Source organism: Rhodanobacter terrae (genome assembly GCF_042657005.1).
Lineage (GTDB): Bacteria > Pseudomonadota > Gammaproteobacteria > Xanthomonadales > Rhodanobacteraceae > Rhodanobacter > Rhodanobacter terrae.
Genome location: NZ_JBHSNG010000023.1, coordinates 1 through 57671, shown reverse-complemented (window position 1 = coordinate 57671; position 57671 = coordinate 1). Strand labels below are relative to the sequence as shown.

The window sequence follows — 57671 nt, the reverse complement described above, 5'->3', positions numbered from 1 at the left end:
TTGATCGGCGATAGCCTTCTCCAGGCGTTCGACCTTGCCAGTAATCTCGTGGTCGTGTCCGGGGCGGATGTCCGCCTTGATCACCAGGTCGACGCGAGATCCGTACGCCGCTACGGCGTCGGTCGCGCGATGGATCACGTCGAACACCTCGTCCCACGTGCCTTCGATGGTCGTGAACATCGAATCGGTACGATTCGGCAACCCAGAGGCACGAACGATCCTTACCGCCGCAGCGACCGCATTATGTACGGCATCATCGCCGGAACCACCACTCGGCCAGACAGAAAACGCTACCAGCATGTTCGCTCTCCTTTCCACGTGCAGTTCAGGTGTACCTATTGTATCGAGCAGAGACAAACAGCGCGCAAGCTGATTGCAGCTGCCAGCAGCACGGACTCGCCGCACGCGTAACCAAGCAACATGCCTCCGTCGGGAGCGCCGAGAACTCGACGCCCTGGGAGCCTGGGCGGCAGAACGGGTGACCGGCTAAAATCGGGTATGACGACAACCTGTCGCCCGTATCAGCCCAATCAGATCCTGACGCTGCCACCCTCGGTCAGCAGACAGATGGCCAAGAACCACGTGCGCTGCACTAGTTTGGTTTCAGCGAACAACGTACCGCTGGTCAGCGATACCTGCCGCTTGCAGCGATTGCACTGATAGACGTCGCGCTGTTTGAGGTGGCTGTGCCGGGTATGACCGCAGCCTTGGCGGCGGAACCCGTTCGGCCAGCGCGCCTTCGCCAGTGCCTCACGGCACGCCGTCTCGCTGGCATAGCGCTCAAGAAAGCCCATCAGGCTCATGCCCGGCTGAAACTGCACCTGATTCTTCTTCATGACGCTTCCTCCGTCTCTTCAGAGGGTTGCAGCGTCTAACCCTACGTATCAGGGGATGCGACAGGGGGAAATCAGGTGATATCTTGCACGGTGACACCACGACGGACAGACCTCATTCGAGGTCTTGCTTTGTATCGACGTTGGTTGCCGGCCACCCTGCCCCACGAGCTGCACTTAGCCGTCACAGAGCACTTGTGTAATCTCACCGGGTTGCAACATCGCCGAACAAGTCACGCTGACACGCCACAATACTTCCAACTCGTCAGGGGGAACGATCATGGCCGAAGCCGCACAACCGAAGAACGAACCCGAAGAATCGCCGCTGTCGCCCTGGTGGCTGCGTTCGGTCTTGATCGTGATGACGCTCGGGTTTGCCGGGTTGCTGGCGATTACCACACTGGCGTATCGCAACGCGCCACCGATTCCAGGCCTGGTCACCGACGCAGGCGGCGCCACCGTCTTCACCGCCGACGACATCAGCAACGGCCAGGCGCTATTCCTGCGTTACGGCCTGATGGACAACGGCACCATCTGGGGACACGGTGCCTATCTCGGACCGGACTATTCCGCCAATGCACTGCATGATATCGGCGATGACACCGCCGCCGCGCTGACGCAGCAGCAATACGGCAAGCCGATTGACGAACTGTCCCCGGGTCAATTGGCCGCAGTCCGCGCACAGGTGGCGGTGACGCTGAAGACCAATCGCTTCGATGCCGCCAGCAACACGCTTCATCTGACCGCACCCGAGGCCGCGGCGTATCGCCAGCAGGTGGGCCGCTGGGCCGCCTATTTCCACAACCCGTCCAAAAACGGAGGACTCAAGCCCGACCTGATCACCGATCCGACCGAGCTGCATCAACTCACCGCCTTCATCACCTGGGCGGCGTGGGCTTCGGTCGCCGACCGTCCGGGCAGCGATTACTCGTACACCAACAACTTTCCTTACGATCCCGAGGTCGGCAATGTAGCGCCGCCGGGCGCGCTGCTGTGGAGCGCATTGAGTCTGGTAGTGCTGCTCGGCGGCATCGGCGCGGTGCTGCTGGCGTTCGGCAAGTTCGATTACCTGGGTTGGGTCAGCCGCGGTCATCACGTGCATCCGCAAGTGATCCCGGGACAAGCCAGTCCAGGTCAGCGCGCGCTGGTGAAGTTTTTCGTGGTGGTGGCGCTGCTGTTTCTGCTGCAGACACTGGTCGGTGGCGCGGTAGCGCATTTCCGCGCCGACCCCGGCAGCTTCTACGGCTTCCAACTGGAAAAGATCTTCCCCAGCAATCTGCTGCGCATCTGGCATCTGCAGACGGCGATCTTCTGGATCGCCACGGCCTACGTCGCCGCCGCGCTGTTCCTCGGCCGCTCGTTGCGCGCCGACGAGCCGCGCTGGCTAGCGCCGGCGATCCACCTGCTGTTCGTGGCGTTCGCGCTGGTGATCGGCGCCAGCCTTCTTGGAGAATGGGCCGGCCTGTCCGGTCTGCTGGGCGACTGGTGGTTCTGGTTCGGCAACCAGGGTTGGGAATACCTTGAGATCGGCCGCTTCTGGCAATACTTGCTGGTCATCGGCCTGCTCGGCTGGTTCGCCATGCTGTGGTGGCTGGCTCGGCCGCGCACGGTGGCCAACCCGGAAGCGCGACCATTGGCGCGGATGTTCCTGTACGCGGCGCTGGCGATACCGGTGTTCTATATCCCGGCATTGTTCTTCGGGGCGAAAACCAACTTCACGGTGGTCGACACCTGGCGCTTCTGGATCATCCATCTGTGGGTGGAAGGCTTCTTCGAGTTCTTCGCCACGACGGTGGTCGCGCTGACATTTTTCCAGCTCGGCCTGACCCGACGCAACACCGCGCTGCGGGTGATCTATCTGGATGCCATCCTGTACTTTGGCGGCGGCCTGATCGGCACCGGCCATCACTGGTACTTCACCGGGCAGAGCCAGTTCAACATGGCGATGTCGGCAATGGTTTCGGTGTTGGAAGTGGTGCCGTTGACCCTGTTGACGCTGGATGCCTGGGACTTCGTGCGCACCACCCGCGGCGACTGCGATATCTGCGAAAAGTCGATCGCCGTTCCGCACAAGTGGACGTTCTATTACCTGATCGCAGTGGGCTTCTGGAATTTCCTGGGCGCCGGCGTCTTCGGTTTCCTGATCAACCTGCCCATCATCAGCTACTACGAAGTCGGCACCATCCTCACGCCCAACCATGGCCACGCCGCCATGATGGGCGTGTTCGGCATGCTGGCGATCGCACTGATGGTGTTCGTGCTGCGCCAGACCACCGACGACGCGTATTGGCCTGGCATCGAGAAATACATCAAGGTCAGTTTCTGGGGTACCAATGTCGGCCTGTTGATGATGGTGGCCTTCAGTCTGTTCCCCGGCGGCGTGCTGCAAGTGTGGGACGTGGTGCAGCACGGTTACTGGCACGCTCGCAGCCTCGCCTATACCGGCACCGACAGCGCACGCCTGATCGAGTGGCTGCGCCTGCCGGGCGATCTGGTCTTCATCATCTTCGGCGCCGCACCGCTTTCTATCGCGGCGTTCAAGGGCTATATCGGCGTGCGCGCGACGCGATAATCCTGCGATCCAATGATGTCTCTCATGGTTTCAAGAGAATTCATTCAAATGACCTCGAAATTCAGGCAGGCGATCACGTGCGCTGAAATTCGGAAGTGGACCACATAAGCGGCAACTCCATCAAGATGCATACCAAAGACACTGACCACAGGGCCACACGCATGGTGCAGGTGGGGACGGATCGCGCTACAAGAACAAGAGCGCACGACAGAACATATCGGGATGCATAGGGACGGCGCTGCACAACCTCAGCTAAGGATGGTCTGAATAAGTCCACTGCGATCTGGAGAAGAGTGCCCCTTGCGGGAGCGGCTTCACCCTTGCGGGAGCGACTTCACCCTTGTGGGAGCGACTTCACCCTTGTGGGAGCGACTTCAGTCGCGATCGCGTAGCCGCGCGCTGCGCCGCCTGACTGTGCATCGAGCCGCTGCAACGCCGGAATGCTGCAGGCCGCTGCCGCGGCCATCGCGACTGAAGTCGCTCCCACAATCTCGGCGACGAGCATAAGCTTGTTCAGACGTTCCTTAGTAGCAGACCTCGCTCTCACGCGTTGCGGGTGGGCGACTAACCGATACCGCGTCTTTGGCCACCTCATCATCATCCCGGTGTCTATATCACGATATCCGCGATGACTTGATCCCGCAAACACGTGCGAATGCTTCTGAATTTGCGGGTGATGATCTCCGCCGCCGAGGGCTGCCGCCTCCACCCGGAGTGTTTCGCTCAGGAATTCCTGAGCGAGCTGCTACAAAGCGACCCGCCGGCGACATTTCGCCCGCCTTCACCTGTGAGATAGCGGAGTCGATGGCGATCAACAACACGGACTCCGGCGCGATCATCCTGGCCGACTCGGACGTGCAACGGCTGGAAGGAAAGTGTCTTCACCTGAAATACCATCACTGGCGCAGGCGTTTGCAATGTGGTTCACCTCGCTGCCGAGGGTACGTTGGAACGACGCATCGTCAATGGCGCGGCCGGCGTGTGTGTCTTCAGCGAGGGTATTTAATCGTGCGACGATCAATGGCTCCTCGGCTCAGGCCGACTAGCCGTAGATGCTGGTCCCGTTGAGCGGGACCCCACGGTGCTGGATATTCCAGGTGCACGGCGAATATGGCTACGGCATGCATTGCAGGACGTACCTTAGGAACAAGGCAAAGTCTGCCGACTGCTTGGCTGGCACGGATCGATCAAGAGCAACAAAGCCGCGCCACATACGCCCCGGCCAGACACGCACCGCACGAGATTGCCTCAATCTGGCCAAACCAGGGGGCCGAAAGCCACCCATGCTGTGCCTGCTGCGCCCAAAACCTGCCTTCCACCTGACCTGAATCATGTGTACGCGGAAGCGACACTCCTATATTCGACCAGTCTGCCACGCGAATGCTGCTATATCGGAATTGCATGGCTTTCGACGTTTCCCGGTAGTGCTCGAACTAACTCAGGGGTAATCGCATGACGCATCCGAATCACAGATCCAACGCTTTCGGTGCTGTTCCGTTTTGCTGCGTTCCCTTTGTCCTGGTCGTTCTGGCGCAATTTCGAGCGCTTTTCCGGATCCCGTTCGTGATCGAGCCGCTGGCGCCTCATCGCGTCCGTTTCGTGGAGCTCGGGCGCCTCTACATGGAATTTTATCGTCTTGCAGGCAAAATCTTTTGAACACGAGAGAACCTATCGTCTTTGTTGGTCCAGGTATCGCGCGCGCCGTGCCGTCTACGAGTCCAGCGAAGTTAAACCAGGCAAACACAGCATCCGTCCCAGCAATCTGTTTCCGGATGCGCGCAGCGTAAGCGGAGAATCAAGTCATGACGCACGTCGTCACCGACAACTGCATCAAATGCAAATACACCGACTGCGTCGAGGTTTGTCCGGTCGACTGCTTTCACGAAGGCCCCAACTTCCTGGTAATCGACCCGATTGAATGCATTGACTGCACGCTCTGCGTTGCTGAGTGTCCGGCCTATGCCATTTTTCCCGAAGACGATGTGCCCGGAGGACAGGAGCATTTCTTGCAAATAAATGCCGAACTGGCTCCGAAGTGGCCTGTGATCGACGGCAAAATCGACGCCCTTCCCGATGCCGAGAAGTGGAACGGCGTGGCCGACAAGCTACCGTATCTAGAGCGTTAACATGGATATTGATCTGCGATTGCAGCCTCCAATCGACTCAGTCACCGGACTGCGCATTGGCGCGTCCAAGACGGTGTGCGAAGTAGGCTGGGGTGAGCTACCGCTGACTTGCCCGCCGCACGACAGCGGCCTCTGGAACAGCCATCCCCGCATCTATCTGCCGATCCACCAGACCGGCCGCGCGCGCTGTCCCTATTGCGGCACGCTTTACCTCCTGCGCGAGTCACAAGCGGACGCCGCTGCGCTGCACTTCGCCGATGTAGGGATCGAGCAGTGCTACACCCTCGCGCACGAACGCCGGGTTCGCGAGCTCATGCGGCAATGATCCAACCTCTCCATCACCCACCCGCAAGGTCATCGTCCATGGTTCCGCCTGTTCGTTCCAGCACGCCACGTGACGGCGACAAGTATGTCACTCCGGAGGGCGTCCGCGCGGTCAAGGGAGGGTTGCGCCCGCGTGCCGACAGTATGACAAAAGTCGATCGCAAGCCGCCGTGGCTGCGCGTGCGCCTGCCGGTCGGCGAGCGCTATGAAGCCGTGCACGACATCGTTCGCAGTCACGGTTTGCACACGGTCTGTGCAGAGTCCAGGTGTCCCAACATCGCCGAATGCTGGGGTCGCGGCACCGCGACCCTGATGCTGATGGGCGAGGTCTGCACCCGCGCCTGCCGGTTCTGTTCCGTGAGTACCGGCAATCCCCACGGCTGGCTGGATCCACTGGAGCCGCCTCATGTGGCCGAGGCAGTGGCGCTGATGGGGCTGAAGTACGTGGTGTTGACGTCCGTCGATCGCGATGATCTGGCTGATAGTGGTGCAGCGCATTATGCAGCCTGCATCCGCGCCATCCATGCGCGCACGCCGGCGGTCGCGGTGGAGGCGCTGACACCGGATTTCGCCGGCAACCTTGCCGCCGTGGCTAAGGTGCTGGACGCCGGGCTGGTTACCTATGCGCAGAACCTGGAAACCATCGAGCGTCTAACCCGGCGGGTGCGCGACCCGCGTGCTGGTTATGCGCAGACATTGAGCGTGCTCGAGTTCGCCAAACGGCATGCGCCCGACACGCTGACCAAGTCCAGCCTGATGCTGGGTTTGGGCGAGACCGATGCCGAAATCGGGCAGACCCTCGATGACTTGCGAGCAGCGCAGGTCGATGTTGTCACGCTCGGGCAGTACCTGCGCCCGTCGCCGAATCATTTGCCGGTGTCACGCTTCGTGACACCCGAACAATTCCACCACTATCGCGACCTGGCGCTGGCGAAAGGCTTTGTCGAAGTGGTCGCCGGGCCGCTGGTACGTTCGAGCTATCGCGCCGAGCGCGTGCTGGAGCGCAACAATGTTGGGCTTTAAATCGAGGGAGCCATCTGGTTTTCGACGTTGGCGCGTGCGGCTCGCATGCCATGCAGGAGGTCCAGCATGTTGCTGAATATTCACCTAGGCAACACCTTCCCCCACCCCGCCGTGGCCTTTCAGGCATTTCGGGCGTGTCCGCCTAGAGTAAAGCGGATGTCGCTTGTGATGCACATAAGCGCCTGCTCGGCGATGCTCTGGCGGAGAGCTTCAAGGCCAGCGACCCGTTGCCCCGGACGATTTGGCGGCTCAGTACAACGCTGCCGAAAGACTGATTTTTGCTGTTTGCCAAGGAGAACGTCATGGAACATCCGATCTATCCCCAGCTCACTCCCGAGCTCGTACGCAAGCGTCGCGAACTGGCGCCGGCCACGCTGGATGCTTTCAAGGCATTCAGTGCTCATGTCTTTGCCGACGGCGCGCTGCCGAGCAAGACCAAGCAGTTGATTGCGGTGGCTGTGGCGCATGTCACGCAATGCCCCTATTGCATCCGTGGCCACACCGAGGCCGCGCTCAAGCACGGCGCCAGCGAGCCGGAGATCATGGAGGCAATCTGGGTTGCCACGGAGATGCGTGCGGGCGGCAGCTACGCGCATGCGACGCTCGCGCTCGACACCATGCACCAGATGCACGCGGCGTCACGCTGACGTTCGGAGGAATTCGCCCGTGAACACACGCTATGCAGGCATCTCGTCCACCATCCTCGATGCCATTGGCGATACCCCACTGCTCGAGATCGAGGGTATCTACGCCAAGCTGGAATTCCTCAATCCTTCGGGCTCGATCAAGGCGCGCATCGCCCATTACATGATCGAACGCGCCGAATGCGAGGGATTGCTCAGGCCTGGCGATACCATCGTCGAGGCCACCAGCGGCAACACCGGTAATGCCCTGGCGATGGTCGCCGCAGTCAAAGGCTACCGCATGCTGGTGGTTATGCCGGAAGGCCTGTCCAGTGAACGTGTGGCGATTTCGCGCGCCTACGGCGCCGAAGTGCTGTTCTGCGGGCGATTCCACGTCAACGATGCGCTGACCAGGGCGCATGAACTCGGCCGGCAGCCGGGCTATTTCTGCCCGCGTCAGTTCGAGTCGGAATGGAATGTCGAAGAAAACCGCTTGGTGCTGGGGCCCGAGATCCTGGCGCAACTGCCGGACGGCTGCTTGCCCGACGCGCTGGTGGCCGGTGTTGGCACCGGCGGCACCTTGATCGGAGTAGGCCAGGCGTTGCGCGCCGTCAATCCCTCCGTGCGCCTGTTTGCAATGGAGCCTTCCGAATCGTGCACCCTGCTGTGCGGCGAAATTGCCCTGCACCAGATCGAAGGCATCTCGGACGGTTTCGTCCCGGGCATCTTCCAGCGCCACGCCGGCCTGGTGGATGAGGTGCTCAGCGTCTCCAGCAGCGACGCCATCGAGTCGATGCGCCATCTCGCGCGACGCCATGGCCTGTTCTGTGGCCCCAGCTCGGGTGCGCATCTGTTGGCGGCACGCCGCGTGCGCGAGCGCTATCCCGAGTTGCGTACCGTGGTTACCCTGTTCTGTGACGAGGGAGAGAAATATCTGCAGGAGCACTTCATGCGCGGCGACAGCGTCATCGTCAATGCAGGCCATTTTGCTTGAGTTCGCCGCACGGACGTGGTTCGTACACATCGATGCACGTTGCGGCGAAAACCAGAGGGGTCGTCGCATCGTGACACCAGCCACCGTTGGCGCATCATCTACTGACACGCCAGATAAAATGAGATGTTTTCGGCTGCCCCCACGACGGCAGCCAGTCGCAGGAAGGATCAGGCATGAAAATGGAGGCGCAAGTCCTCGAGGCGCAAGTCTTTCCCAAAACGCATGACCGCTCCCTGGTTTTTCTGCGACCCAACGTACGGGATGTGGGCAGTACTCGCCTGTCGACGCGTCACGGCTCCACTGCTATTGCCACCACCAGCGGCGGTCCGGCCTGGTTGCCTGGTTATGCTGATGGCGAGCAGGCCCCACTGACCGAGGTGCTGGCGGCGATCGCGCGAATCACGCGCGTGGCGGAGCTTTCGGTGACTGCGGACGTGGAGAGCGACTACGGCAACATCCTTGCGGCCGTCGATGCCAGCGTGCGTACCGTCATTGCAGTGGGTGCTGTGAGCATCTCCATCCGGAAGACGGGGTTGCCCAGTCAACGTCACAGCAGATCCCGAAGTCCCCGAAATGGCCGAACTCGCCCTGCTCGGGATCACCTGGGTGAATATCGCAACACGGCTCGCAACCATGGCACCGGCAGCGGTCGATCTTGCAGCCACCGAATTGTCTTGAAGCGAGCGATTCGATTGTCTGGTGTCCCGTTTCAGTTACTCGGATGCACAACGGCTCTTTGACCGTGAGTGAAGGGCCGGCGCAGTTCTACCCCAAGGAGACAACGATGAATACCCGTATCGATTACAAAAAGGCCGCCCCCAATGCCTTCAAGGCCATGCTCGATCTGGAAGCCGAGGTGCGCCGCTCGGGCCTGGAACATGGGCTGCTCGAACTGGTGAAGATGCGCGCTTCGCAGATCAATGGCTGTGCCTACTGTCTGGACATGCACAGCAAGGATGCCCGCGTTGCTGGCGAGACGGAGCAACGCTTGTATCTGCTATCGGCATGGCGCGAAACAACATTCTATTCGCCGCGCGAGCGGGCGGCCCTGGCGTGGACCGAAGCCGTGACGCAGGTTTCCATGAACGAATTGTCCGACACGCTGTACGCCGAACTGCAGGTGCATTTCAAGGAGAAGGAAATCGTCGATCTGACCCTGGCCATCATTGCCATCAACGATTGGAATCGCCTGGCGATTGCGTTTCGTCCGGACGTAGGAAGTAGTGCGGCGAAGCCAATCGGGTGAGAGCGAAAGGAATCATGTTCCCCATCCCTAGACGTCCAGGTTGTCGATTTCGGTGGTGAGCTGGAGATCAGACAATGCACCTGCACGGGCAGCTTCCTACTGGGCAGGTTCCACTTGGGCACGGTGATGTGGTCGACCCATGGCGTGGCTTTGCATCAGTTGCATTGGATGCGCGTCACCCTCAGTACCTCGGGATCATCGGCATGCTCCAGCAACAACGTCCGAACCCGCTCCTGCCATACCCGCGCAAACTCTGCCCGTTGCGCCGTCGAGGCCGCCGGGTCGACCGCGGTCGCCAGCAGCTCACGCAAATTGGGCGGCGCCGGGATCGACCGCAAGTCCAGTTCCACTGAGACCGCCGCCGCGTTGTCCCGGCGCCGGAAGCCGATCGCGCCCGCATGGGAAACGTCCGAAAACCGGAGCAGATGCTGACGCACAAAACGCCCACCGATTCCGTGAAAACCGTTTGCGGTGGCCGCACCGGTAATGAGCGTCAGCACCTGCGCGATGACGCCGTTGGTGCCCTCTTCCTCCGGCGCGGGCATGCGTACTTCGATCTCGCCCCGCATTGCCGGGCCATCCGGAAACAATGCCATTGTCGCCGCGCGCGCCACCAGAAAAGCGCCTGCCACCGTGGGGCAGGAATGACCAGCTAGCCGAACCGCATCGAGATAGCTGTATTCCAGCAGGCCGTCGTCGGATGCTCCCAGCAAGGCAGCCAGTGGATCGTGCATTCTGATCCGGGGTGCCTGGTCATAGAAAGTCGGGTGACTCATCCAGAAAGCCTCTTATTCTGTCGGCAATCCGACGATGCCAAAGTCGATCACGACGGCGTCGGAATCACGCTCCCGATAGGTCACGGTCAAGTTCTCGCCCAATCGGTCGCGCAGTTGGGCAATCAGAGGGATTGGGTCGTGATCATTCACGAAGCGCATGGTCTCACCCGAACGCAGCGCGCCTATTGCACCGAAGATGGCCGAATGGCGGAAGCGACGTGCCACACCGCGCGCGTCAAAAATGTGGGTGTTGGATTCGAGGGCGGGTTGCGAATGCATCGGAATAGTTCCTGTCGGCGGAGAGCCCACTCAACATACGCCGTCATATGTACTGAGCCACTGATCCAGATCAGGACGAGGGCTGGCTGTTCATGGCGGCCTCCTGCCGCCAGTCCGGGAACGGCAACCATGGTCAGAGATGCGATTCATTCGACAGCAAGGCTTCATGCGACACGCAACGGGTTCCGGTCACTGACATGCAGTATCGAAGCCAGCCTTTCCGACGGTGTCGACATGCATCAACCGGTCCGCTGATCAGGTTCCTTCTCGGCATACGGTGATGGGGCTCATCCCGCTACTGCCAGCCTGGATGCCCGATCTGGCCGGTAGCTCCAATTGATGGGGGTCAAGAACACCGTGCGCCTTTGGGCGAATGATGGCGCTCACAGTCAGGGAGATTGAACGGCCTCATGCACGGCGATATTCCCCACCAGCCGGCAGTCCAGGGGAAGGCAACGGCTATGCCACCGGCCATCTCGACGCCATCGAGCCATCGAGGCCGCTGGCTGGTGGCAGCAGTGTGCGTATCGCTCGCGGTGGCTGCTGTCCTTGTCTATCGAATGCTCTCGCCATCGACCGCCACGAATTACGTCACCGTACCCGTTACGGAAGGTTCGGTAACAAGGACGGTCACTGCCACCGGCAGCGTCAATCCGGTCCTGACCATCATCGTAGGCTCGTATGTCTCCGGCGTCATCAAGGAGCTCTATTGCGATTTCAATACGCAGGTAAAGAAAGGCAAGGTCTGCGCGAAGATCGATCCTCGCGCTTACCAGGCCGTCGTCGACCTGGCCAGTGCCGATCTGGCCAATGCCAGGGCGCAGCTGATCAAGGACCAGGCCACATCGGCTTATGCAAACGCGACCTACGCGCGCGATGCCTCGCTCGTGAAACTTGGCTATGTTTCCCGGGACGCGCTCGACGCCGCGCACAGTTCGCTTGGTGAGGCCGTCGCGCAAGTCACGCTCGATCGCGCGGCGATTGCGGCGCGCGAAGCTTCGTTGCATACCGCCGAGGTCAATCTCGGATACACCGACATCGCCTCTCCGGTCGACGGCACGGTGGTTTCCCGCAATGTCACCATCGGCCAGACCGTGGCGGCGAGTTTCCAGACGCCAACCCTGTTCCTGATCGCCACGGACCTGACGCGGATGCAGGTGGACGCCAATGTCAGCGAAAGCGATATCGGCTCGCTCAAGCAAGGCAACAAGGCCAGCTTCAGCGTGGAAAGCTTCCCGAGCCGCTCGTTCGCGGCCTCCGTGGTACAGGTGCGTCAGGCACCGCAAACCGTGCAGAACGTCGTCACCTACGATGTCGTGCTGGGCATCGATAACACCGGGTTGCTGCTCAAGCCCGGCATGACGGCAACGGCACGCATCATCACCGACGAGCGAACGCATGTGCTGCGTGTCCCCGATCAGGCGCTGCGCTTTGTGCCGAGCAACCAGCCGCCGTCCTCGGCGGCGCCCGAGGAAAGCGAAACGGGAACGCCCCAGCGCGTATGGAAGCTGGTCGAGGGGCGCCCTGCTCCCGTCCAGGTCGTGCTCGGTCTCGACGACGACACCTTCACCGAGGTCCTCAGCGGCGACCTCAAGCGCGGCGACACGGTCATTGTCGGCGAGCAGCGCGGCCCCACCACCAAGGCCGCCGGCACACCGCTGCGTTTCAGCCCGTGATGGACGCACCAGCGACCATGGCCGAGCCCGTCATCACGGTGCAGCACGTCAGCCGCATCTACCGGGCGGGCGACACCGAGGTGCGCGCACTGGACGATATCTCCCTGAACATCAACCGGGGCGAGTTCATCGCCATCGTCGGTGCTTCCGGTTCCGGCAAGTCGACACTGATGAACCTTCTCGGCTGCCTGGACCAGCCGACCCGGGGGCGGTATCTCTTCGAGGGCGTCGATGTGGCCGGACTCGACGAACCTGCGCTGGCACAAATCCGTGGCGACCGCATCGGTTTCGTGTTTCAGAGCTTCAACCTGCTGCCTCGCACCAGCGCCCTCGAGAACGTCGCCCTGCCGCTGTTCTACGCCGGCGCGGGAGCGGCGAAACATGCCGAGCGCATGGCCCGTGCCCAGCAGATGCTGCGCGATCTGGGCCTGGGCCAACGAGAGCACAACAGTCCCGGACAATTGTCGGGCGGCCAGCAACAACGCGTGGCGATCGCGCGAGCGCTGATCAACCAGCCGGGCCTGCTGTTGGCCGACGAACCGACCGGCAACCTGGACACCCGCACGTCGCACGAAATCATGCAGACGTTGCGCACGCTCAACCGAGAACGCGGCGTGACGGTCGTGGTCGTGACGCACGAAGCGGATATCGCCGGCTTTACCGACCGGGTGGTCGCGGTGCGCGACGGCCGCATCGTCTCCGACCAACCCACGCATCGCGTCGCGGAAGAGACGGAGCCACGTGGCCTGATACCGATCCGGGATACGCTTCCGCTGATCGGCTCGGTGGCGGGCACGGTGTGGAGCGCAGGCTTCGCCCGGATGATTGTCGCCGCGGCGGCACAGGCGATCTGGCGCAACAGGCTGCGCTCGGCGTTGACCATGCTTGGCGTCTTCATCGGCGTGGCTGCCCTGATTGCGATGGTGGCGGTCGGTCAGGGTGCCAACGAAGCCGTGAAGAAGCAGATCGAGAGCCTGGGCACCAACCTGCTGGTGGTGCTGCCGGGTGCGGTTACGGCCAACGGTGTGCGCGCCGGCTTCGGTAGCGCATCGACGCTCACGGTGACCGATGCCATGGCGATCCGGCGCGAGGATGCCGCAGTCGGCACGGTGGCTTACCTGATCCGGCAGGTCGGCCAGATCCAGTACGGCGGCAAGAACTGGAGCACCGGTATCCAGGGCGTTTCGGCTGACTATCTGTCAGTGGCCAACTGGAAAATCGCCGCCGGGCGCACTTTCAAGCCGGAAGAACAAGACGGCGCGGCGATGGTGACGCTGCTCGGTGCGACGGTTCGTCGCCAGCTGTTCAGCGATGTCGAGAATCCGGTAGGCGCGATGATCCTGGTCAAGGGCGCGCCGGTGCGCGTGGTCGGCCTTCTGGCCGCGAAGGGTCAGAGTTCCTACGGCCAGGACCAGGACGACGTGCTGATGATTCCGTTCACCACGGCAGAACGAAAAGTCCTTGGCGTGGCTGCGCCCAACCCTATCGCCGGTTCGGGCGACCCCTATTTCCCGCCCCCGGTGAATCCTTACGCGATCACGCCCCGCCTCACCGGCTACGTCAACCAGATCTACGTCCAGGCGGCCAACCAGACGCTGATACAGGATGCGCTGGACCAGGTCACGGCGACGCTGGTCCAGCGGCATCGCATCCACCCCGGCCAGAACAACGACTTTGCCGTGCGCAACCTGAGCCAGATCCAGCAGACCGCCGAAGGCAGTAGCCGTGTCATGGCTCTGCTGCTGGCGACCGTCGCTTCCATTTCCCTGGTGGTCGGGGGTATCGGCATCATGAACATCCTGCTGGTTTCGGTCACCGAGCGGACACGCGAAATCGGCTTGCGCATGGCGGTCGGTGCCCGGCGCCTGCACGTATTGCTGCAGTTCCTCGTCGAAGCCGTATTTCTCAGCCTCACCGGCGGCTGTGCCGGCATCGTCGCGGGAATCACCATTTCGGAATTGATATCGATCCTTGCCCACTGGCCCACCTTTTTGTCTCCTACCGCCGTGCTCGGCGGCTTCGTGTTCTCGGCCGCCGTCGGCATCTTCTTCGGGTACTACCCGGCGCGCAAAGCCGCGCGTCTCAATCCCATCGAGGCATTGCGCTATGAATAGGCGCTTCGGCAATGGCGCTGCCGTCTCTGATTCTCGGCGGTCACTCGACCCTGTCGCCCAGCGGAGGGCACCATGTCTGAAACCCGGATCCTGATCCGTGGCACCGCCATACGCGTCGGCGGGACGCAGGCGCCACTGAAGCGGGAGATGGACGCATGAAGCATGGCTTCCCATGGCGTCGGCCGGTATTCGCCAACGTGTTTGCGAATACCGCCGTACATCCGGATGCCGGCGATGCCGATCGGCAGTCACGGAAAGCCCGTCTTACGACACTGGCCATGGCGGACGCCGCAGCCGTCTATCAGGCACTGGGCAGCGCGCCGTCCGGACTGACCGAAACCGAGGCGGCCGGGCGCTTGCGGGAACTGGGCCTCAACACGGTAAGTCGCGAGGAGGTTCGCAGCGTGCCGGTGCAACTCCTGCAGAAGCTGCGCAATCCATTGAACATTCTCCTGCTGCTTATGGCCACATTGTCCGTGCTCGGGGGCAATGTGGGGTCGGCCATCATCATCGCGGTGATGGTGGTGCTCAGCACGTCGCTGTCTTTCTTGCAGGAACACCGCTCCAGCCGGGCCGTGGAAGCCCTGCGACGCATGGTGCACTCGACTGCCACGGTATCCAGGCGTGTCTCGCCAGAGACCCCGAGCCCCACGCAGACTGCCGACGCAGACATACTCGCGGCCACGCATGAAATCCCTCTGGAGCAGTTGGTTCCGGGCGACATCGTGCACCTGGCGGCAGGCGACATGGTGCCGGCGGATGTACGGCTGTTATCGGCGAGGGGGTTGTTCGTCAACGAGTCGCCGCTGACCGGCGAGGCCATGCCGGTGGAAAAGAATCCCCGGCCGCTCGCGATGCCGGCAACCGAGGCCATGCGTACTGATAACGTCTGCTTCATGGGTACCAATGTCGTCAGCGGCACAGCCGTCGCCATCGTGGTCCATACCGGCCCGCGCGCGGTGTTCGGCGATATCGCCCAGGCCATTGCCGGCAAACGCGCACTTACCAGCTTCGATCGCGGAATCTCGCGTTTTACCTGGCTCATGATCTTCCTGATCTCGGTGATGGCGCCGCTGGTGTTCCTGATCAACGGCTTGACCAAAGGCGACTGGATGGAGGCCTTGCTATTCGCCACGGCGGTGGCTGTAGGCCTGACCCCCGAGATGCTGCCCACCGAAGTCACCATCAACCTCGGCAAGGGGGCGCTGGCGATGTCGCGCAAGCGGGTGATCGTCAAGCGGCTCGATGCCATCCAGAACTTCGGCGCCATGGATGTTCTGTGCACGGACAAGACCGGTACCTTGACGCAGGACCTCGTGATCCTGGAACGCCATGTGGACCTGGAAGGCAACGAAAGCGAGAAGGTGCTCGACTATGCCTATCTCAACAGCTACTACCAGTCCGGGCTGAAGAATCTCCTCGATGTCGCCGTGCTCAAGTACACCGAAGTGCACAGCAAGTTGCACGCAAGCGGCGGCTATCACAAGGTGGACGAAATTCCGTTCGACTTCGAGCGGCGACGCATGTCTGTCGTGGTCGACGGTCCCGACGGCCGGACGCTTATCTGCAAAGGTGCCGTCGAGGAGGTGTTCAGCGTCTGCGCTCACGGCGAAACCGCGGGCCGTCCGTTTGATCTGGACGACGGCCACTGGCGAGAACTGAGGAAGCGAAGCACCGATTTGAACGAGGACGGGCTGCGCCTGATCGCCGTCGCCTACGCTCGTGCGGACGCGGGGAAGACGGCTTTCGGTCCCGACGACGAACGCGACCTGACCCTGCTTGGTTACATCGCCTTTCTCGACCCTCCCAAGGACAGCGCGCGCGAGGCGCTGGCCAGACTCGCGCAGCATGGCGTGGCCGTGAAGATCCTTACCGGCGACAACGATGTCGTCGCGAGGAAGATCTGCAAGGAAGTAGGCTTGCCGGTCAGCGACGTGCTGCTGGGCAGCGAGCTGGCCCAACTGTCGCTGGCGCAACTGGAAGCACGGGCGGAAACCTGCCAGTTGTTCGCCAGGCTCGCGCCGCTGCAGAAGGCCATGGTCATCGACGCATTGCGGCGACGCGGCCATGTGGTGGGCTATCTGGGCGATGGCATCAACGATGGCCCCGCGCTCAAGGCCGCTGACGTAGGCGTTTCCGTGGACACGGCGGTGGACATCGCCCGCGAGACGGCCGACATCATCCTGCTCGAGAAGAGCCTGCTGATACTGGACGACGGCGTGATCGAAGGCCGCAAGGTCTTCGCCAATATTCTCAAGTACATCCGCATGGGCGCCAGCTCCAATTTCGGGAACATGTTCAGCGTGCTCGGCGCCAGTGCCTGGCTCCCCTTCCTGCCGATGGCACCCCTGCAGGTACTCGCCAACAACCTGCTCTATGACCTGTCGCAAACGACCATCCCCACCGACAACGTGGACTCGGATTTTCTGGAGTCGCCACGGCGCTGGGGCATCGACAACATCGCCCGGTTCATCCTGTTCGTGGGTCCGATCAGCTCGATCTTCGACTACGTCACTTACGCCGTCATGTTCTTCGTCTTTGGCGCCAGCACGCCGGCGCAGGCATCACTGTTCCAGACCGGCTGGTTCGTGGAGTCACTGCTCTCGCAGACTCTCATCATCCACGTCATCCGCACGGCACGTAAACCTTTCGTGGAGAGCCGGCCCAGCCTGCCACTGGTCGCCACCACGATCGCCATCTGCGTCGCGGGCATCTGGCTCCCCTATTCCTCGCTGGGTGCGCTGCTTGGCTTTGAGCCCTTGCCACTGGCTTACTGGCCAATGCTGATCGCTCTCCTGCTGTGCTACATGACACTCACTTATGTCATGAAACGCTGGTTCCACCGGCGTTTTGGCGTCGGTTAGGGACTAACGCCATGACCATGCGCGTCGTCTTGCCGGCCATCGCTCCATGGGCCTTGTCGAGATGGAAAGCTCGCGCTTTGTTGATCCCGATCAAATGCGCGAGTCGGGCACGTTCCTAGAATGACTTGCGTGCATCCGCGCCGTCACTCCGGCAACACCTGTGTCCGGCGGCGCGACTGCGCCATGCAGACGGAAAGCCCATTTTACTGCCCTATCACTGTGGAACGCACCGCGATAACCAGGTCTGCGCGTCGGGCTATCCGTTGAGGCAGAACTGCAAGTGCGTGCCCAGACGCCCTCCTCCTTCATCCGGAACTCGATTGCGCCATGAACAAGAGGACCATCCCACTGCCCGATCCGCCCGTCTCCGTCGGCACGATCACTCACCCGTTGCCGACGGCTTCCGTGCATCTCGATCCGGACAGTGCGATTCACGCCGCCGAAGCCGGGTTGACCCTGGGTGTTTCGCCGACCGCGATCTGGCTGGCGTACCTGGACTGGAGCTCGCACCTGGCCAATGCTCCGTTTCGCCGCCTGGCTCTGACCCAGGCCGCGGTGGAGCAGTTCGCGCGCTGGGCTCAGGCGCTCACCGGCAAGCAAGTCATCGAAGCCGACCCCCGCGACCACCGATTCGACGACCCCGCCTGGAAACAACCGCCTTTCCGCATGCTGCAGCAGAGCTTCCTGCTGCTGGAAGACTGGTGGACCCGGGCCGCCGAACCGGCCAACGGCGTCAGCCCGCACAACGCCAGGATCGTCTCCTTCGCCACCCGTCAGGGGCTGGATACGCTGTCGCCGTCGAACTTCCTCTGGCTCAATCCGGAGGCGATTGACGCCACCTTGCAGCAATCGGGCGGCAACCTGGTCACCGGCACCCAGGCATGGCTCGATGACGTGCAGCGGGAATGGGGTGGCGCGTCGGCCGACCACGCACTGGAAGTGGGGCGCGATCTGGCGATTACTCCGGGCAAGGTGGTTTTCCGCAACGAGCTGATCGAGTTGATCCAGTACACACCGACCACCGGGATGGTACGGCCCGAACCGGTGCTGGTGGTTCCGGCCTGGATCATGAAGTACTACATCCTGGACCTGTCGCCCGACAATTCATTGATCCGCTATCTGGTAAGCGAGGGCTACACCGTGTTCGCCATTTCCTGGCGCAATCCGGACGCCTCGATGAGAGATGTCTCGTTCGACGACTACAGAGTCAAGGGCCCGATGGCCGCGCTCGACGCGGTGCAGTCGATCACCGGTGCACGCCGTATCCACGGCTGCGGCTATTGCCTGGGCGGCACCTTGCTGACCATCGCTGCGGCGGCGATGGCGCGCGATGGCGACGGTCGTCTCGCCAGCCTCAGCTTGCTCGCGGCGCAAACCGATTTCAGCGAGGCCGGCGAGTTGCAGCTGTTCATCAGCGAGGATCAATTGAGCTTTCTCGATGACTTGATGGCCGGCCAGGGTTATCTCGACAGTCGCCAGATGGCCGGCGCGTTCCAGATGCTTCGCTCCAACGACCTGGTCTGGTCGCGGATGGTCAACAACTACCTGCTGGGGCGGCCTTCGCCGACCACCGACCTGATGACCTGGAACGCCGACGGCACCCGCATGCCGGCGCGCATGCACGGCGAATACCTGCGCTGGATGTACCTGGAGAACCGTTTGGCCGAGGGTCGTCTGCTGGCGGACGGGCGACCGGTTTCGGTGGCGGACATCAAGTTGCCGATATTCCTGGTGGGCACCGAAACCGATCACGTCGCGCCCTGGCATTCGGTCTACAAGATGCATTTGCTCAACGATGGTGAGATCACTTTCGTGCTGACTTCCGGCGGCCACAATGCCGGCATCGTCAGTGAGCCGGGACATCCGCATCGCCACTTTCGGCTCGGCCAGCGCAAGGCCGAAGGCAACTATGTCGGTCCCGACGAGTGGTTCGCAGCCACGCCGGTCAACGACGGCTCGTGGTGGCCGAACTGGGTGGCGTGGCTGGATCAACGCAGTGCGAGCCCGGTCTCTCCGCCCGCCCTGGGCAATCCGGCCGCCGGCTATCCCGTGCTGTCCGCTGCGCCCGGCAGCTACGTCCTGGAGCATTGAAAAGAGCAACCGACATGAATGCACTGCCCATCGATACCTCCGGATTCATCGAGAACCGCACCTTCGACGAAATCGAAGTGGGCGACCACGCCAGCCTTGTGCGCACACTCGGCCGGCGGGATATCGAACTGTTCGCAGCGATGTCCGGCGACGTCAACCCGGCGCATATGGACCCCGTCTATGCACGCACGGACATGTTCCACCGGGTGATCGCCCACGGCATGTGGGGCGGCGCGCTGATCTCCGCGGTGCTGGGCACCGAGTTGCCCGGGCCGGGCACGATCTATCTTTCGCAGGACCTGCACTTCCAAGCCCCGGTCGGCCTGGGCGACACCATCACCGTCACGGTCACCGCGAAAGAGAAGATCGCGCAGCGGCAATGCATCGTCTTCGATTGCCGTTGCAGCAACCAGAAAGGCGAAGAGGTGATCCTCGGCACGGCGGAGGTGAAGGCGCCGCTGGAAAAGATCCGCCGCCCGCGCATCGAGCTGCCCGAAATCCGGCTCGGCAACCACGACCGTTTTCGCGAATTGATGGCGCGGGCTGCCTTCGGCGCGTCCATGGCGACGGCAGTGGTCCACCCTTGCGACGGCGTGTCGCTCAGGGCCGCGCTGGACGCCGCGAAAGCCGGTCTCATCGTACCGATCCTGGTGGGCCCCACCGCCAAGATCCAGGCTGCCGCGAAACAGGCCGGGCTGGACATCGGTGCCTTGCGCATCGTCGATGCCCCGCACAGCCATGCCGCAGCGGCTGCAGCCGTGGCACTGGTGCGCAATGGCGAGGCGCGCCTGCTGATGAAGGGTTCGCTGCACACAGACGAGCTGATGCACGCCGTGGTTGCCGCCGACAGCGGTCTGCGCACCGATCGCCGGCTCAGTCACGTCTATCTGATGGACGTGCCCGACTGCCCCCGCCCGCTGCTGGTGACCGACGCTGCGATCAACATCGCGCCGACACTGGCGGAGAAGCGCGACATCATCCAGAACGCCATCGACCTGGCCCACATCATGGGGCTGGCGAAGCCGCGCGTCGCCGTGCTGTCGGCGGTGGAGACGGTGAACCCGGCGATCCCCTCGACGGTGGATGCCGCCGCGCTGTGCAAGATGGCCGAACGCGGCCAGATCACCGGCGGCCTCGTCGACGGTCCGCTGGCGTTCGACAATGCGATCAGCGCCGAGGCTGCACGCGAGAAAGGCATCGTTTCACCCGTCGCCGGCATGGCCGACATCCTGGTGGTGCCTGACCTGGAGTCGGGCAACATGCTGGCCAAGCAGCTGACCTTCCTCGCCGGTGCCGACGCCGCCGGCATCGTGATGGGCGCGCGGGTTCCGATCATCCTGACCAGCCGCGCCGATTCGTCGCGCACCCATGTGGCCTCCTGCGCGGTGGCGGTGCTGGTGGCGCGCTCGCGGGGAGGCCGTCCGCTGCCCGTGCCGGTCGAGGCCTGAGACATGTCCCGGGCCATTCTCACGCTCAATGCCGGCTCGTCCAGCATCAAGTTCGCGCTGTACGAGATGGCCGCGAAGGGATTGCGGCGACGGTTGTCGCACGGCCAGATCGAAGGCATCGGCAGCGCACCGCACCTCGTCGCCAGGGATGCAGCCGGCGCCATCTTGAGCGAGCATCGATGGGCGGCGGATGCGAAACTCGATCACGAGGCACTGCTGACACCCTTGTTGGCATGGATTACCGCCCACCTCGGCGAGGAATCCCTGGCCGCGGTCGGCCATCGGGTGGTGCACGGCGGCGAGCACTGGGACAGGCCCGTTCGCCTGACCCCCGCGGTGATCGCCGACCTGGCCAAGCTGATCCCGCTGGCTCCGCTGCACCAGCCGCACGACCTCGCTGCCGTGGAGGCGGTGGCGCGATTGCGCCCGAGGTTGCCGCAGGTGGCATGCTTCGACACGGCGTTCCATCACGGCATGGCGCCGACCGTCAGCCGACTCGCACTGCCACGGGAATTCGCGGCCGAAGGCATGCGCCGCTATGGTTTCCATGGACTGTCCTATGAATACCTCGCCGGCCAGTTGCGCGAGCAGGCACCGGCGCTGGCCGCCGGCCGCGTGATCGCGGCGCACCTGGGCAACGGTGCCAGCCTGTGTGCGATGCACGATGGCCACAGCATCGATACCACCATGGGCTTCACCGCACTGGATGGACTGGTGATGGGAACCCGCTGCGGCAACCTCGACCCCGGAGCCGTACTGTATCTGCTGCAGGAGCATGGCCTGAGCGTGTCGGCGGTCGAGCACATGCTCTACAACGAGAGCGGCCTGCTCGGGGTATCCGGCATCAGCAACGACATGCGCACCTTGCTGGACAGCAGCGACCCACACGCCTACGAAGCGATCGACCTGTTCGTCTTTCGCATCGCGCGCGAAATCGGGGCGCTGACCTCCAGCCTGGGCGGCCTCGACGGCCTGGTGTTTTCCGCGGGGATCGGCGAACACTCGGCGCCGATCCGGGCGGCAGTGTGCGCAAGGCTGGCCTGGCTTGGCGTCGAATGCGATGGGGACGCCAACACCCGCCACGCGACCGTGGTCAGCATGCCGTCGAGCCGAGTGCAGGTGCGCGTTATTCCCACCGACGAGGAGGCGATGATCGCGACCCACACCATGAATGTGCTGTACCCCGTGACCGCACGATCCACGCAGGAAGAGTCCCGCGTGTCATCGCCGGTGTCCCGCAGATAGCCGTACCGGAGGAAACCTACGATGACTACATCAGCTTTTGACCTGGACATGGGGCTGCTGCCACTTTCATCTTTTGCGCCCTATGCGCCCTACGCGCTGCTCACGCCGCCGCCCGTGCAACGCTGGCTCGATGCGCTCTACAGCGCACAAGCGTGGGCGCCCATGCTGGCGAACCCGATGGGCTTGCCGCACCCGCCATATCCACGCCCGTTCGACGCCGCGCCGGAGCACGCCGCGTCTGCTTCCCGCAGCGCCGATGCAGCGGCATTCCCGCCGGATCCGATGACGATGCTTGCACATGCCTCCACGGTAATGTCCGAGACACTGAACGTTGCCGCACAACAGGAACTCATGCTTTTCCATCGGTGGCTCGCACTTCAGCAAGCGCTGATCTTCGGCGTGGCTTCCACCGGGGAGACGGCCGGTCCGCAAGCCAGCCCGGCCAGGGCTCGCACGGCGACGAAGCACAAGTGAATCGAGAAAAATGGAATCACCTTCGATGAAAGCCCCTGCCCTCACACCCGATCTGCTGCAGCGCATGGATGCCTACTGGCGCGCGGCCAACTACCTCGCCGTGGGCCAGCTCTACCTGTGCGGCAATCCGCTGCTGAAGCATCCGCTGACGCTGGCCGACGTCAAGCACATGCTGCTGGGACACTGGGGCACCACGCCGGGGCAGAACTTCATCTACGTACACCTGAACCGGGTCATCAGGAAGTACGACCTCGACATGATCTATGTCTCCGGTCCCGGCCACGGCGGCCCGGCCGTGGTCGGCAATACTTATCTGGAGGGTACTTACAGCGAGATCTACCCGGACATCAGCAGGGACGAGGCCGGACTGCAGAAACTGTTCAAGCAGTTCTCCTTTCCCGGCGGCATTCCCAGCCATGCGTCGCCGGAATGCCCGGGCTCGATCCACGAAGGCGGCGAACTGGGTTATTCGCTGAGCCATTCGTTCGGCGCCGTGCTCGACAACCCCGAGTTGATCGTCGCCTGCGTGGTCGGCGACGGCGAGGCCGAGACCGGCCCGCTGGCCACCGCCTGGCATTCGAACAAGTTTCTCGATCCGGTCACCGACGGCGCGGTGTTGCCGATCCTGCACCTCAACGGATACAAGATTGCCAACCCGACGGTACTCGCGCGCATCAGCCATGAGGAGCTCGACCAGCTGCTGCGCGGTTACGGCTGGTCGCCGATCTTCGTCGAGGGCTCCGACGCGGCGCCGATGCATGAAGCCATGGCCGGCGCACTGGACCTGGTCGTGCAGAAGATCAAGACGATCCAGCGCGAAGCCCGCCAGCATGGCCGGCGCGAGCGGCCGCGCTGGCCGATGATCGTGCTGCGCTCGCCGAAAGGCTGGACCGGCCCGAAGATCGTCGATGGCCTGCCGGTGGAAGGCACCTTCCGCGCCCACCAGATCCCGCTCGCCGTCTCCGCCGCTGCGCCAGCGGAACATCTGCAGCAATTGGAAGACTGGCTGAGAAGCTACCGGCCCGAAGAACTGTTCGATGGCCAAGGCCGGCTGCGCGCGGAGCTGGCCGAGCTGGCGCCGGTGGGCGACCGCCGCATGGGTGCGAACCCGCACGCCAACGGTGGCAGCCTGCTGCGCGAGTTGCGCCTGCCGGATTTTCGCGACTATGCCTGCGAGGTGCCGCAACCGGGTGGGCCCGGCATCGGCGATACCCACGTACTGGGTCCGTTCCTGCGCGACGTCGCCGCGCTCAACGAAACCCAGCGCAACTTCCGCGTGTTCGGTCCCGACGAGACCTTGTCCAATGGCCTGGCGGCCGTGTTCGATGTCACCAACCGGCAGTGGGACGCCGCCACCGAGGCCAACGACCAGTACCTCGCTCCCAGCGGCCGTGTCATGGAGATGCTCAGCGAGCACCAGTGCGAGGGCTGGCTGGAAGGCTACCTGCTGACCGGGCGGCATGGCCTGTTCAATTGCTACGAGGCGTTCATCCACATCGTCGACTCGATGTTCAACCAGCACGCCAAGTGGCTGAAGGTCACCGCCGGCTTGCCGTGGCGGCGCAAGATCGCTTCGCTGAACTATCTCCTGGCCTCCCACGTCTGGCGGCAGGACCACAACGGCTTCACCCACCAGGATCCCGGTTTCATCGATCACGTGGTCAACAAGAAGGCCGGCGTGGTACGGGTCTACCTGCCGCCGGATGCCAACTGCCTGCTGTCGGTGATGGACCACTGCCTGCGCAGCCGCCACTACGTCAACGTGGTGGTTGCGGGCAAGCACCCGGCCCCGCAGTGGCTATCGATGGAGGCGGCGGTCAAACACTGCAGCGAAGGCATCGGCATCTGGTCGTGGGCCAGCAACGACCAGCATGTGGCCTCGCCTGACGTGGTGATGGCCTGCTGTGGCGACGTGCCCACGCTGGAGACCCTGGCCGCGGTCGCTATCCTGCGCGAGCACTTGCCCGAGCTCGCCATCCGCGTGGTCAACGTGGTCGACCTGATGCGCCTGCAGCCGCCGTCGGAACATCCCCACGGTTTGAACGACGTCGATTTCGATGCGCTGTTCACCCTCGACAAGCCGGTCATCTTCGCTTTCCACGCCTATCCCTGGCTGATCCATCGGCTGACTTATCGGCGCCGCAACCACGACAACATCCACGTGCGCGGCTACAAGGAGGAAGGCACCGTCACTACGCCGTTCGACATGACCGTGCTGAACGAGCTCGACCGCTTCCACCTGGTGATGGATGCGATCGACCGGCTGCCGCAGACGGGCGATCGCGGCGTGTACCTGAAGCAGCAACTGCGGGACAAGCTGATCGAGCACAAGCAGTACATCCGCCAGCACGGCCAGGATATGCCCGAGGTGCGCGACTGGACCTGGCAACGATCGAACGAGCAACGCTCGAACGAGAGGCAGAAGGAGCGATGAACGCGCCGGCCGCCGGGCTCGGCCGCGGCGTGATCTCCTCGGTACGCGGCAGCGTGGTCGACATGCGATTCGACGGCGCCTTGCCGCCGATCCATGCGCTGCTGCGCGCCGGCAACGATGGTCGGGTGCTGATCGAGGTGCAGACTCAGCTGGATGCACAGCGGGTCCGCGGCATCGCACTCAACGTCACCCAGGGTCTCGCCCGCGGCATGCCGGTGGTCGACAGCGGCGGCCCGCTGATGGCCCCGGTGGGCAAGAGCATCCTTTCGCGCATGTTCAACGTGTTCGGCGATGCCATCGACCACCGGCCCGCGCCGACCGACCTGCACTGGCGTTCCGTGCATCGGCCGCCGCCCGCGCTGGGCCGGCGCTCGACCCGATCGGAGATCTTCCAGACCGGGATCAAGGCCATCGACGTGCTGGTGCCGCTGGAGCGTGGCGGCAACGCGGGCCTGTTCGGCGGCGCCGGCGTGGGCAAGACCGTGCTGCTGACCGAGATGATCCACAACATGATCGGCCAACACGAGGGCGTGAGCATCTTTTGCGGTATCGGCGAACGCTGCCGGGAGGGCGAAGAGCTCTACCGCCAGATGCAGCAGGCGGGCGTGCTGGACAACATGGTGATGGTGTTCGGCCAGATGAACGAGCCGCCGGGGTGCCGCTTCCGGGTCGGGCACGCGGCGCTGACCATCGCCGAATATTTTCGCGACGACGAACACCGCGACGTGCTGCTGCTGATCGACAACATCTTTCGCTTCATCCAGGCCGGGTCCGAAGTGTCCGGCCTGATGGGCCAGATGCCCTCGCGACTGGGTTATCAACCCACCATGGGCACCGAGCTGGCGGGGCTGGAAGAACGCATCGCCAACACCGACACCGGCGCGATCACCTCGATCCAGGCGGTCTACGTGCCGGCGGACGATTTCACCGACCCGGCGGCGGTGCACACGTTTTCGCACCTGTCCGCCTCGATCGTGCTCTCGCGCGCACGCGCCAGCGAAGGCCTGTACCCGGCGATCGACCCGCTGCAGTCCAATTCCAAGATGGCCACGCCGGGCATCGTGGGCGAGCGCCACTACCGGCTCGCGCAGGAGATCCGGCGTACCTTGGCCCAATACGACGAGCTGAAGGACATCATCGCCATGCTGGGCCTGGAGCAGCTCTCGTCGGAGGATCGCAAGGTGGTCGCTCGCGCGCGGCGGCTGGAGCGGTTCCTGACCCAGCCGTTCTTCAGCACCGGGCAGTTCACCGGGATCGGCGGCCGGCTGGTCAGCCTGGAGGACGCGCTGGACGGTTGCGAGCGAATCCTCGCCGACGAGTTCAAGGACTATGCCGAGAGCGCGCTGTACATGATCGGGACCATCGACGAGGCGAAGCGGAAGTTCGAGGCCACCCGCTCCGCCAGCCATTCCACGCCTGCTCGGGAGCCGCGCCATGCCAGCGACGCTGATGCAGCTTGAGATCCTTCTGCCGTTCAAGGTGTTCGCCCGCAAGTCGGGCGTAGCGCGCATCGTGGCGGAAACCGCGGATGGCTCCTTCGGCCTGCTGCCGCACCGGCTCGACTGCGTGGCGGCGCTGGTCCCCGGTATCCTGGCCTGTACCAGCGAGGCGGAGGACGAGTACTGGGTGGCGATCGACGAAGGCGTGCTGGTGAAGGCCGGCACGCATGTTTCGGTATCCGTCCGCCGTGCCCTCGCCGGCACCGACGTGGGCCGGTTGCGTCAGGCCATCGAGCAGGAATTCCTGGTGCGCGACGAGCAAGAACAGAGCGTGCGCCAGGTGATGGCCCGGCTGGAAGCGGGTTTCCTGCGCCGCTACGCGAGGTTGTCGGCATGAGCGACAAGCCGCTCCGGAAAAAATTGTCGGCCGACCAGACACTGGCCGACCAGGTCGGCATCAAGGCCGCGCGCAAGCTCAGGGCGAGGCGCCGCGGTGCGGCCGGCGTCTGGTTCGGCCTGGGCATGATGGGGCTGGTCGGCTGGTCGGTGGCGGTACCCACTCTGGTCGGTGCCGGCATCGGCCTCTGGCTGGACAAACACTACCCGGGCAAACATGCCTGGACCCTGGCCTTGCTGATGGCCGGACTGGTGATCGGCTGCTTCAACGCCTGGCGCTGGATCGTCAAGGAAGAGCACGCCATGCACGAGGACGAGGAGGATGACGATGCATGAGCTCATCACGTGGGTGCTGGCCACTGCTGCAGGCTTCGGGCTGGGCGTGGTCTTCTTCGGTGGCCTGTGGTGGACAGTGCGCAGAGGCGTCCGCTCGCGGCAGCCGGCGCTGTGGTTCCTGGGCAGCCTGATGCTGCGCATGGGCGTCGTCCTGGCCGGATTCCTGCTGGTGGGCGGCGGCGAGTGGCGGCGTCTGTTGCTGTGCCTGCTCGGGTTCGCGATCGCTCGTGTCGCGGTCACCCGCCTGACCCGGGCGAAAACGCACGACGATCCTCGGCCGGAGCCGACTCATGCACCTTAGTCTCGACCAGATGATCTTCTGGCAGCACGGCTGGATCAGGCTCGACGGCACCATCGTGTTCACCTGGGGGCTGATGCTGGCGATGGTGATCGGCTCGCACCTGATCACGCGCCGGCTCTCCACCTCTCTGCACAGGTCGCGCTGGCAAAACGTGCTGGAGATCGTCGTCGTGGGCATCCAGCGGCAGATCGCCGAGGTCGGCCTGCCTCGGCCGGCCCGCTATGTCGGCTTCCTCGGCACGCTGTTCCTGTTCATCGCGCTGGCCAACCTGTGCACGGTGATTCCCGGCTACGAGCCGCCGACCGGTTCGCTGTCGACCACGGCGGCGCTGGCGCTGTGCGTGTTCGTGGCGGTGCCGCTGTTCGGCATCCAGGACCTGGGCTTGTCGGGCTATCTGAGGTCTTATCTGGAACCGAACTTCATCATGCTGCCGTTCAACGTCATCAGCGAACTCTCGCGAACGCTGGCGCTGGCCGTGCGCCTGTTCGGCAACATGATGAGCGGGGTGATGATCATCGGCATCCTGCTGACCGTCGCCCCCTTCGTGTTCCCCGTCCTGATGACCGTGCTCGGGCTGCTCACCGGCATGGTCCAGGCATACATCTTCAGCATCCTCGCCGCCGTCTACATCGCCGCCGCCATGCGCACCCGCGACAAGGCGCCAGCCAGCCCCGAACCGAACGCATGACAGACCCACGCCGACCTGCACACCCCGCCGCTTCAAGGAGTCCACCATGGACAGCATGACCCTCATCGCCATCGCCTCGATCGTCACCGCCGGCCTCACCATCGCCATGGGCAGCATCGGCCCCGCCCTGGGCGAAGGGCGCGCGGTGGCTACGGCGCTGAGTTCGCTGGCGCAGCAGCCCGACAGCGCCGCCACGATCACCCGCACTTTGTTCGTCGGCCTGGCGATGATCGAGTCCATCGCGATCTACTGCTTCGTGGTCTCGATGATTCTGCTGTTCGCCAACCCGTTCTGGAACCACGTCATCGCCCAGGTCGCAGGAAAGTGAAGCCATGCTGATCGACTGGTTCACCGTCGCGGCGCAGGTACTGAACTTCCTCATCCTGGTGTGGCTGATGAAGCGGTTCCTGTACAAACCCGTGCTCGACGCGATCGACGCGCGCGAGCAGCGGATCGCCCGCGAGCTGGCGGACGCGGCGGCGAAGCAGGTCGAGGCGAGTACGCAGCGCGATGCCTTCCGGCAGCGCAACGAGGCCTTCGACCAGCAGCGCACCGCGTTGCTGGCCCAGGCCACTCGCGAGGCGGCGACCGAGCGTCAACGGCTGCTCGACCAGGCGCGCGCGACCGCCGACGCGCTGCTGGCCAGCCGCCAGCAGAAACTGCGCAGCGAGGCGGACCATCTCAACCGCGCCATCCGGCAGCAGATCCGCCAGGAGGTGTTCGCGATCGCCCGAAAGACCCTCGCCGAGCTGGCCTCGGCCAGCCTCGAAGCCAGCGCCACCGAGGAGTTCATTCGACGCCTCGGCCTGTTGGGTGCGGATGAGCATGACCGCCTCGGCCGCGCGCTCGCCGGCGCCGGCGAAGCGGTCCGGGTGCGCAGTGCGTTCGGATTGCCCGCGGCGCAGCGCCTGGCGATCCAGCAAGCCTTGCACCAGCTCTTCGCCAGCGATCTGCCATTGCATTTCGAAACCGCCGACGAAGTGATCGGCGGCATCGAGCTGAGCGTGAACGGACAACGGGTGGCATGGAGCATCGACGACTATCTGGGCGCGCTGGAGGACGACGCCAGCCGGCTGCTGCGTGAGAACGGGCAGACGCCCGCCAGCGCCTCCGCGCCCGGAGCGCCCGCGCCGTGAGCACACCGGCCGAAAGCCTGCACGATGCATTCGAGGATGCATTCGCCGGCCTGCGCCAGGCGCGGCAGGCGTTCACCCCGACGCTGGGCATGCGGGAAACCGGTGTGGTCACCCAGGTCGCCACCGGTATCGCCCACGTGCGTGGCCTTCCCGGCGCGGGTTACGACGAGCTGTTGTTGTTCCCGGGCGACATGTTCGGTCTGGCGTTCAACCTGGACGAGGACGAGATCGGCGTAGTGCTGCTGGGCGACCATGCCCGGCTGCAGGCGGGCGCCGAAGTCAGGCGCACCGGCCGGGTGATGGATATCGCGGTGGGCGATGGCCTGCTCGGTCGCGTGATCGATCCGCTGGGCCGGCCGCTGGACGGCCGCGCCCCGTTGGCCGCCGGCAAGCGGCTGCCGATCGAACGGCCTGCCCCACCGATCATGGACCGCGCACCGGTCAGCGTGCCGCTGCAGTCCGGACTGAAGGTGGTCGACGCACTGATTCCGATCGGTCGCGGCCAGCGCGAACTGATCGTGGGCGACCGCCAGACCGGCAAGACCTCGATCGCGATCGACACCATACTCAACCAGCGTGGCGAGAACGTGCTGTGTGTCTATTGCGCGATCGGCCAGCGCGCCGCCGCCGTCGCCCGCGTGGTCGCCAACCTGCGCGAACATGGTGCGATGGAATACACCGTGGTGGTGGTGGCCGAGGGCGACGATCCACCCGGGCTCGTCTACATCGCGCCTTACGCCGCGACCAGCATCGCCGAGCATTTCATGGAGGCCGGTCGCGACGTGCTTATCGTCTACGACGATCTCACCCAGCACGCGCGGGCCTACCGCGAGCTTTCCCTGCTGTTGCGCCGCCCGCCCGGCCGCGAGGCTTTTCCGGGCGACATTTTCTACATCCATTCGCGACTGCTGGAGCGCGCCACCCACCTCGGCGCGGAGCGCGGCCATGGTTCGCTCACGGCGTTGCCGATCATCGAGACCGAGGCACAGGATATCTCGGCCTATATCCCGACCAACCTGATCTCGATCACCGACGGACAGATCTATCTTTCGCCATCGCTGTTCGAGCTTGGCGTGCTGCCGGCGATCGATGTGGGCAAGTCGGTGTCGCGCGTCGGCAGCGAGGCACAGCGCGCTTCCTATCGCGCCGTCACAGGCGATCTCAAGCTGGCCTATGCCCAGTTCGAGGAGCTGGAGAATTTTGCCCGCTTCGGCACTCGCCTGGACGAAGACACGCGACGGATCATCGACCACGGCGAGCGTATCCGCGCTTGCCTCAAGCAGCCCGAACTCGCGCCGGTCAGCGTGCCGGCGCAGATGGCGATCCTGCTCGCCCTGTCCCACAAGTTGTTCGACCCGGTGCCGCTGGCGCAGATGGCCCAGGCCGAGCGCGCGGTGCACATGGCCGCCGCGAACATCCCCGCCTCGCTGTGCGCCCGCTTCGAAACCGGCGACAAGCTCACCGAGGCCGATCGCGACGTCATTATCGAGATCGCGCGCCAGGCGCTGGCAAGCTGGTGTTCGACCGAAAAGACGACGCCGGTCCCGGGAGAAGCCGGGCCCGCCGCTACGGCAGCAGGTCGATGAGCGACTCGCTCGCCAACCTGCGCCGCAAGATCGGCAGTGCCGCCGAACTGCAGTCCGTCGTGCGCACCATGAAAGCCCTGGCGGCATCGAGCATCGGCCAGTACGAGCAGTCCGTGCTGTCCTTGTCCGACTACTACCGTACGGTGGAACTGGCGCTCGGCGTGTGTTTCCGTCAGGCCGCCGCCGCATCGGCGTTGCCGCCGGAAGCGCGTGAACACGCCGCCAGCGGCATCGTGGTGTTCGGCTCCGACCAGGGGCTGGTGGGCCAGTTCAACGACAAGGTGACCGAGCATGCGTTGGAGACATTGGCCGAACTCGCCGGGAATACTCTGGTGTGGGCTGTCGGCGAGCGGGTGCATGCTCGCCTCACCGACGCAGGCATCACACCGGTGGGCCTGTTCGGCCTGCCCGGCTCGGTGCAGGCGATCACGCCGCTGGTGTGGAACATCCTGGTGCATAGCGAACGCCAGCAAAGCCTGAGCGCACTCCATCTCTGCTACAACCAGCCACTCGCCGGCGCGGGCTTCGCACCGGTGAGCCAAAGGCTGCTGCCGCTGGACGACGCATGGAGGCGCCGGCTCGCCGACCGGGCTTGGCCGACCCGCAACCTGCCCGAGGTCATCGGCAACCGCAGCACGACCTTGCGGGCACTGATCCGGGAATACTTGTTCGTGTCGATCTTCCGCGCCTGCGCCGAGTCCCTCGCCGCCGAAAACGCCAGCCGCCTGGCCGCGATGCAGCGCGCCGAAAAGAATATCGACAGCTTGCTGGAGACGCTCAACGGTAGCTTCCACCGGCTGCGCCAGGACAGCATCGACGAAGAGCTGTTCGATGTGATCACTGGCTTCGAGGCGTTGAGCAAAACGCCTCGGGGACGACGGTAACGGCACTACTCGGACAGCTCCTGGGCAGCTTCGTCGCCGCCTGTCCAGCGCCGGAACCGGGTGTCGAGGCCGTCCAGGTAGGTGTACAGCATCGGAGTGATGTACAGCGTGAGCAACTGGGAAAACACCAGGCCGCCGGCGACGCAAAGGCCCAACGGGCGCCGCGAATCGGCCCCCATGCCCATGCCGAGCGTGATCGGCAGCGTACCCATCAACGCAGCCATCGTGGTCATCATGATCGGACGGAATCGTATCATCGCCGCTTCGTAGATGGCCTGCTCGGCAGGCACGCCCGCGTCGCCGCGCTGACGCTCCAGGGCGAAGTCGATCATCATGATCGCGTTCTTCTTGACGATGCCTATCAGCATGATCATGCCAATGAAGGCATATAGCGTGAGCGGCACGTGGAAGAGGTACAGCGTCAGGAGAGCGCCCATGGCCGCGGACGGCAGGCCGGACAGGATCGTGATGGGATGGATGAAGCTCTCATAGAGGATGCCCAGGATGATGTAGACGACGATCATCGCGATCAGCAGCAGCCACCCCATGTTCGAAGTGGAGCTCTGGAACGCCGCCGCGGTACCGGCGAAGCTGCCTTGTATGTCGGCCGGCAAGCCGATCGCCCGTGTCGCATCTCGGACGCTGATCAACGCGTCGCTCAGAGCCTTGCCTGGCGCCATGTCGAAGGAAATCGTGATGGCCGGGATCTGGCCCGAATGGTTCACTTCCAGGGGCATCGTGCTGCGGCGAACGGTGGCAACGGCGCCCAGCGGTACCATGCCTCTGCCGCTGCCGTGCAGGTAGAGACGCGACAGAGCGGATGCATCCGTCTGGTACTTGGGCAACAACTCGAGTACCACCTGGTATTGGTCGGCGGCGGCATATATCTGCGATACCTGCTGACCGCCGAACGCTTCGCCCAGCGTGGTCTCGATCTGGTCCGCCGTTACGCCGAGTGCGCCGGCGCGCCCGCGGTCGATGTGGACTTCGACCGATGGCGCCGCGCGGTCGAAATCGCTGTTGACGCCGACGAAAGTGGGATCGCGTTGCAGCGCTTTCACCAGGCGTAAGGAGTAGTCCTGCAATTCGGCCAGATCGAGGCCCTTCAAGGTGTATTGGTAACTCGAACGCGAGCTGCGGCCGCCGATGCGGATGCTGGGCGGATTCACTATCGTCACCTGGGTGCCGGGGATATCGCCCAGCTTGGCGCGCAGCTCATTGGTCACCTGGTAGGCCGACAGCCGACGCTCGGAAAGCGGCTTCAGCGCAATGACCAAACTGCCGCCTTCGTCCGACTGCAGGCCCCCGACGTTGGGATCCTGCTCGACGATCTGCCTCACCTGCGCCACGTACTTGATGTACTGGTCGAATGAAGTACCGACGGCGACCTGGATGTCGCCGCGAAGCTGTCCGGTGTCGTCGCTGGGCAGGAAGTCCTGCGGCATGACTTCGAACAACGCGTAGCTCGCCAGGATGCTTCCTGCGAACACGGCCAGGATGACAGTCCGGTGCTCCATGCTCCAACGCAGGCTGCGGTCATAGGCGTTCCGCAGTCGATCGAACCCGCTCTCGCTCCAGCGATAGAGTGCGTTGTGTTTCTGTTCCTTTTCGTGGCGGAGCATGCGGGCACACAGCATGGGCGTCAGCGTGACGGAGACGATGCCGGAGATGAAAATGGCGAGAATGACCGTCACCGCGAACTCATGCAGCAGCCTCCCCACGATGCCGCCCATGAAAACGATGGGAATGAACACCGCTGCCAGCGATATCGTCATCGAGACGATAGTGAAGCTGATTTCGGCCGATCCCTTGAGCGCAGCCGCATAAGGCTGCTCGCCCGCCTCGACGTGCCGGACGATGTTCTCCAGCATGACGATCGCGTCGTCGACCACGAAGCCGACGGACAGCGTGAGCGCCATCAAGGACAGGTTGTCCAGGCTGAAACCCAGGGCAAACATGCCGATGAACGTGCCGATGATGGCGATCGGTAGCGCCAGCGAAGGAATGAAGGTCGCGCTGGCCCTGCGCAGGAAAAAGAAAATCACGCCGACGACCAGCGCACACGCGATCAGCAGAGTCAGTTGCACATCGTCGACCGCCGCCCTGATCGACTGGCTGCGGTCGTAAAAAATGCGCATCCGGATCGAGGCCGGCAGCTGGGCTTCGAATTGCGGCAACATCTTTTTGATGTCGTCCACCACGGCCATCGTATTCGATCCGGGTTGCCGCTGTATCTCGACGGTCACCGCGCGCTGGTCGTTGTACCAATCGGCCGAACGAACATCCTCCACGCTGTCGACGACGTTAGCCACGTCGCCGAAGGTGACCGGTGCACCGTTGCGATAGGCGATGATCTGGCGACGGAATTGAGCCGCGTTGTTGAGCTGCCCCCCGGTGTGGACTACCGCTGTCTTCGATGGTCCATTGAGCGCGCCCGACGACTGGTCTGTGCTTGTGGCGTTGACCGCAATGGCGAGGTCGTTCAAGGTCAGATTCCGCGCCGCCAGTGCGGCCGGGTCGGCCTGGATGCGGACCGCGTATTTAGCGGGTCCATGCACGGTGGCCTGCGCCACGCCGTCGACGGTCGAAAGCTGGTTGACCACCACGGTACGGGCGTACTGGTCGACCTTGGCGATGGGCAGGCTTGTCGAAGTGAGGACGATGAAGAAGATCGGCTGCGCCGATGGGTCGTTCTTGCTGATCGTGGGTGGATTGGGCATCGCATGCGGAAGCTTCCGGCTCACGCTGGAGATGGCCGCCTGCACGTCCTGCGCGGCTGCGTCGATGTTGCGATCCAGCTTGAACTGGATGGTGATGCTGGTCGAGCCCTGGCTGCTCGACGAAGTCATCGAATCCACGCCGGAAAGGCCGGCCAGCGCGCTTTCCAGAGGCGTCGCCACCGCCGAAGCCATCGTTTCCGGATCGGCACCCGGCAGGTTCGCCCGTACGTTGATCGTGGGGAAATCCACGTTGGGCAGTTCGCTCACCGGCAACATGGCGTACGCAAAGATGCCGAAGATGACCAAGGCCGTCATGACCAGGATGGTCATGACGGGGCGCTCGATGAATCGTCGCGAGATGTTCATCGCGACGCGCTCTTGCTCGCCTCACCCGGAACCGTTGGCTTCAGACGGGAACTCCCCGACGCATTGCCGACTGCGGAGAATATCTCCACATCGCCGTCCGGAACGACGCGCAGCTGCCCCTCGACAATGACCGAGTCACCCGGCCTGAGGTCGCCCTGGACGGCGACGCTCCTGGAGTTGTCGAAAAGGATCTTGACGTCGTGCTGGATTGCTCGACCGTTCGATACCACATAGACGTACGATCCATTGGGGCCATCATCGACCGCATCGTGTGGAACGACCAGCGCGTTGGGGATGTCGTCCAGCGCCACGGTGACGTCGACCAGTTGACCGGGAAGGAGGGACAGGTCCGCGTTGGGAAAGTCGGCTCGCAGCTCGATGGTGCCGCTTTGGCTGTTGATCTGGTTGCTGGTGAAATCGACCGGTGCGGATAGAAGCGCGCCATGGAGATCGCGCGCGTCGATCGTTGCCATCACTCGATGCGACTTCAGTCTCGCCTGAAGTCGCGGGAGGTCGGACTGCGGCAGACTGAACGACAGCTTGATCGGCTCGATCTGGGCGATCGTCACCAAAGGCGAACCACCGGTACTGCTCACCATGTTTCCCGCGTGTACCAGCAGTGGCCCCGTTTTGCCATCGATGGGCGAGCGGATCTGCGTGTATCCCAGATTGATCTGCGCCAGATCGAGTGCCGCCTTGTCCGCCTCGACGGTAGCGGCCAGCACATCGGTATTGGTCGTGGCGGTATCATGCAGCTGCGCGGAGATAGTGTGCTGCTCGTACAGGGACTGATAGCGTGCCTTGTCGCGCCGCGCATTGTTCAGCAAGGCCTTGTCGCGCTGCAGGATCGCGCGCGCCTGATCCAATGCAGCCCGGAAGGGGCGCGGGTCGATCTGAAACAGCAGGTCGCCCGCCCTGACAAACTGCCCTTCCTTGAAGTCGGCGGAATCCAAGGTCCCCTCGACCCGGGCCGTAACCTGCACTGTGGCATTTGCGATTACGGTTCCCAAGGTGTGCTCCACGACGGCCATGTCGCGGCGTTCCACGTTTGCCACCCGAACTGGCGCCGACGAGTTCTTATGTTCTTTGGGAGTCGCGGCATTCCCGCCCTTGAAGTGCCAGAATCCGCCGAGAACCAAGGCCAGCGCAGTGGCTCCAACGAGCCCATTACGGACTTTCCGCTTTCTCACGTCATGCATCCCCGAACACTTGTTCGTTGCAAGTTGCCAGCCGACATCAACATCACATGCGACTCGCCGCGGATGCCGCTTGGTCGAGCTTACCAACTGGACCTCAGTAATCGCTTAGCGACGGCGGATGCATCGTCCAGCCTCAACGGAAAACCACCGGGGTCGGCTTGGCCGCCTCTGCGGTGACCGGCCCCTACGGGGCAGCGATGTCGAGACGTTCTTCGGACACTCCGACCCCTGCGGGTGCGATCTCGCGGCTGGCGATTGCCAGGGCTCGCCCCTCGCCTGCCCCGGTTGAAATCACGGCGATCGTTCACCCGGGGAAACACGGTGGTCGTCTGACGGCACTACCAGCGGTCCTCATCATGTCCATATAGGGCCCAGTACGGTTACTGGATGCCGAATCATGCACAAGTCCCTTCTTTCGATGCTGGCCGGCGGGCTGCTGTTCGCCATGGCGGGCATGGGCCACGCGGCGAGCGTCCACGATAGCGACTACGTGGCCATCGGTGTTCCTGACTTGCGGCAGGCTACGGCGTTCTTCCACAACGTACTGGACTGCGAAGAGGTCAACCCCGCCGCTGGCGGCGAATCGCTTCAAAGCGGTCATGCCACACCGGATGCCCTGCCCGTGTCCCGCCTGCTGCTTTGCGATGCCGGCACGGTCGTCGAATTGTTCGACGCTCGCGCAGCGCATTCCGCTTCCCCGGCGCGCCATGCCATGGATCGCGGCAGCGAGCCGATCGCATTCTCCGCCGACAATGTGGCGCATGCCGACCGTTGGCTGCGGCGCGAAGGTGTCAAGGTCATCGGAGCGCCGGTCGTGGCGATCGCTGGCCCGCATGCCGGTCAGGCGGTGGTGAACTTCGTCGCGCCGTGGGGTCTGCGGCTGCAACTGGTCGGCAGGAACCCGACTCAGGTCGCCACGGCGCCATGATCGTCGCTGGCAATCCGTGCGGTGCAGTGCCATAAACACGGTATGTCCTCTCAAGCGATCGAGGTGTGCACCCATGCTGCGACGCTGCCCGAATTCGTGGCAGCGCATCCGCGCCTGTTCGTGCTGACGGGAGCCGGCTGCAGCACGGATTCGGGCATTCCCGATTACCGCGACGCCAACGGTGGCTGGAAACGCCAGCAGCCGGTGACCTATCAGGCATTCGTGGGCGAACCGACCACACGCCAGCGCTACTGGGCACGCAGCCTGGTGGGTTGGCGACGCTTCGGGCGGGCGCAACCGAATGCGACCCATCACGCGCTCGCCCGGCTGGAGCAGCAAGGCAAGCTGACTTTGCTGCTGACCCAGAACGTGGACCGGCTGCACCAGGCCGCCGGCAGCGAAAACGTGGTCGACCTGCATGGGCGGCTGGATCGGGTCCGCTGCCTGGCCTGCGAATATCGCATGCCGCGAATGGGTTTCCAGGTTGAGCTGTTGCGGCTGAATCCGGCCTGGGCGGAGCTCGACGCGGCGGATGCGCCGGACGGCGACGCCGAGCTGGAGGGGCGGGATTTCTCCGGCTTCCAGGTGCCTTCGTGCCAGCGTTGCACCGGCCTGCTGAAGCCGGACGTGGTGTTCTTCGGCGAGAACGTGCCGCGTGAGCGCGTGGATGCCGGCATGCAGGCCTTGCACGATGCCGATGCGATGCTGGTGGTCGGTTCGTCGCTGATGGTGTATTCCGGCTACCGCTTTGCCCATGCCGCGGCCCGTGCCGGCAAGCCGATCGCCGCGGTGAACATGGGCCATACCCGGGCCGATCCGCTGCTCAGTCTCAAGATCGAGCAATCCTGCGCGCAGGCGCTGGCGTTCCTGTAGCGGTCTGCAGCGGCGAGACTCAGCGACGGGCGCGAAAGAAGTCACGCAGCAGACTGGCGGATTCCTCGGCCAGCAAGCCGCCGGACACCTCGATCCGATGGTTGTGGCGTGCGTCGATCAAGGTGTCGAACACGCTGCCGGCGGCGCCGGTCTTCGGGTCGGCGGCGGCGTAAACCACGCGACCGATACGGGCGTGAATCATCGCCATCGCGCACATCGAGCAAGGCTCCAGCGTGACGTACAGCGTGGCGCCGGATAGTCGATGATTCGCCAGTTTCTCGCCCGCCGCACGCATCGCCATGATCTCGGCATGCGCGGTCGGGTCGTGCAAGGTGATGTTGCGGTTCCAGCCGGCGCCGACGATCTCGCCGTCCTGCACCAGCACGGCGCCCACCGGCACCTCGTTCTCGGCGTCGCGCGCATGCACGGCAAGCTGCAGCGCCCGCTGCATGTATTGCACGTCCTCGGTCGAGAATGCTCTCGATGTATCGGGAATTTCGTCTGTCATTTCAATGAATTGTGCTTGGAACACGAGAAAGCCGGCAAGCTGCCGGCCTTTCTCGGTGCGCGCAAGTGGTTGATCTGCCTATTCCCACTCGATCGTGGCGGGCGGTTTGCCACTGATGTCATAAACGACACGAGATATACCACGTAACTCATTGATTATTCTGTTCGAAACTTTACCGAGAAACTCGTACGGCAAGTGCGCCCAATGCGCCGTCATGAAGTCGATGGTCTCCACCGCGCGCAGCGCGATCACCCATTCGTAGGCCCGCGCGTCGCCGACCACGCCTACCGATTTCACCGGCAGGAACACCGCAAACGCCTGGCTGGTCTTGTCGTACAGATCGGCCTTGCGCAGCTCGTCGATGAAGATCGCATCGGCCTGGGCCAGCAAGGCGGCGTACTCGGGCTTCACTTCGCCCAGGATGCGCACGCCCAGGCCCGGGCCCGGGAACGGGTGGCGGTAGACCATCGCGCGCGGCAGGCCGAGTTCCACGCCGATGCGGCGCACCTCATCCTTGAACAGCTCGCGCAGCGGCTCGACCAGTTTCAGTTTCATGTGCGCCGGCAAGCCGCCCACGTTGTGGTGGCTCTTGATGACGTGGGCCTTGCCGGTCTTGCTGCCGGCCGATTCGATCACGTCGGGATAGATGGTTCCCTGCGCCAGCCACTTCACGTTGCTGCCGTCGGCGGTGATCTTGCCCGACTCCTCGTCGAAGATATCCACGAACAGGCCGCCGATGATCTTGCGCTTGGCCTCCGGATCGGCCACGCCTTCGAGTGCTTTGAAGTAGCGTTCCGCCGCGTCGACGCGGATCACCTTGACGCCCATGCCATGCTCATCAGACGCGGCGGCCATCGTGGCCATCACCTGATCGCCTTCCTGCCAGCGCAGCAGGCCGGTGTCGACGAATACGCAGGTCAGCCGGTCGCCGATCGCCTTGTGCAGCAGTGCCGCGACCACCGAAGAGTCGACGCCGCCGGACAGCCCCAGCAGTACGTGATCATCGCCGACCTGCTCGCGCACGCGGGCGATCTGGTCGTCGATGATGTTGGCGGCGGTCCATAGCGTGGCGCAGCCGCAGATGTCGACGATGAAGCGCTCGAGCAACGCCCCGCCCTGCTTCGTATGCGTCACTTCCGGGTGGAACTGCACGCCATACCAGCGCTTGTCCTCGTTCTCCATCACCGCGACCGGGATGCGGTCGGTGATGCCGGTGATCGCGAAGCCCGGCGGCGCCTTGGCGACGTGATCGCCGTGGCTCATCCATACGCTGAGCCTGTGCGCATCGGCATGGTCGCTGAGACCGTCGAACAGCCGGCTCTGCGCAACGATGTCCACTTCGGCGTGACCGAACTCGCGTGCGTCGGCAGCCTCGGTTGCGCCACCCAGTTGAGCGGCAAGCGTCTGCATGCCGTAGCAGATGCCCAGGATCGGCACGCCGGAGTCAAATACCTGCTGCGGCGCTTTCGGTGCGTCTGCCAGCGTGGTGGATTCGGGACCGCCGGACAGGATGATGCCTTTGGCGCCAAACGCGGCGATCTCGGACGGCGCGTGATCCCAGGCCCAGATCTCGCAGTAAACGCCCAGCTCGCGAATGCGTCGCGCGATCAGCTGTGTGTACTGCGCGCCGAAGTCGAGTATCAGGATCTTGTCGCTATGGATATTGGTCATCGGTCCGGTTTTCGCCGCATGGCAATCAGGCCACGTCGACGCCTTTGATCTCGAAAAGCAGTGCAACGCCGGATGTGCCGGTCGTCAGCTGTAAAACAAGGCGCCGGCACTCGGGCCGGCGCGTCAGTCACGAGTTGAGCCGGTAGTTCGGCGCTTCCTTGGTGATCTGGATATCGTGCGGATGCGCTTCGGTGACGCCGGCGGAAGTCACCTTGACGAACTGTGCGTTGTGCCGCACCTCGTCGATGGTAGCTGCGCCCAGATAACCCATCGACGCGCGCAGGCCACCGATCAGCTGGTGGATGATGTTGCGCAGCGGACCGCGGTACGGCACCCGGCCCTCGATGCCTTCGGGTACCAGCTTGTCGGCGTCGGCCTCTTCCTGGAAATAGCGATCCTTCGAACCCAGCTGCATCGCGCCGATCGAACCCATGCCGCGATAGCTCTTGTACGAACGGCCCTGGAACAATTCCACCTCGCCGGGCGATTCCTCGGTGCCGGCGAACATCGAGCCCAGCATCACGGTGGACGCACCGGCGGCAAGCGCCTTGGGGATGTCGCCGGAATAGCGGATGCCGCCATCGGCGATCAGCGGAATCTCGTCTTTCAGCGCGGTGGCGACCATATCGATCGCCGTGATCTGCGGCACGCCGACACCGGCGACCACGCGGGTGGTGCAGATCGAGCCGGGGCCCACGCCGACCTTTACCGCATCGACACCGGCGTCGAGCAACGCACGCGCCGCTTCGCCGGTGACGATATTGCCGGCGATCACCTGCACCTGCGGATAGTGCTTCTTGACCCAGGCGGCGCGTTCGATGACGCCCTGCGAATGGCCGTGCGCGGTATCCACCACCAGCACGTCGACGCCTGCATCGACCAGCGCGGCGACACGCTGCTCGGTATCGCCGGCCACGCCGACGGCGGCGCCCACCAGCAAGGCCTCATGCGGATCCTTGGCGGCGTGGGGATTGTCGCGGGCCTTCTGGATGTCCTTGACGGTAATCAGTCCGCGCAACTGGAAAGCATCGTTGACGACCAGCACCTTCTCGATGCGGTGCTTGTGCAGCAGTTGCAACACCTCGTCCTGGCTGGCGCCTTCGCGCACCGTCACCAGCTTGTCCTGGCGGGTCATGATGTTGCGCACCGGGTCATCGTGCTTGCGCTCGAAGCGCAGGTCGCGGCTGGTGACGATGCCGACCAGCTGCTCGCCATCCACCACCGGTACGCCGGAGATGTTGTGTGCATGGGTCAGCCTCAGCACTTCGCGGATCGAGGTGTTCGGGTTCACGGTGATCGGACTGCGTATCACGCCGGCCTCGAACTTCTTCACCAGCCGAACTTCCGCCGCCTGCTGCTCGGCCGTCATGTTCTTGTGGATGATGCCGATGCCGCCGTTCTGCGCCATGGTGATGGCAAGACGGGCTTCGGTCACGGTGTCCATGGCGGCGGACACGATAGGAATGTTCAGGCGCAGGCCGCGGGTGAACCGCGTTGATGTATTCACATCACGCGGCAGCACGATGGAATGGCCCGGAACAAGGTAGACGTCGTCGTAGGTCAAGGCCTCGGCGAGGATACGCATGCGAAAAGTCCCGCTGCAAAGAGGGAATTATACGCGCCCTGCCGTGAGGCTCGCCAGCCATGCGGCTGAACGGAACGCCGGATCAGCCGGTCTTGTGCGGCGCTGCGTGCGCTTCGGCCGCTTCCAGCGTGTTCTCCATCAGCGTAGCCACCGTCATCGGACCGACCCCGCCGGGCACCGGGGTGATCCAGCTGGCACGCTCGACGGCGGCATCGAATTCCACGTCGCCGACCAGCCGGCCATCGTCGAGCCGGTTGATGCCGACATCGATCACCACGGCACCCGGCTTGATCCATTCGCCCTTGACCAGCCCCGGCTTGCCGACCGCGACGGCCAGGATGTCGGCCTGGCGCACGAAGCCCTCCAGGCCTCGGGTGAAACGGTGGCACGACGTGGTCGTGCAGCCGGCAATCATCAGTTCCAGCGCCAGCGGCCTTCCGACGTGATTGGAGACGCCGACCACCACCGCATGCTGGCCGCGCACCGGGCGATCGGTATGGCCGAGCAAGGTCATGACGCCCTTCGGCGTGCACGGGCGCAGACCGAAACGGCGCAGCGCGAGACGGCCCACATTCACTGCCTGGAAACCGTCGACGTCCTTGTCCGGGTCGATGCGGTCGACCAGGGCGTCCTCGTCGATATGCTCAGGCAGCGGCGACTGCACCAGGATGCCGTGCACGTCCGGATCGGCATTCAGGCGGTCGATCAATGCGAACAGCTGGTCCTGGGTCGTGCTCGAAGGCAGGTCGTAGTCGAACGAACGGAAACCGACCTGATGGCAGGCTTTGCGCTTGTTGCGCACATACACCGACGAAGCGGCATCGCTGCCCACCAGCACCACCGCCAGTCCCGGCGCAGGCAGCCCGCGCGCCACCCGTTCGGCAACCCGCAACCCCACCCGATCGAGCAGTTCCTGCGCGATGCGTTTGCCGTCGAGAATGCGTGCGCTCATGTTGATGCCTGGCTGGAAGTTGCCCATTATCGCGGCTGGCCCACATGCATACAAACCATAGCGCGAGAGTGCCAGATGTCCGTTGAACCGATCTCGCCCGCTTGGGAACTTGTCGAGGAGCCACTGCGGCTGCGCCCATGGCAGCGACGGGATGCCGAAGGGTTGTTCGAAGCGGCACGCTCATCCGTGGCCAGCGTGGGTCGTTGGCTACCCTGGTGCCATGCGGGTTACGACCTGGATCAGGCACACGCATGGATAAGCCATTGTCAGGACGGTTGGTCGCGCGGCGAGCACTTTGCGCTCCCGATTTTCGATCTGCGAACCGACGAATTGATCGGCGGATGCGGACTCAACCAGCTCAACCACCAGCATCGCAGCGCAAACCTCGGTTATTGGGTGCGTCAATCGCGTCATGGCGAGGGCATCGCCACGCGTGCCGCCGCGCTGGTCGCGCATTTCGGCTTTGAACAGCTGGGACTGATACGCATCGAGATCGTCGTCATGCCCGACAATCATGCCAGCCTGCGCACGGCTGAAAAAACAGGCGCGCACTTCGAAGCGGTAGCGCGGCACCGTCTATGGGCGAATGGACAAGCCCATGATGCTGCGGTGTACGGTCTGACTCCGGCGGATCTGCCACAGTCCGCGCAGTAGCCTGGCAAGTGCGTGCCGAAGAATCAGCGTGTGCGCTTGATCAGATCACTGACCCTGCGCCGAGCCTTCTGCGCCTGCTCTTTGGTCAACACCTTCTTGCGTCCCGCGTACGGGTTCTCGCTTTCGCGGAAGGCGATCCGGATCGGCGTACCCTCCAGTTTGTAGCGCTTGCGGAAGAAGTTTTCCAGATAGCGCTGATACGCCGGTGCGATGTGCTTGGTGCGAGTGCCGTGGATCACGATGGTCGGCGGGTTGTTGCCGCCCGGATGCGCAAAGCGTAGCTTCGGCGAGTGGCCATGTACCAGCGGCGGCTGGTAACCCTCGTAGGCTTTCTCCAGCGTCTTGGTCAGATCGGAAGACACGAGCACCTTGGTCGCCGATGCATGCGCACGCACGACGGCGCGCATCAGCTCGCGCAGACCCGAACCGTGCAGCGCCGAGATATGCACCTGCTTGGCCCAGTCGACGAACACCAGTCGGCGGTCCAGGGCACGCATGCACTCGTCGCGCTGGTATTGATCCAGGCCATCCCATTTGTTGATGGCGATCACCAGCGCCCTGCCCTCGTCCATGGCGTACCCGATCAGGGTGAGATCCTGGTCGGCCAGGTTTTCGCGCGCATCGATCATCACCACTACGACCTGGGCCGCAGCAATCGATTGAAGCGTCTTGATGACGCTGAATTTCTCGACGGCTTCCTCGATGCGCGCCTTGCGGCGGATGCCGGCGGTATCGATCAGCGTATAGCGCTTGCCGTCGCGTTCCAGCGGAACGCGGATCGGATCGCGGGTGGTGCCGGCCACATCGGAGACGATCAGCCGGTCTTCGCCCAGCAGGCGGTTGATCAGTGTCGATTTGCCGGCATTCGGACGTCCGACGATGGCGACACGGATGCTGCCGTCTTCTCCTTCTTCCTCGACCGTGCTTTCCTTGTCGGCGGGCAGCAATGGCAGGATCAGCTCGATCAGCTCGCCGGTACCGCGATTGTGCGCGGCTGACAATGGCAGGATATTGCCGACGCCGAAGGCGGAGAACTCGGCCAGCACGGCCTCCTCTTCCAGCCCGTCGGTCTTGTTGACTGCGGCGATGATGGTTTTGCCGCTGCGGCGCAGTTCGCCCAGGATGACGTAGTCCTGCGGCAGCAGGCCTTCGCGGGCATCGACCACGAACACCAGCACGTTCGCCTCTTCGATCGCCAGGCGAACCTGCTTGGCGGTCAGCACGTCCATGGCTTCCTCGACCCCGGACAGACCTCCGGTGTCGACCACCACGAAGGGCCGCGCGCCGCTGCGGCATACGCCGTAATGACGATCACGGGTGACGCCCGGCATGTCGGCCACCAGCGCGTCGCGGCTGCGCGTCAGTACATTGAAAAGGGTCGATTTACCGACATTCGGACGACCAACCAGCGCGACGACGGGCAGCATGATGAGGACTTCGCGTCAGCGATCAGTGCGCGGACAGACGATAGGCGCCGATGTGGCCCTTGACGTCCTCGACATAGACGGTGTCACCCACCACCAGCGGTTGGGCACGGATCGCCTTCTTGGACAGACGCTCGCGACCGGCCAGCGCGCCGTCGCCGATTTTCAGCCAATGCACGTAGCCCTCCATGTCGCCGACCACGACATAATCGCCCTGCACCGCCGGACCGGTGATCCAACGGTATTTCAGTGCGTCACTCTTCCACATGTCGGCACCGCCGGTCTTGTCGAATGCCCACACCTGCGATACGTCGTTGGCGCCGACAATCGCATTGCCGCTGGACGCCAGCGAGTCGAAGCTGGAAAACGGACGCGACCAAAGCGGGCGGCCCGTTGGGCCGTCCACCGCCACCAGATTGCCGTGATAGCCGGCACCGTAGAGCGTGCTGCCATCGAGCAGGATCGCACCATCGACGTCGCTCAGCCGATCTATCTCGGTACGGCCTTCGCCGCTGGAGAGCTTCTGTTCCCACAGCTTCGAGCCATTGTCCAGGCGCAACGCCACCAGCTTGCCGTCGTCGCTGCCGAAAAACAGCACGCCATTGGCTACCAGCAAGCGGCCATTGCCGCGCAGGCTCAACAGCGGCACGATGCCCTGGTCATAGACCCAGCGGCGCTCGCCGGTCTTGCTGTCCAGCGCGTAGACGCGACCATCGCCGGTCCGTACCACCACCAGGTCGCCGACGACTACGGGTGACGTCAATACCTCGGACTTCAGCTCGGCCTCCCAGCGCGGGCTGCCATCTTTCGCGTTCACGCCGTAGACGTGACCATCCAGCGTGCCGACGGCGAGCAGATCGCCACTGACGGCCGGGCCGCCGGCGTACATTGCATCTTTGCGCTTCTTGTCGCCCCAGCCGAACCAGCCATGGGTGCTCGAACTCTTAGACCACAGCGTCTTGCCGTTGCTGGCGTCGATAGCGGCCAGCTTGCCGTCGGTGCTGTCGGCATAGAGCACGCCATCAACCACGGCCGGACGCAGACGGGCGCCGCTGTCGCCGGCACCGTCGCCCACTCGGCTACGCCACAGACGCGTGACTTGAACGGTAGGTTTGAAGTCCTTGGCCAGCGGAGTCGGCGGCTGGACGTTTTCCTTCTTGAACGAATGGCAACCGGCAAGGGTCACCAATGAAGCCAGCGTGATCAGCAAAAATCTTTTCATGCACCCTGCTTCCCGGCCACGGCCAAATCATCGAGTTTCATCTGCAAGGCGCCGCGTTGCGGCGCTTCCTGGGCCAACGTCGACAAGGCTGTCTGGTAGGCCTTGCGCGCATCGTCGGAGCGTCCAAGCTTGACCAGCGCATCACCGCGGAGTTCCTGGGCCAGTCCCTTGTAACTGTCGGCTGGCATGCGATCGAGCGTAGCCAGCACGGCGTTGCCGTTGCCGCGCGCCAGCTCGACCTGCGCGATGCGCAGCAAGGTCAACGACTTCAAGGCCGGATCGGCAGCGTGGCTCTCGGCCCACGTCAGCGACGCCTCGGCCTTGTCCAGCTGCTTGGCTTCCACTTGCTGCCTGGCACGGTCGCTGACGGCGAACACGGCGTACGGCGAACTGGGGTAGTCCTTCATCAACTGATCGGTCAGCTGTGTGGCGATGTCCGGCTTGCCGGATGCCCGTGCGATCTGCGCCTGCTGATAGAGCTGTGATGCCATGCCCACATTGCGGGCCTGGTGGTTGCGCCATTGCTGCCAGCCGAAGATGCCGACCAGGCCGATCGCGATACCGACGATGATCGACACACCATTCTCGCGCAACCATTTCTGAACCAATTCGCTTTGTTCGTACTTGTCGTATTCTTCAAATGCCATGCAATCACCATTCAAAAGGCTGCGTAGCCCGAGGCGCGTACACGGGCCTGCGGGCAAATAATGAGGAAAAGCCGATCGGGTCCGCTCGTTGCCGAGCGGGCAATGGACAAGCATAACCGAAATGGATTGTCCGGAACGCTACGGTATGGAGATCAGAGGCTGGCTGCGGAAGCCTTGCCATCCTGCATCTGCACGCGGAAGCGTGCCACGTTGGCATGCCGGAAATCATCCAGTCCCACTGGCTGGCCATCAATGCTGATCTGCGCGCCACTGGCATTGCCAATGCGCACATCCAGCGGCTGATCGCTGTGGTAGGTCTTGTTGCTGCCGGCGGGCAGCAGGCCGTATTCCAGGCGCGCACCGGCGCTGTCCACTACTTCGACCCAGCTGGCCGAACTCAGATTCAGACTCAGGCTCAGGCTGTGACCGCCGTTACCTGCCTCGACCGCCGGCACGACGGGTTTGACGGACGCCACGCTGTCATTGTCGAGATTCGGGAATGGCGCCATCGATGCCATCAAGGGCTCTTCCGGCCTTTGTGTCTGCGTGACCGGCGACGGCGACGGGACCACCCGGCTGGCGAGGCCGCCGGCAGCCGCGGTCGACGCTGCAGCCGGTGCATCCACTTGCGCCACCGGTGCGGCGTCCAGCGGGGACAGATGGCTGAGGTCGCGATCGAGCGTGCCGCGCACGCCCAGCCAGATCATCGGCACCACGATCACCGCCGTCAGCACAACATAGGTAGCGGCAGTGGCGTAGCGATCCAGCAGGAAACGCGAATGCGAGATGCCGCCGGTCGCCACCAACACCGGTTCGACCTGCTTGATGCGGTCGAGCTCGACCTGGATCGACGCCTCGTTGATGCCGAGGTGGCGCCCGTACTTGCCTATGTAACTGGCCAGATAAACCTTCGAGTCGATGCCGTCATACTGATCGCGTTCGAGTTGGCGCAGCACTCGTGCAGGCAATTTCAGGGTATGTGCGCAGGCTTCCAGATCCAGCCCGCGTGCTTCACGCGCCGCATGCAGACGATTGCCGAAACTGACCATGCGGGACTCCGTCGACGGCAGGTCCAGCTCGGGCAAATTGATGCCAAACAGATCCCGTTCATTCGCGCCGGGCGGAGTCGTTGGTGGCTGCATGGAGGTCATGGGCGGGCAGTGGTGTCTAGAGCGCGCGCCTGCTCCGAATCCGGGAACTGGCCGAGCAGCCGTTTGCTGTAATTGAGGGCACCTTCCGAGTTGCCCAGACGAGATTCAATGTCGTGACCAAGTTTGAGTGACGCCGCAGTCGGGTGGCCCAGCGCATCGAACCGCTGGATGAAAGCCCTGGCGCGGAACGCATCGTTATTCAGATAAAGCACATTCGCAAGCTGGAAGAGTGCCTCCGCGTTGTTCGGATTTCGCGCGATAGCGTCACGAAAACTCGATTCGGCGCCCTTGGCGTCATTGGCACGCATCTGGCATACGCCTTCATTCGTCAGCGCTACATCGGGCGTCTGGTAGAACGGGTCCGCCACCGCTTTCCGGAAATACCCGTTCGCCTCCGCGATTTTTCCCGTGTGGCACAGGAATACGCCGAGATTGTTGTTCGGCCCGCCCTTGGCAGGCTCCAGCTCCACGGCCTTGCGGTAATGCTGCTCGGCTTCGGGCAGCTTGTTGATGCGCTCGTAGATCACCGCGATCACCGTATGCGCCGGCGCGTAGTTGGGGTCGAACTGCAGCGCCTTGGTCACTTTCTCCAGCGCCGTCTGCAGGTCGCCGGAGTCCATGTAGCGCTGGGCCAGCTCGGTATGGATGCGGGCGGCGTTCACGGCCTGGGAGGCCTTATTGGATTCGGGCATGTTTTTGCCCAGCGAATTGCTGTCGGTCCGGGTGGTCATGCATCCGGCCAACGGCAGCAGCAGACTGAAGATCAATACCCGGTCAAATCGCATGCAATGCCTCCTCGTCGTGACGCTTGCGAAGATCGGCGCTACGCCGGGTACGATCGGTCACCTGTCCGGCCAATTGACCGCAGGCGGCATCGATATCGTCGCCGCGGGTGCGCCGCAACATGGTCAGCACACCGGCGTTCAACAGCTGGGTCTGGAAGTCGCGAATGTCATTCGAGTCCGAGCGCTCATAGCGGGTGCCGGGAAATGGGTTGAACGGAATCAGGTTGACCTTGCAGGTCGGCAGCTTGCGCATCAGCTTGATCAACTGGCGGGCATGCTCGGGCCGGTCGTTGATGCCCTTCATCAAGGTGTATTCGAACGTGATCGAGGTGCGCGGCTTGCGCGCGACCCAGCGCTGGCAGGCGGCCAGCAGCTCGGCGATCGGATAACGCTTGTTGATCGGCACCAGCTCGGTGCGCAGCTCGTCGTTCGCCGCGTGCAGCGACACCGCCAGCGACACGTCGATGGCGTCGGACAACTGGTCGATCAGCGGCACCATGCCCGCAGTCGACAGCGTGACGCGTTTGGCGGCCAGGCCGAAGCCCAGGTCGTCGCGCATCAGGCGCATCGCCCGCACCACATTCTCGAAGTTGGCCAGCGGTTCGCCCATGCCCATCATCACCACGTTGGTGATGCGCCGATTCTGGTGGGTGATATTGCCAAGGTACTTCGCCGCCACCCACACCTGGCCGATGATCTCGGCGGTGGACAGGTTTCGGTTGAAGCCCTGCGCCCCGGTCGAGCAGAAGCTGCAGTTCAGCGCGCAACCAATCTGCGAGGACACGCACAAGGTGCCGCGGGTCGGTTCGGGGATGTACACCGTCTCGATCGCGTTGCCGCTGTCCATGCCCAGCAGCCACTTGTGCGTGCCGTCGGTGGCTGCCTTGTCCAGCAGCGTCTTCGGTGCGCCGATGTAGCAGACCTCGGTGAGCTTGGCGCGCAGCGCCTTGCCCACGTCGGTCATGTTTTCGAAGTCGTCTTCCAGGTCATGGTAGATCCACTTCATCACCTGTTCGGCACGATACGGCTTCTCGCCGATCTGCGTGAAGAAATCACGCAGACCCTGGCGATCGAAATCGAGCAGATTGACCTTGGCGACGGAGCCGGTCGGGTCAGATGGAGTGGCGATGACCTGGTTCATGTTTTTTGAAGAGTGCGGCCATGGATGACCGCTTTCTGATCCTGGCGTTGAAGGACGAACGCACCGGTTAACGAGACAGCACGTCCGTCGCGGCAAAAAAATAGGCGATCTCCACCTTGGCGGTGTCGACCGCATCGGAACCATGCACGGCATTGGCGTCGATGGAATCGGCGAAGTCGGCGCGGATCGTGCCCGGCGCGGCTTCCTTCGGGTTGGTAGCGCCCATCAGATCGCGATGAGCCAGCACGGCGTTCTCGCCCTCGAGCGCGGAGATCATCACCGGACCGGAGATCATGAATTCCACCAGCGCCTTGAAGAACGGACGCTCGCGGTGCACGGCATAGAAGCCTTCGGCCTCCTGGCGCGACAACTGCTTCATCTTCGCGGCGACGACCTTGAGGCCGGCCTTTTCGAAGCGGGCGTAGATTTCACCGATGACGTTCTTGGCGACGGCGTCGGGCTTGATGATGGAAAGGGTGCGCTCCAGCGCCATACGGGTCTGCTCCGGGAAAACGGATTGGGGAAAAGGGGCGTGCCGGCTCCAAGGCCGGCAATGAGCTAAATCTGACAGGGATTACGGATTTAGCTCCGGAAAGTTTGACAGATTCTAACTCATACGCAAGTAACCCGCTGTTTGCAACCCGCACGGTTTGACGGCCGCCGAGCTGTCCGCGTATGCTCAAACGATCGTTTGAACCGGCCCATGGCCGATGGATGGTTCCGCTCGTGAACAGCTCCGGCTCAACCAAGGAACGGATTCTCGGCGCGGCCGAAGTCCTGTTCGCCCAGCGTGGCTTCGACGGCGCCTCGTTGCGCCAGCTCACGACCGCCGCCGGGGTCAACCTGGCCGCGGTCAATTACCACTTCGGCTCGAAGGACAAGCTGGTCGAGGAAGTGTTTCGGCGCCGGCTCGATGCGCTGAATGCGAGCCGGCTGGCCGCCCTGGCCAAGGTCGCCGGCCGTGCCGACACCACCTTGGAAGATGTGCTGGCTGCCTACATACGCCCCGCGCTGGATTTGTCTCACGACGGCAACGGATCGCTCTTCATGCGCGTGTTGGCGCGTGCGTTCGCCGAACACGACGACACCTTGCGCCAGTTCCTGTCCGCCAACTACGGCCATGTGATGCGCCAGTTCACCGCCGAATTCGCCCGCCTGCTGCCGCAGCTGAGCAAGCCGGAGCTGTACTGGCGCATCGATCTGGTCACCGGCGCGCTGACTCACGCGATGTCCGGCTTCGGCATGATCCAGCGCCAGAAAGACGTCAGCGAAAACGCTCATCGCGAAGAAACCGCGCGGCACCTAATCCGCTTTGCCGTTGCCGGCCTCAGCCACCCCTGATTTTTCGCCTCAACCGCCTCATTCTTGTTTGTACCTCGGAGAAGCCAATGACCGCTGCATCGTCAACCCATCCCGCACTGCGCATCCGCAAGGCCGCCGTGCTGGGCGCCGGTGTCATGGGCGCGCAGATCGCCGCGCACCTGACCAACGCCGGTGTCGAAACCGTGCTGTTCGACCTGCCCGCCAAGGAAGGCCCGAAGAGCGGCATCGCGCTGAAGGCCATCGCCAATCTCGCCAAGCTCTCGCCTGCCCCGCTGGCGGACAAGAACTTCGCCGCCGCGATCATCCCCGCCAACTATGACGAGGACATGGCGCAGCTGAAGGACGTCGACCTGGTGATCGAGGCGATCGCCGAGCGGATGGACTGGAAGCTGGATCTGTACAAGAAGATCGCGCCGCATCTGTCGAAGACTGCGATCCTTGCCTCCAATACCTCGGGCCTGTCGATCAACGGCCTCGCCGAGGCGCTGCCGGAAGAAATGCGCCACCGCTTCACCGGCGTGCACTTCTTCAACCCGCCGCGCTACATGCACCTGGTCGAGCTGATCCCGACCAGACTCACCGACCCGGCCGTGATCGCTGGCCTCGAAGCCTTCCTGGTCACCACCGTCGGCAAGGGCGTGGTGATCGCCAAGGACACCCCGAACTTCATCGGCAACCGCATCGGCGTGTTCTCGATGCTGTCGGCGATGTATCACACCGACCAGTTCAAGCTCGGCTTCGACACCGTCGACGCGCTGACTGGCCCGGCGCTGGGCCGCCCGAAGAGTGCGACCTACCGCACCGCCGACGTGGTCGGCCTGGACACCATGGCGCACGTGATCAAGACCATGGCCGACACCCTGCCGGACGATCCGTGGCACCAGTACTTCAAGGCGCCGGTGTGGCTGCAGGGCCTGATCGACCAGGGCGCGCTGGGCCAGAAGACCGGCGCCGGCTTCTACAGGAAGCTCGGCAAGGACATCGTGGTGCTCGATCCGGCAGCAAAGGATTACCGCGCATCCGAACAGAAGCCGTCCGACGAGGTCGCCGCGATCCTGGCGATCAAGGACCCCGCCGAGAAATTCGGCAAGCTTCGCGCGTCCAGCGACCCGCAGGCGCAGTTCCTGTGGGCCAGCTTCCGCGACCTGTTCCACTACACCGCCTATCACCTGGCCGATATCGCCGACACCGCCCGCGATGTGGATTTCGCGATCCGCTGGGGCTACGGCTGGAAGCTCGGTCCGTTCGAGACCTGGCAGGCCGCCGGCTGGCAGCAGATCGCCGGCTGGATCGACGAAGACATCACCGCCGGCAAGGCGATGAGCAAGGCGCCGCTGCCGGCGTGGGTCACCGACGGCCGTAAAGGCGTGCATGGCAAGGATGGCTCGTACTCGGCCGGCGCCAATGTCGACAAGCCGCGTTCGCGGCATACGGTCTACCAGCGCCAGCTGTTCCCCGATCCGCTGATCGGCGAGAAGTTCGACCAGGGCACCACCGTGTGGGAGAACAACGGCGTGCGCCTGTGGACGCTGGGCGACGACGGCGTCGGCATCCTGTCGTTCAAGACCAAGATGAACACGGTCAACGACTTCGTGCTCGACGGCGTGCAGCACGCGATCAAGCTGGCCGAGGAAAAACTCAAGGCCGTAGTGATCTGGCAGACCGGCGAACCGTTCTCGGCCGGCGCGGACCTCAAGGGCGCGCTGAGCCTGCTCAAGGAAGGCAGGATCGCCGACTTCGAGAAGATGGTGGAGAATTTCCAGCGCACCAGCATGGCGATCAAGTGCTCGCTGGTGCCGGTGGTGGCCGCCGTGCGCGGCATGGCGTTCGGCGGCGGCTGCGAGTTCCAGATGCATTCGGCACGCACCGTGGCGGCGCTGGAAAGCTACATCGGCCTGGTCGAGGCCGGCGTCGGCCTGCTGCCAGCCGGTGGCGGCCTGCATGAGCTGGCCGTGCGCGCCGCCAAGGCGAATCCGGGCGACCCGTTCGAGGAACTGAAGAAGGTGTTCGAGACCGTGGCGATGGCCAAGGTTTCCGCCAGCGCGTTCGAGGCGAAGAACCTGGGCCTGCTGCGCGACAGCGACGTGGTGGTGTTCAACGCCTACGAGCTGCTCTACGTGGCCAAGAAGGTGGCCAGTTCACTGGCCGAAAGCGGCTATCGTCCGCCGCTGCCGGCCCGCGCGATTCCCGTCGCCGGCGATGTCGGCACCGCCACCTTCAAGGCCTCGCTGGCGAACCTGCAGGCCGGGTACTTCGCCTCCGAGCACGACGTGGACATCGCCACCCGCATCGCCGACACCTTGTGCGGCGGCGTGATCGAGCGCGGCTCGACGGTGGACGAGGAATGGCTGCTGGCGCTGGAGCGCAAGCATTTCGTGGAGCTGGCGCAGACCGAGAAAACCCAGGCCCGCATCGCCCACACCATGACCACTGGCAAACCGCTCAGGAACTGACCGCGACCTGCTTCCTCCCCTTCAAGGGGAGGGCTGGGGTGGGGATGGTTGTTCCCACGCCGCGACCAAATCACACGCCCGCTTCCGCGCATAGCGCGAGGGCAACGGAGAACGAAATGACCAAGCAAGTGCAAGACGCCTATATCGTCGCCGCCACCCGCACCCCGGTCGGCAAGGCGCCGCGCGGCGTATTCCGCAACACCCGTCCCGACGACATGCTCGCCCACGTGATCCGCAGCGTGATGGCGCAATACCCCGGCATCGACCCGCACCGCATCGGCGACGCCATCATCGGCTGCGCCATGCCCGAGGCCGAGCAAGGCATGAACGTGGCGCGCATCGGCGTGTTGCTGGCTGGCCTGCCCGACACCGTGCCCGGCGTCACCATCAACCGCTTCTGCTCGTCCGGCCTGCAGGCCGTGGCGATGGCGGCCGACCGCATCCGCCTCGGCGAGGATGACCTGATGCTCGCCGGCGGCACCGAAAGCATGAGCATGGTGCCGATGATGGGCCACAAGATCGCGATGAACCCGGCGATCTTCACCAACGAACACATCGGCATCGCCTACGGTATGGGCATCACCGCCGAGAACGTGGCCAAGCAGTGGAAGGTCAGTCGCGAGCAGCAGGATGCGTTCGCGCTGGAAAGCCATCGCCGCGCACTGGCCGCCCAGGCCGCCGGCGAGTTCAACGACGAGATCAGCCCGTTCCTGCTTGATGACCATTACCCCAACCTCGACACCCGCAGCATCATCACCGACAGCCGCAGCATCGGCACCGACGAAGGTCCGCGCGCCGGCACCACGCTGGAGGTGCTGAGCAAGCTCAAGACCGTGTTCCGCAACGGCCAGTTCGGCGGCAGCGTTACCGCCGGCAATTCCTCGCAGATGTCCGACGGCGCCGGTGCAGTTCTCCTCGCCAGCGAAAAGGCGATCAAGGAATACAACCTGCAGCCGCTGGCCCGCTTCGTCGGCTTCTCCGTCGCCGGCGTACGTCCCGAAGTGATGGGCATCGGCCCGAAGGAAGCGATCCCCAAAGCGCTCAAGCAAACCGGCATCACCCAGGATCAGCTGGACTGGATCGAACTCAACGAAGCCTTCGCCGCCCAGGCCCTCGCCGTGATGGGCGACCTCAAGCTCGACCCCAGCAAGGTCAACCCACTCGGCGGCGCCATCGCGCTGGGCCACCCGCTTGGCGCCACCGGCGCGGTGCGCATCGCTACGCTGGTGCACGGCATGCGCCGCAGGAAGCAGAAGTACGGCATGGTGACGATGTGTATCGGTACCGGCATGGGTGCGGCGGGGATTTTCGAGGCGTTCTGAACGCCTCCACCGGTCATTCCGGCGAAGGCCGGAATCGCTATTCAACAACGAAGCTGGTCATCCATTGACCTGAAATAAAAGCGGCGCCGTAGCGATACGGCGCCGCTTTCGTATCAAGTACCTATGCCCCGGTACTTTGGATCATCAACCATGAGCCGGACTCGCATTGAGATCAGCAATGAGCTGACGCAGGATGTTGTCGATCGCCAGCTTGGTGGACTGTTGCACAGCATTCTTCATGGCAAATGCGCCACCCCAGAACATCTTGCCGCCCTGTGTGGTCCCGTCGGTCTGATACACCTTGCTGAAAACATCCTGATTACCACGGCGGTAAGTGACTTTGAGCGAGACATGCGCCCCAAGTTCGACATAGGTGTAACTTTGCAGATCGAAAACGAGCAGGTCGTCATTGGGGCTGCCATCGTCGAATTTCGCCAGCTTGCCGAATGCAACCTGCACATCATGCGACTGCAAGGTGTCATCCAGGATCTGGCCAAACTGCACTACCCAGACGTTCGCATAGCCGGCCATCGCGGAGCGGAACTCATAATGATTCGCGGCAGTTGCTGGCGAAATCGTGTATTCCGATGCAGCCTTGGTGGGCGGAAGCTGTGACGCACCCTGATTGTTGATTAGGTACTGCGGATAGTCTTTCGCCACATCGTGTCTGATCGAACACCCGGACAGCAGCAAAGCCGCTGCAAACACAGCAAGAAGTGTCTTCATGTTTCCTTGTTCCCTGTCTTTGCCATAACTGCAAGAACCGCAACAACACCGGCACTTGGTGTATGCGGCATACTTCTCACCCCATCAGGAGTATGCATGAGATCGTAGTTGGCGATGTTCCATGCAGCTACCCGCATGGACGATCGCGAGGGTTCTGCACGGTTCAAGAGCGAAGCGTTTGCGCGTCTCTCACGCGCGGTCAGCGCGCTGGGCAGCGAAGCCGGCTTTATCGATGTCGACCAGACCGGCGGCCCGATCGACCCGCGTACCCATGCCGGCACCGGCGAGGCCCGATTGGCCGGGTGAAGCTTCCGCTTCAATGAGCGCAGTGGATTTTGCGAAGCGCGCGCAGCGATCGACCAAGGCAGAAAGCGGAAACGGCATCGTAGCGATACGGCGCCGTTTCTGCGTTGGCGACCTGGAATGTGCGCCGTTGCTTCATTTCGATGCGAGCGCCTATTCGACTTGCAGACGTCGATCCGGAAACTGTCGCCTTTGAATGTTCAGTCCGTCGGCCACGGCGCGGCTTTCCAGCAAGCGCTGTAATACTTCTTCAAGTCTTCCCTGACCGGATCGAGTTCGAACACGAAGCCGTTGCGGAATGATTTGTTCCTGCCGTCGACCCAGGCGCCGATGGTGCGTGCGAGCAGCAGGTGGCCTATCTGCGTCGGTGGATAGTCATGCGTCATCGTCAGGGAATCGTTGACGGCGCGGGCACCGCCGGGCGGCTGCAGCAGCGTCTCCTGCCGGTTGATCTCGATATAGGCGAGTGTGCCGCGCCGCAGGATCTCGCGGGCGGCTGCGGCTCCGACCATGTCGAACGAGGTGACCGTGAGCTGGCCGGGCCGGCACTGGATGACCAGCCGGTGGTGGCCGTTGCGGTCCACCTGGTCGAGCGTCACCGACGGCGCCGGCGGCGACAGCAACGACTGCACCGTGAGCGGGAGCCGGGCGTTGTTGGCCAGCCCCGTCGAGGTCAGCTGGTCGGCCGTCAGCCACACCACCGGATCGCGGGACGTTGCCAGTGTCGTGGCGAAGGGACCGAGATTGATACCCATCTCTTTCAGGTACGCAGCGACCTGCTCCGGCTCCGGCGTCTGCGCGGCCATCGCTTGGTGGGGAGCCAGGCCGATGCGGTCGCTGCCCGTGGGCGCCCAGCGGTAGAGCCCGCCGAAGTACGCGTAGCTGCACGCACCGGCGCAGGTGGCCGTCTTGCTGATCTTCGTTGCCAGCCGGCTGCGCCGTGGCGTGCCCAGGTGGGTGACCATCGCGCCCTTGCGGAACAGCCGCCCCAGCGCCATGCCGGCACGCAGGTCGCCGCTGGAGGCATTGAGGTAGATGTCGGAACCGCGCGGGATCTTGCCTGCCGCCACCATCGACTCGAACCGTTGCGGCGCGTCGGCGTCGATGACGCCATAGAGATAGACCTGCGGCACCTTGGTGATCGCCAGCGTCATGCGGTCGTTGTTGAGCTGGATGGACAACCGTCCGGCCGTCGGCCCTTGCGCACTTGCCGGCGCTGGCGTGCCGGCGTCATGTGCATGCGAGCCCGCCGCCACCAGGCAGCCGAGCAGCCACAGGGCGCAGGGCGTCAGGTATCGGCGCAACCCGCGCCGACTGGAAGAACTTTCAACCGCGTGACAGTGATGCACTGCTGCTCCCGGGATTCAAACCATGAAGTCTCTGTCGTTGCAGATGTCCTGCGAGTGAACGCGGTATGTTGCGGATGCGGGGCGAGTGTGCCCTGCACGCCCGCATCACGCGGGCCAGTGCCTAGTGCACACCAGCGCCTCAGCCTTTCTCACGAAATGATGCGACCATCGCAACAGGACAGAGCCGGCTGTCTACGCACCCACCCACCTGACGCAAGCATTCGCAGGACCGCACACAGTGCGCCAGCGTCGGTCGTCATCCAGAGCCACAGCATCGACTGCGCGGGCACTACGTCCGTCGCAGCGTGGAAAGTTGTTCCCGTTTCAAGGCCTTACACGTTTACCTCCGGGGTGATACGCCAAACGGGGACTGACGAGCGTTTCGCACCTGCTGACCCAGTGGGCCAAGCACTACCGCGAGCTTCGTTCGCACACCCAGCAGGACATCCCCGTGAAAAAAA

51 protein-coding genes and 1 pseudogene (1 of these 52 running past the window's edge) are annotated in these 57671 nt (G+C 63.7%); 33 read left to right on the top strand and 19 right to left on the bottom strand.

What is annotated here, in order from left to right; translation table 11 throughout:
* Both ACFPPB_RS16725 and ACFPPB_RS16720 read right to left on the bottom strand, forming a co-directional pair.
* Positions 1-300 carry the 5' portion of a thiamine-binding protein gene (locus tag ACFPPB_RS16725; protein WP_377329164.1) on the bottom strand. 24 nt of this gene lie to the left of the window's left edge, so only the first 300 of its 324 coding nucleotides appear in the window; it begins with the start codon at positions 298-300; its stop codon lies off the left edge, out of view.
* A 230-nt stretch (positions 301-530) separates the two neighbouring features.
* On the bottom strand, positions 531-836 hold the full coding sequence (locus ACFPPB_RS16720; RefSeq protein ID WP_377329162.1) for a transposase: 306 nt from the start codon (positions 834-836) through the stop codon (positions 531-533).
* Between the two features lie 277 nt (positions 837-1113).
* On the opposite strand from ACFPPB_RS16720, the gene ACFPPB_RS16715 reads away from it, so the two are divergent.
* The 9 genes and pseudogenes from ACFPPB_RS16715 to ACFPPB_RS16675 all read left to right on the top strand — a co-directional run bounded on the left by ACFPPB_RS16715 (position 1114) and on the right by ACFPPB_RS16675 (position 9741).
* Complete coding sequence (locus ACFPPB_RS16715; RefSeq protein ID WP_377329160.1) at positions 1114-3405, top strand: nitric-oxide reductase large subunit; 2292 nt, start codon at positions 1114-1116, stop codon at positions 3403-3405.
* A gap of 1452 nt (positions 3406-4857) precedes the next feature.
* Entirely contained in the window at positions 4858-5061 is a 204-nt protein-coding gene (locus ACFPPB_RS16710; protein WP_377329158.1) for a hypothetical protein, read from the top strand.
* 146 nt (positions 5062-5207) lie between these two features.
* On the top strand, positions 5208-5531 hold the full coding sequence (gene fdxA, locus ACFPPB_RS16705; RefSeq protein ID WP_377329156.1) for a ferredoxin FdxA: 324 nt from the start codon (positions 5208-5210) through the stop codon (positions 5529-5531).
* Positions 5532-5580: 49 nt separating this feature from the next.
* Positions 5581-5754: pseudogene (locus ACFPPB_RS16700) on the top strand (zinc-finger domain-containing protein); the annotation flags it as partial.
* A gap of 245 nt (positions 5755-5999) precedes the next feature.
* Positions 6000-6878 (top strand): lipoyl synthase, encoded by an 879-nt coding sequence (gene lipA, locus ACFPPB_RS16695; RefSeq protein ID WP_377329154.1) that lies wholly within the window; start codon positions 6000-6002, stop codon positions 6876-6878.
* 302 nt (positions 6879-7180) lie between these two features.
* On the top strand, positions 7181-7525 hold the full coding sequence (locus tag ACFPPB_RS16690; RefSeq protein WP_377329152.1) for a carboxymuconolactone decarboxylase family protein: 345 nt from the start codon (positions 7181-7183) through the stop codon (positions 7523-7525).
* A 19-nt stretch (positions 7526-7544) separates the two neighbouring features.
* On the top strand, positions 7545-8495 hold the full coding sequence (locus ACFPPB_RS16685; RefSeq protein ID WP_377329150.1) for a PLP-dependent cysteine synthase family protein: 951 nt from the start codon (positions 7545-7547) through the stop codon (positions 8493-8495).
* 173 nt (positions 8496-8668) lie between these two features.
* Positions 8669-9235, top strand: coding sequence for an isocitrate lyase/phosphoenolpyruvate mutase family protein (locus ACFPPB_RS16680; RefSeq protein ID WP_377329148.1), 567 nt, complete (start codon positions 8669-8671; stop codon positions 9233-9235).
* Positions 9236-9279: 44 nt separating this feature from the next.
* Entirely contained in the window at positions 9280-9741 is a 462-nt protein-coding gene (locus ACFPPB_RS16675; RefSeq protein WP_377329146.1) for a carboxymuconolactone decarboxylase family protein, read from the top strand.
* Positions 9742-9896: 155 nt separating this feature from the next.
* Here ACFPPB_RS16675 and ACFPPB_RS16670 read toward each other — a convergent pair whose 3' ends face one another.
* A complete protein-coding gene (locus tag ACFPPB_RS16670; protein ID WP_377329144.1) occupies positions 9897-10475 on the bottom strand; it encodes a hypothetical protein in 579 nt (192 codons plus the stop codon).
* A 54-nt stretch (positions 10476-10529) separates the two neighbouring features.
* The gene (locus ACFPPB_RS16665) at positions 10530-10796 is read right to left on the bottom strand and encodes a DUF2249 domain-containing protein (protein ID WP_377329142.1); all 267 of its coding nucleotides are present in this window, start codon (positions 10794-10796) and stop codon (positions 10530-10532) included.
* A 410-nt stretch (positions 10797-11206) separates the two neighbouring features.
* Here ACFPPB_RS16665 and ACFPPB_RS16660 point away from each other — a divergent pair, with 410 nt between their 5' ends.
* The 17 genes from ACFPPB_RS16660 to ACFPPB_RS16580 all read left to right on the top strand — a co-directional run bounded on the left by ACFPPB_RS16660 (position 11207) and on the right by ACFPPB_RS16580 (position 31908).
* Positions 11207-12472 carry an efflux RND transporter periplasmic adaptor subunit gene (locus ACFPPB_RS16660; RefSeq protein ID WP_377329140.1) on the top strand — a complete coding sequence of 422 codons (1266 nt, stop codon included), beginning with the start codon at positions 11207-11209 and terminating at the stop codon, positions 12470-12472.
* Between the two features lie 17 nt (positions 12473-12489).
* The gene (locus ACFPPB_RS16655) at positions 12490-14586 is read left to right on the top strand and encodes an ABC transporter permease (protein WP_377329138.1); all 2097 of its coding nucleotides are present in this window, start codon (positions 12490-12492) and stop codon (positions 14584-14586) included.
* A 155-nt stretch (positions 14587-14741) separates the two neighbouring features.
* A complete protein-coding gene (gene mgtA / locus ACFPPB_RS16650) occupies positions 14742-17450 on the top strand; it encodes a magnesium-translocating P-type ATPase (RefSeq protein ID WP_377329136.1) in 2709 nt (902 codons plus the stop codon).
* 327 nt (positions 17451-17777) lie between these two features.
* Positions 17778-19541 (top strand): PHA/PHB synthase family protein, encoded by a 1764-nt coding sequence (locus ACFPPB_RS16645; protein ID WP_377329134.1) that lies wholly within the window; start codon positions 17778-17780, stop codon positions 19539-19541.
* 14 nt (positions 19542-19555) lie between these two features.
* The gene (locus ACFPPB_RS16640) at positions 19556-20989 is read left to right on the top strand and encodes a bifunctional enoyl-CoA hydratase/phosphate acetyltransferase (RefSeq protein WP_377329132.1); all 1434 of its coding nucleotides are present in this window, start codon (positions 19556-19558) and stop codon (positions 20987-20989) included.
* 3 nt (positions 20990-20992) lie between these two features.
* Entirely contained in the window at positions 20993-22234 is a 1242-nt protein-coding gene (locus ACFPPB_RS16635; RefSeq protein ID WP_377329130.1) for an acetate/propionate family kinase, read from the top strand.
* Positions 22235-22282: 48 nt separating this feature from the next.
* Positions 22283-22708 (top strand): hypothetical protein, encoded by a 426-nt coding sequence (locus tag ACFPPB_RS16630; protein WP_377329128.1) that lies wholly within the window; start codon positions 22283-22285, stop codon positions 22706-22708.
* Between the two features lie 25 nt (positions 22709-22733).
* Positions 22734-25142: a phosphoketolase family protein gene (locus ACFPPB_RS16625; RefSeq protein WP_377329126.1), complete on the top strand. Its 2409-nt coding sequence runs from the start codon at positions 22734-22736 to the stop codon at positions 25140-25142.
* Entirely contained in the window at positions 25139-26602 is a 1464-nt protein-coding gene (gene atpD / locus ACFPPB_RS16620) for a F0F1 ATP synthase subunit beta (protein ID WP_377329124.1), read from the top strand. Before ACFPPB_RS16625 ends, atpD begins: the two co-directional genes overlap by 4 nt.
* A complete protein-coding gene (locus ACFPPB_RS16615; protein WP_377329122.1) occupies positions 26577-26978 on the top strand; it encodes a F0F1 ATP synthase subunit epsilon in 402 nt (133 codons plus the stop codon). The genes atpD and ACFPPB_RS16615 overlap by 26 nt, the downstream gene beginning before the upstream one ends.
* A complete protein-coding gene (locus ACFPPB_RS16610; protein ID WP_377329120.1) occupies positions 26975-27313 on the top strand; it encodes an AtpZ/AtpI family protein in 339 nt (112 codons plus the stop codon). The genes ACFPPB_RS16615 and ACFPPB_RS16610 overlap by 4 nt, the downstream gene beginning before the upstream one ends.
* The gene (locus ACFPPB_RS16605) at positions 27306-27614 is read left to right on the top strand and encodes an N-ATPase subunit AtpR (RefSeq protein ID WP_377329118.1); all 309 of its coding nucleotides are present in this window, start codon (positions 27306-27308) and stop codon (positions 27612-27614) included. Before ACFPPB_RS16610 ends, ACFPPB_RS16605 begins: the two co-directional genes overlap by 8 nt.
* The gene (locus tag ACFPPB_RS16600) at positions 27604-28302 is read left to right on the top strand and encodes a F0F1 ATP synthase subunit A (RefSeq protein WP_377329116.1); all 699 of its coding nucleotides are present in this window, start codon (positions 27604-27606) and stop codon (positions 28300-28302) included. Before ACFPPB_RS16605 ends, ACFPPB_RS16600 begins: the two co-directional genes overlap by 11 nt.
* A gap of 46 nt (positions 28303-28348) precedes the next feature.
* Entirely contained in the window at positions 28349-28630 is a 282-nt protein-coding gene (locus tag ACFPPB_RS16595; protein WP_377329114.1) for a F0F1 ATP synthase subunit C, read from the top strand.
* 4 nt (positions 28631-28634) lie between these two features.
* Entirely contained in the window at positions 28635-29438 is an 804-nt protein-coding gene (locus ACFPPB_RS16590) for a F0F1 ATP synthase subunit B family protein (protein ID WP_377329112.1), read from the top strand.
* Entirely contained in the window at positions 29435-31024 is a 1590-nt protein-coding gene (locus ACFPPB_RS16585) for an alternate F1F0 ATPase, F1 subunit alpha (RefSeq protein ID WP_377329110.1), read from the top strand. The genes ACFPPB_RS16590 and ACFPPB_RS16585 overlap by 4 nt, the downstream gene beginning before the upstream one ends.
* A complete protein-coding gene (locus tag ACFPPB_RS16580; protein ID WP_377329108.1) occupies positions 31021-31908 on the top strand; it encodes a F0F1 ATP synthase subunit gamma in 888 nt (295 codons plus the stop codon). The genes ACFPPB_RS16585 and ACFPPB_RS16580 overlap by 4 nt, the downstream gene beginning before the upstream one ends.
* 5 nt (positions 31909-31913) lie before the next feature.
* Here the strand turns inward: ACFPPB_RS16580 and ACFPPB_RS16575 are convergent, their stop codons facing one another.
* Complete coding sequence (locus ACFPPB_RS16575; protein WP_377329106.1) at positions 31914-34994, bottom strand: efflux RND transporter permease subunit; 3081 nt, start codon at positions 34992-34994, stop codon at positions 31914-31916.
* On the bottom strand, positions 34991-36193 hold the full coding sequence (locus ACFPPB_RS16570; RefSeq protein ID WP_377329104.1) for an efflux RND transporter periplasmic adaptor subunit: 1203 nt from the start codon (positions 36191-36193) through the stop codon (positions 34991-34993). Before ACFPPB_RS16570 ends, ACFPPB_RS16575 begins: the two co-directional genes overlap by 4 nt.
* 397 nt (positions 36194-36590) lie before the next feature.
* Here ACFPPB_RS16570 and ACFPPB_RS16565 point away from each other — a divergent pair, with 397 nt between their 5' ends.
* Entirely contained in the window at positions 36591-37121 is a 531-nt protein-coding gene (locus ACFPPB_RS16565; RefSeq protein WP_377329102.1) for a VOC family protein, read from the top strand.
* Positions 37122-37163: 42 nt separating this feature from the next.
* Positions 37164-37994 (top strand): NAD-dependent protein deacetylase, encoded by an 831-nt coding sequence (locus ACFPPB_RS16560; RefSeq protein WP_377329100.1) that lies wholly within the window; start codon positions 37164-37166, stop codon positions 37992-37994.
* 19 nt (positions 37995-38013) lie between these two features.
* On the opposite strand, the gene tadA is transcribed toward ACFPPB_RS16560, so the two are convergent.
* The 4 genes from tadA to folD form a co-directional block, all read right to left on the bottom strand.
* The gene (gene tadA / locus ACFPPB_RS16555; RefSeq protein WP_377329098.1) at positions 38014-38502 is read right to left on the bottom strand and encodes a tRNA adenosine(34) deaminase TadA; all 489 of its coding nucleotides are present in this window, start codon (positions 38500-38502) and stop codon (positions 38014-38016) included.
* A 78-nt stretch (positions 38503-38580) separates the two neighbouring features.
* Positions 38581-40173, bottom strand: a complete 1593-nt coding sequence (gene guaA, locus ACFPPB_RS16550) for a glutamine-hydrolyzing GMP synthase (RefSeq protein ID WP_377329096.1) — start codon at positions 40171-40173, stop codon at positions 38581-38583.
* Between the two features lie 127 nt (positions 40174-40300).
* Positions 40301-41758, bottom strand: a complete 1458-nt coding sequence (guaB, locus tag ACFPPB_RS16545) for an IMP dehydrogenase (RefSeq protein ID WP_377329094.1) — start codon at positions 41756-41758, stop codon at positions 40301-40303.
* A gap of 82 nt (positions 41759-41840) precedes the next feature.
* Positions 41841-42710, bottom strand: a complete 870-nt coding sequence (gene folD / locus ACFPPB_RS16540; RefSeq protein WP_377329092.1) for a bifunctional methylenetetrahydrofolate dehydrogenase/methenyltetrahydrofolate cyclohydrolase FolD — start codon at positions 42708-42710, stop codon at positions 41841-41843.
* A gap of 75 nt (positions 42711-42785) precedes the next feature.
* Here folD and ACFPPB_RS16535 point away from each other — a divergent pair, with 75 nt between their 5' ends.
* Positions 42786-43364, top strand: a complete 579-nt coding sequence (locus tag ACFPPB_RS16535) for a GNAT family N-acetyltransferase (protein ID WP_377329090.1) — start codon at positions 42786-42788, stop codon at positions 43362-43364.
* Between the two features lie 23 nt (positions 43365-43387).
* Here ACFPPB_RS16535 and der read toward each other — a convergent pair whose 3' ends face one another.
* The 7 genes from der to ndk form a co-directional block, all read right to left on the bottom strand.
* Entirely contained in the window at positions 43388-44791 is a 1404-nt protein-coding gene (gene der, locus ACFPPB_RS16530) for a ribosome biogenesis GTPase Der (protein ID WP_377329088.1), read from the bottom strand.
* Positions 44792-44813: 22 nt separating this feature from the next.
* Positions 44814-46010: an outer membrane protein assembly factor BamB gene (gene bamB, locus ACFPPB_RS16525; RefSeq protein ID WP_377329086.1), complete on the bottom strand. Its 1197-nt coding sequence runs from the start codon at positions 46008-46010 to the stop codon at positions 44814-44816.
* Entirely contained in the window at positions 46007-46657 is a 651-nt protein-coding gene (locus ACFPPB_RS16520; RefSeq protein ID WP_377329084.1) for a YfgM family protein, read from the bottom strand. The genes bamB and ACFPPB_RS16520 overlap by 4 nt, the downstream gene beginning before the upstream one ends.
* A gap of 152 nt (positions 46658-46809) precedes the next feature.
* Positions 46810-47706 carry a helix-turn-helix domain-containing protein gene (locus ACFPPB_RS16515; protein ID WP_377329082.1) on the bottom strand — a complete coding sequence of 299 codons (897 nt, stop codon included), beginning with the start codon at positions 47704-47706 and terminating at the stop codon, positions 46810-46812.
* A 98-nt stretch (positions 47707-47804) separates the two neighbouring features.
* Positions 47805-48575: a type IV pilus biogenesis/stability protein PilW gene (pilW, locus tag ACFPPB_RS16510; RefSeq protein ID WP_377329080.1), complete on the bottom strand. Its 771-nt coding sequence runs from the start codon at positions 48573-48575 to the stop codon at positions 47805-47807.
* A 7-nt stretch (positions 48576-48582) separates the two neighbouring features.
* Positions 48583-49734, bottom strand: coding sequence for a dual-specificity RNA methyltransferase RlmN (rlmN, locus tag ACFPPB_RS16505; protein ID WP_377329078.1), 1152 nt, complete (start codon positions 49732-49734; stop codon positions 48583-48585).
* Between the two features lie 67 nt (positions 49735-49801).
* Positions 49802-50227, bottom strand: coding sequence for a nucleoside-diphosphate kinase (gene ndk, locus ACFPPB_RS16500; RefSeq protein ID WP_377329076.1), 426 nt, complete (start codon positions 50225-50227; stop codon positions 49802-49804).
* A 221-nt stretch (positions 50228-50448) separates the two neighbouring features.
* Here ndk and ACFPPB_RS16495 point away from each other — a divergent pair, with 221 nt between their 5' ends.
* The 3 genes from ACFPPB_RS16495 to ACFPPB_RS16485 all read left to right on the top strand — a co-directional run bounded on the left by ACFPPB_RS16495 (position 50449) and on the right by ACFPPB_RS16485 (position 54832).
* A complete protein-coding gene (locus ACFPPB_RS16495; RefSeq protein WP_377329074.1) occupies positions 50449-51075 on the top strand; it encodes a TetR/AcrR family transcriptional regulator in 627 nt (208 codons plus the stop codon).
* A 47-nt stretch (positions 51076-51122) separates the two neighbouring features.
* Complete coding sequence (locus ACFPPB_RS16490) at positions 51123-53510, top strand: 3-hydroxyacyl-CoA dehydrogenase/enoyl-CoA hydratase family protein (protein WP_377329072.1); 2388 nt, start codon at positions 51123-51125, stop codon at positions 53508-53510.
* 116 nt (positions 53511-53626) lie between these two features.
* On the top strand, positions 53627-54832 hold the full coding sequence (locus ACFPPB_RS16485; RefSeq protein ID WP_377329070.1) for an acetyl-CoA C-acyltransferase: 1206 nt from the start codon (positions 53627-53629) through the stop codon (positions 54830-54832).
* Positions 54833-54976: 144 nt separating this feature from the next.
* Here the strand turns inward: ACFPPB_RS16485 and ACFPPB_RS16480 are convergent, their stop codons facing one another.
* Positions 54977-55558, bottom strand: coding sequence for a hypothetical protein (locus ACFPPB_RS16480; protein ID WP_377329068.1), 582 nt, complete (start codon positions 55556-55558; stop codon positions 54977-54979).
* Between the two features lie 135 nt (positions 55559-55693).
* Here ACFPPB_RS16480 and ACFPPB_RS16475 point away from each other — a divergent pair, with 135 nt between their 5' ends.
* On the top strand, positions 55694-55864 hold the full coding sequence (locus ACFPPB_RS16475; protein ID WP_377329066.1) for a hypothetical protein: 171 nt from the start codon (positions 55694-55696) through the stop codon (positions 55862-55864).
* A 197-nt stretch (positions 55865-56061) separates the two neighbouring features.
* Here ACFPPB_RS16475 and ACFPPB_RS16470 read toward each other — a convergent pair whose 3' ends face one another.
* Entirely contained in the window at positions 56062-57165 is a 1104-nt protein-coding gene (locus ACFPPB_RS16470) for a hypothetical protein (RefSeq protein ID WP_377329064.1), read from the bottom strand.
* Positions 57166-57671 lie beyond the last annotated feature (506 nt).

What these genes read in the sequence shown, in the direction of transcription:
- ACFPPB_RS16480 (WP_377329068.1), bottom strand. Translation starts at nt 55,558, where the DNA reads ATGAAGACACTTCTTGCTGTGTTTGCAGCGGCTTTGCTGCTGTCCGGG.
- ACFPPB_RS16635 (WP_377329130.1), top strand. Translation starts at nt 20,993, where the DNA reads ATGTCCCGGGCCATTCTCACGCTCAATGCCGGCTCGTCCAGCATCAAG.
- rlmN (WP_377329078.1), bottom strand. Translation starts at nt 49,734, where the DNA reads ATGAACCAGGTCATCGCCACTCCATCTGACCCGACCGGCTCCGTCGCC.
- ACFPPB_RS16580 (WP_377329108.1), top strand. Translation starts at nt 31,021, where the DNA reads ATGAGCGACTCGCTCGCCAACCTGCGCCGCAAGATCGGCAGTGCCGCC.
- ACFPPB_RS16680 (WP_377329148.1), top strand. Translation starts at nt 8,669, where the DNA reads ATGAAAATGGAGGCGCAAGTCCTCGAGGCGCAAGTCTTTCCCAAAACG.
- ACFPPB_RS16655 (WP_377329138.1), top strand. Translation starts at nt 12,490, where the DNA reads ATGGCCGAGCCCGTCATCACGGTGCAGCACGTCAGCCGCATCTACCGG.
- bamB (WP_377329086.1), bottom strand. Translation starts at nt 46,010, where the DNA reads ATGAAAAGATTTTTGCTGATCACGCTGGCTTCATTGGTGACCCTTGCC.
- ACFPPB_RS16475 (WP_377329066.1), top strand. Translation starts at nt 55,694, where the DNA reads ATGGACGATCGCGAGGGTTCTGCACGGTTCAAGAGCGAAGCGTTTGCG.
- ACFPPB_RS16720 (WP_377329162.1), bottom strand. Translation starts at nt 836, where the DNA reads ATGAAGAAGAATCAGGTGCAGTTTCAGCCGGGCATGAGCCTGATGGGC.
- ACFPPB_RS16630 (WP_377329128.1), top strand. Translation starts at nt 22,283, where the DNA reads ATGGGGCTGCTGCCACTTTCATCTTTTGCGCCCTATGCGCCCTACGCG.
- ACFPPB_RS16520 (WP_377329084.1), bottom strand. Translation starts at nt 46,657, where the DNA reads ATGGCATTTGAAGAATACGACAAGTACGAACAAAGCGAATTGGTTCAG.
- fdxA (WP_377329156.1), top strand. Translation starts at nt 5,208, where the DNA reads ATGACGCACGTCGTCACCGACAACTGCATCAAATGCAAATACACCGAC.
- ACFPPB_RS16485 (WP_377329070.1), top strand. Translation starts at nt 53,627, where the DNA reads ATGACCAAGCAAGTGCAAGACGCCTATATCGTCGCCGCCACCCGCACC.
- ACFPPB_RS16490 (WP_377329072.1), top strand. Translation starts at nt 51,123, where the DNA reads ATGACCGCTGCATCGTCAACCCATCCCGCACTGCGCATCCGCAAGGCC.
- ACFPPB_RS16560 (WP_377329100.1), top strand. Translation starts at nt 37,164, where the DNA reads ATGTCCTCTCAAGCGATCGAGGTGTGCACCCATGCTGCGACGCTGCCC.
- atpD (WP_377329124.1), top strand. Translation starts at nt 25,139, where the DNA reads ATGAACGCGCCGGCCGCCGGGCTCGGCCGCGGCGTGATCTCCTCGGTA.
- ACFPPB_RS16640 (WP_377329132.1), top strand. Translation starts at nt 19,556, where the DNA reads ATGAATGCACTGCCCATCGATACCTCCGGATTCATCGAGAACCGCACC.
- ACFPPB_RS16660 (WP_377329140.1), top strand. Translation starts at nt 11,207, where the DNA reads ATGCACGGCGATATTCCCCACCAGCCGGCAGTCCAGGGGAAGGCAACG.
- lipA (WP_377329154.1), top strand. Translation starts at nt 6,000, where the DNA reads ATGACAAAAGTCGATCGCAAGCCGCCGTGGCTGCGCGTGCGCCTGCCG.
- ACFPPB_RS16670 (WP_377329144.1), bottom strand. Translation starts at nt 10,475, where the DNA reads ATGCACGATCCACTGGCTGCCTTGCTGGGAGCATCCGACGACGGCCTG.
- ACFPPB_RS16665 (WP_377329142.1), bottom strand. Translation starts at nt 10,796, where the DNA reads ATGCATTCGCAACCCGCCCTCGAATCCAACACCCACATTTTTGACGCG.
- ACFPPB_RS16515 (WP_377329082.1), bottom strand. Translation starts at nt 47,706, where the DNA reads ATGGTCAGTTTCGGCAATCGTCTGCATGCGGCGCGTGAAGCACGCGGG.
- ACFPPB_RS16575 (WP_377329106.1), bottom strand. Translation starts at nt 34,994, where the DNA reads ATGAACATCTCGCGACGATTCATCGAGCGCCCCGTCATGACCATCCTG.
- ACFPPB_RS16570 (WP_377329104.1), bottom strand. Translation starts at nt 36,193, where the DNA reads ATGCATGACGTGAGAAAGCGGAAAGTCCGTAATGGGCTCGTTGGAGCC.
- ACFPPB_RS16615 (WP_377329122.1), top strand. Translation starts at nt 26,577, where the DNA reads ATGCCAGCGACGCTGATGCAGCTTGAGATCCTTCTGCCGTTCAAGGTG.
- ACFPPB_RS16715 (WP_377329160.1), top strand. Translation starts at nt 1,114, where the DNA reads ATGGCCGAAGCCGCACAACCGAAGAACGAACCCGAAGAATCGCCGCTG.
- ACFPPB_RS16610 (WP_377329120.1), top strand. Translation starts at nt 26,975, where the DNA reads ATGAGCGACAAGCCGCTCCGGAAAAAATTGTCGGCCGACCAGACACTG.
- ACFPPB_RS16625 (WP_377329126.1), top strand. Translation starts at nt 22,734, where the DNA reads ATGAAAGCCCCTGCCCTCACACCCGATCTGCTGCAGCGCATGGATGCC.
- ACFPPB_RS16590 (WP_377329112.1), top strand. Translation starts at nt 28,635, where the DNA reads ATGCTGATCGACTGGTTCACCGTCGCGGCGCAGGTACTGAACTTCCTC.
- guaB (WP_377329094.1), bottom strand. Translation starts at nt 41,758, where the DNA reads ATGCGTATCCTCGCCGAGGCCTTGACCTACGACGACGTCTACCTTGTT.
- ndk (WP_377329076.1), bottom strand. Translation starts at nt 50,227, where the DNA reads ATGGCGCTGGAGCGCACCCTTTCCATCATCAAGCCCGACGCCGTCGCC.
- ACFPPB_RS16645 (WP_377329134.1), top strand. Translation starts at nt 17,778, where the DNA reads ATGAACAAGAGGACCATCCCACTGCCCGATCCGCCCGTCTCCGTCGGC.
- ACFPPB_RS16690 (WP_377329152.1), top strand. Translation starts at nt 7,181, where the DNA reads ATGGAACATCCGATCTATCCCCAGCTCACTCCCGAGCTCGTACGCAAG.
- ACFPPB_RS16565 (WP_377329102.1), top strand. Translation starts at nt 36,591, where the DNA reads ATGCACAAGTCCCTTCTTTCGATGCTGGCCGGCGGGCTGCTGTTCGCC.
- guaA (WP_377329096.1), bottom strand. Translation starts at nt 40,173, where the DNA reads ATGACCAATATCCATAGCGACAAGATCCTGATACTCGACTTCGGCGCG.
- ACFPPB_RS16675 (WP_377329146.1), top strand. Translation starts at nt 9,280, where the DNA reads ATGAATACCCGTATCGATTACAAAAAGGCCGCCCCCAATGCCTTCAAG.
- ACFPPB_RS16710 (WP_377329158.1), top strand. Translation starts at nt 4,858, where the DNA reads ATGACGCATCCGAATCACAGATCCAACGCTTTCGGTGCTGTTCCGTTT.
- ACFPPB_RS16600 (WP_377329116.1), top strand. Translation starts at nt 27,604, where the DNA reads ATGCACCTTAGTCTCGACCAGATGATCTTCTGGCAGCACGGCTGGATC.
- tadA (WP_377329098.1), bottom strand. Translation starts at nt 38,502, where the DNA reads ATGACAGACGAAATTCCCGATACATCGAGAGCATTCTCGACCGAGGAC.
- ACFPPB_RS16495 (WP_377329074.1), top strand. Translation starts at nt 50,449, where the DNA reads ATGGTTCCGCTCGTGAACAGCTCCGGCTCAACCAAGGAACGGATTCTC.
- ACFPPB_RS16605 (WP_377329118.1), top strand. Translation starts at nt 27,306, where the DNA reads ATGCATGAGCTCATCACGTGGGTGCTGGCCACTGCTGCAGGCTTCGGG.
- ACFPPB_RS16535 (WP_377329090.1), top strand. Translation starts at nt 42,786, where the DNA reads ATGTCCGTTGAACCGATCTCGCCCGCTTGGGAACTTGTCGAGGAGCCA.
- mgtA (WP_377329136.1), top strand. Translation starts at nt 14,742, where the DNA reads ATGAAGCATGGCTTCCCATGGCGTCGGCCGGTATTCGCCAACGTGTTT.
- der (WP_377329088.1), bottom strand. Translation starts at nt 44,791, where the DNA reads ATGCTGCCCGTCGTCGCGCTGGTTGGTCGTCCGAATGTCGGTAAATCG.
- folD (WP_377329092.1), bottom strand. Translation starts at nt 42,710, where the DNA reads ATGAGCGCACGCATTCTCGACGGCAAACGCATCGCGCAGGAACTGCTC.
- ACFPPB_RS16595 (WP_377329114.1), top strand. Translation starts at nt 28,349, where the DNA reads ATGGACAGCATGACCCTCATCGCCATCGCCTCGATCGTCACCGCCGGC.